Origin of the sequence: Carboxylicivirga longa, assembly GCF_050589825.1 — a bacterium.
Taxonomy (GTDB): Bacteria; Bacteroidota; Bacteroidia; order Bacteroidales; family Marinilabiliaceae; genus Carboxylicivirga; species Carboxylicivirga longa.
In genome coordinates, this window is sequence record NZ_JBNGOZ010000007.1 from 173,014 (window position 1) to 230,684 (window position 57,671).

Consider the following 57,671-nt stretch of genomic DNA (forward strand, 5'->3'; position numbering starts at 1 on the left):
CAAACACATCACCATAAAAATACGGACGATACCATTCATTACCCTCGCCGGCTACGTGAAAGTATAATTGCAATTGCCACAGCGGACATAGCTTAACAAAGTGGTCGCCGCCCCATGTACCATCATTTCCGGGGCCATAGCCACTATCTGGGCCTCCTTGTAATCCCCATTCCTGATTATTAACAAAAGCATTATTCAGATAGGCATTGAATCTGCCCCCAATGCTTCCTCCTACATTTTCATGTTCCAGGCGTAAATTATTCGGCGTGTAGCAAAATTGTATCCAGGCCGAATAAATATTGTTTGTACACTCTGTAGTACCCACCCATTTCATACCGGGTCGTACCTGATTAACATGACCAAACTCGTGAGCAGGACCCCATATCGTATTCTTTAAGCGCTCATAATTTGCAATTGATTTCAGGGTATTTATATTAAAAGCAGCACCAATACCATCGGCATGCATGAAGCCATTCCAAATAACACGACCAAACATTCGGTTTTTAGGTGTACGCTTATACTTTTCCAGCCCCATTATTGTGTGTTGCGATGACACAATGCTATCGTAAACAAGGGTAAGATCATACAGGTTTTCATAGCAATTGGTGCGCAAAGCATCCACACTATAGGCCAATTGTACTTTTTTACCTCTGATATCCATTATTTCACTAACTGCATTCTCCAATAGACTTGTGCCATCTTCATTGCTATGCTTAGTGACATCAAAGTAACCATTTACCTGACCTGATGCGATATGGATTTTTACATCCTGTGCTGTTTTATAATCAGGCGTATAATAGCTGACATAACCATTCCCCTGCCCCTTCATCGTAATAACATTCAGCCCCTTAGATAGACGATAGCTATGATCATCACCAGACGGCCCCCAATCTCTAACGCGAAGGTTAAGATCCTGACCATTGGGATCAGCCATAAAAATAATCACTTCGTCACCGGTTTTAAAATACATGCCGGTAGGATTCTCAAACTGGCTATAACTACTGGTTTTAAGCTCCCTGGCCAAATCAGCCACAGGACGATAAGCCTCGTAGTTTTGCACCCGGTAGGTGGCATCGTAACATCCTGCCAATAGATAGGCAGCTATATTCTGCAAAAAAGGATTTTGAATGCGTGATAAATCCTGCACCGTAAACCCGGGATGTAGCACTGAGAAAGTTTCATCGGTAAAAAACTGCTGGTCTTCGGCTAACGCGTTGAGCGATTTGCTTTCGTAGCATTCCAGCTCGGCCAGGGACACATAATATTTTCCAACATCGTGGGCATAAGCATCCGTTACAATAATTTTGAGCGAGCGCGGCGCAACAACGGGTGCATCAAAACGAACAACAAAAGGATTATTACTATCAGGCGCATCAATGGTGGCCACCTGCTGATAAGCGGAATTTGCCTCGGTAGTAACCCATACGCTAGCGGTTTTAATAATGCCATTAGATCCACTTTTGCGGGGTTGGAGCACCAAATAATTTAAGATTTCGGCATTGGCATCAAAGGTATATTCAAGTGTAATATCCGTATCAGCCGGCATACCCGACCAGGGGGAATGATACAAGGTGTTGTGATCGCCATCAATGGATAATTCAATTCCCTGTCCACTCTGAAATTTATCGGCTGGAGAAAGTGATGCAGAGGCAATCGTTAATTTCTTATCTTTTTCAAAAGAGTCGGTTGATTCGGGTTGATAATCTTCTGAAGCCACAAGCGCCTGCTTAATCTGCATACTATCTTTATAGGTGCCCTCGGTATGGTGAAAGTAGATCCATCCTGAGCGGCCGGCTTCGGAATCCACTGCCGCTACCTGCAAACGGAAGGAGTAGCTGACCGGATCAATGCTTACCGATTTCAAATCCGCGGCATTCTGTACCCAAGGCACCGCATCGCATACTGCCACAACCTCAACATTGGACATAACATCCAACTCCAGTACCTGCTCTTTAAAATCAATTTCCACAAGGCGTGAAGGCAAAAATATCTGTGGTTTTACACCAAACTGCATTACAGTAATAGTAGCTTCACTACTTCCGGCACTTAGCTTGATGGTACATTCGCGACTCTCTAAACTGGGATTCTCTTCAACATTAATCGTAAGCACACCACGGTCGGCATTAAAGATAGCCTGGCACCATTCATACTGACTAGTAATGTTTATAGCCTCGGCATTGGTTTTTACACTCACATCTTTAGTCGAAGCGTGCACCTGAAAGCCCAATTGTGTATTGCCTTCAGCAATTTCCAGGGTGGTAACTCCAGGGCTTTCACCATCATCGCTACAGGCCGGCAGGGCGCAGGTTAAAAGCACGCTTAGCAAAATAAGGATTATTGATTTCATATTCATTGTATATTTTTCAAAGGCCAATCACATGACTGTTGTAAATAAATTGGTTCAAAATATTCATCACACGACATGAACGTGCTTTCAGCTTGAAATATCAGAATGTAAGAAACCTTTGAACAGCTCATCAGATGAGCCGGTTAGCAAATAAGGATTAATTGACAACGCTGAAATTGAATTAATAGGGTCGTCGGAAAGAAGGCTTGAAATTTGGCAGGCAGGAAGGTCCTGCCTGCCAAATAACTAAATTTTATTGAATTAAGATTTAATAATTCTCCTCAGCTACTTCCTCCAGGTCGGTAAGCTCCTCACCCAGAGACAAAACCTCAATACCACTCAAATAAGTCCATTGGCCATTGGCGGCTGTTTCGATAATTCGAATACGGAAATACTTAGATTCGAAATTTTTGTTCATATTCAGTGTAAACTCATCCGTCTCCGGAGCAATGGGCAAGTTAGGTGCTGATACCCAAACTGTCTCCCAGGTAGCGCCATCCTCACTCACTTGCAAATCAAAACGCTTAGGATCATGTTGATCGTTTCCTCCCTGACGAAGCGTATAGTTAAAAGCACCCAGCTTGGTTGGCTCCTCAAAATTAATTTGAATATGGTGGGGTAAAGGAGCCTTACCCGATGACCATGCCGAGTGCCAGTAGGTATTAATGTTATCATCTAACAAGTTCTCTTTTGGCCCTTCGCTTTGCTCCTGGGTATAAGTATCAATCATATCAGCAGTCAAAGGAACTTCCACTGCATCATCAAGGCTATAAGTAACTTCAATGGGACGTCTGATAGGACGTACTTTTTCAGTATGCAGTATTTCGCCTCCTACTTCATCGGCATTATATGTCTGCAAGGAAAAATCGTACTCAAACTTATTTAACAGTCCTTCCACCAAAATACTATCGCTATAAACGCTAGCGAGCTGCTTTACCATTGATTCCTTTTTCTCAAAACGAGCTGCCACATACAGGTAATTAGAGTCGGCTGGCACATTCCAAAAGATAGCCGCACCTCCCACGCGGGGTTCCACACGCACTTCACTAATAGCCGATGGCGGCGGTGCCACGGTCTCATCATCATCGGAACAGCTGACGGTCATTATTGCCAGCAAAACGGATAAAAAGCTAAAATATAATAGTTTCATTCTACAATCTTTTTTGTCAATTAATAACCGGGGTTTTGAACTAGGTGCTCGTTTTTATTAATCTCACCTTGAGGAATAGGCATCAGGTAGAAGGCAGGCGAACGGAAACGACGCTCAAACACAACCTCCTTAAGCTTAAAGAAATCAGCATCGGTAGCGCCCTGAATATTTAGGCCGATTGCCTTTGTATTCAGGTAAGGCTCAGCAATCATCCAGCGACGCAAATCCCAGAAACGCTTATTCTCCAGATAAAACTCAATGGTACGCTCATCTCTGACGATACGACGCATCACTTCGCGCGTGCTCGCTCCGCCAACCGCTGCCCAAGCCTCATCAACAGTAGGTACGCCTACACGAGTGCGAACTTTGTCGAGATACTCCTTGGCGATGGCAAACTCAGCGGCACCTCCATACTCCACCAATGCTTCGGCATAGGTCAGATATAACTCGGCCAGTCGAATAACAGGCCAGGGGTACTGCTGACTAGGCGCCTGCAAGCTAGGCTGCTCCAATTTGGGGTGTACCGCTTTTTTATTCAAATATCCGGTGGGCGAATAGTTTCCTGAGCGCGATTGAATGCCGCAGTTATCATTCTTACGAAACTTGGCCACTATGCGCTGCTCTTCATCACGAATCACCTCATAATAACTGTTGTGATAGGCTATCCAGGCATTGAAACGTGGCTCACGATTCAGGTGCAGCTTCATGGTCGTACCTAAAGGACCAGTGGCAATTTCGTAACGATTCTCGTAGTCAAAATCGGGATCCACATCAATGGGCAAGCCATTCTCAGTATAAAATGCCTCCACCATCGTTAGCGTGGGAGCAATACCGTTCCATGCCCGGCCTTCAATAAATGGAGTTGATTTATTTTGAATTCCATACATTCCTTCCTTACGCGTATCTCCCCAAATAACTTCTTTGCTGTAGCGATCAATAAAGGTATAACGAGCATTTCGCTCATACTCATCTTCAGGAAAAGTTTCCCCTTTCGACTCATCATATACATACAACTCATGACCGGCCTGTTCAGCTGCATCAATGGCTTCCTTGGCAGCCGCGACAGCACGCTGCCACTTTTCAGGATCGTAAGATGTGCTGATCAACAGGTTTCCTTCTTTATCGGTAAACGAAGTGTAGAAACTTGTTTGATCTTCGCCACCACCATTAAACAGCGGCGAGGCAGCCAACAATAAAGCCTTTGCCTTCACGGCTTTGGCGATTACACTGGTGGCACGTCCATAAGCCGATGGGGAAGCATGCTCAGCAGGCAACTGAGGAGCACATTCATCAAGGTTTGCAACGATGAAATCAATTACCTCATCAAAAGGCGCACGACTCGGGAAATCATCAAAAGACATACCGATATCAGGCACTGATTCCACGATAATAGTAGGCCCGTAGTTCTGCGCCAGCAGATAATGATAATAAGCAATTAAAAAGCGAGCTTCTGCCTTGTAAAGTTTCTTGTTGGCATCGGACAAATCGGGCGTCTGATCCACGCCCTCTATTAGCAAATAACACTGACGAATACCTTTAAACAGGCTATTCCAGTAGGATATAACCGGGTTGGAGGCCGTAAAGTTACCCTTAGGGAACTGAGCAAAAGTTTCATGCTCAAAAGCCGTCACCACCTCGTCTGAGGTCATCAAATCAAGAGACTCATCCCCCTTACGTGGCTTAGGCAAATAACTGTAGCAAGAGTAAAGATAATTCTCTGCCGCATACTTATTTTTAAAAGCATCTTCTTCTGTTGGCCGCTCATCGGGCACCACATCCAAGTAATCGGAGCAGCCCACGAACATAACGGCTAATATTAAAAACGATAATATTTTAAATTTCATCTCTACAATAATTTTTACAATGACAATTGAACACCGATATTAAATACGCGCTGGGTTGGGTATTTCAGCCCGTTTCCACCTCCCATTTCAGGATCCCATAAATCAAACTCTGAAAATGTTAAGAGATTCAATCCACTCATATAAACACGCAGGAACTTATGCGTATAACCAATCTCCGCATTTTTCAGTTTTAAGAAGGCACCATTGCGCAACCAAAAGCTTGAATTTTGGGTATTGTTAGGATGATCCATTTTGCTTAACCGTGGGTAGGCTGCATAAATATTTTGGTTATCCTCTGTCCAGTAGTCCTCTTCAATAAAGCTTAACACATTACGAATTTGACTGGTACCAAAAGGATGAAAACCGTTAATAAAGAAAGAAGTATTGGCTACACCCTGAAAGAAAAGTGAGAAATCCAGCTTCTTATATTTGAAAGAAGGACCAAAACCATACACTATTTCAGGCACTGTAGGATGGCCCATAGCCATACGGTCGTCACTGTTAATCAAATTTAACTCGTCGATAGCAGCCGTAATGTCAGTGTATTTAATATCACCGGGCAACACCGTACCGCCAATCTGTTGCAAGGCACTGTTATCAATCTCAGCCTCATCAATAAACAAACGCTCGGCCACATAACCCCATAACGTATGAACAGGATGCCCAACAGCCGATAAGTTCGGATACTTTGAGAAAGCCGGTTCGTCTTTAGCCAGCACTTCGTTGCGGGCAAAGGTAAAGGTACCCTTCAGCTGCATGCTGAAATCCGGGCTAAACTCATGGTTATAGTCCAGGGCCAAATCAACCCCCTGGTTTTTCACCTTACCCAGGTTGCCAAAGATATTTGTACCATCAGTACCAAAAGAAGTGGGTATTACGGCACGTTTCAAAAAGATGCCATCGCGCACCTCACGATAAAAATCGGCTACCAAATTTAACTTACCATTAAAAAAGCCAATGTCGGCACCCACGTTAATCTTCTCTCCAATCTCCCAGGTAATATCGTTATTGGCATAGCGATTGTAAACAGGACCTTCGCGATAATAGTTCATATCGCGACCGGTAGTATAACCGGCGCCGGTCAAATCGATGTCCGACATATACACAAAACGCTTAACCTCATTATCAGCAATAATCTTGTCATTACCGACCTTACCCCACGATCCACGTATCTTCAGGAAGGATACAATGTGGCTCAGATTTGTCCAATAGTCTTCGTTACTCATTACATAGCCCAAAGAAACAGACGGGAAGAAACCGAAACGATGACCCTTGGCAAAGTTTTCGCTACCATTGTAACCAAAGTTCACTTCGGTTAGGTAAATATCGTTGTAGCTATAGGTTAAACGACCGGCCAGTCCTTGACGGCGTTTGGGTAAAGACGGAATCAAGCCATCGGGATTATTAACCAGGTACTCATCTTGCGAATACAGTAACATACCCGAGGTGCGGTGCAAACCGAAGCTACGATTGTACTCCAACTGTGTTTGGAAATACAATGAACGATCACCTTTAGACTCTGTTTCTGTACCCAAAGTTGGATTTTGCACCGTACCCACCATGTTAAAGTCATAATCATAACCTCCCTGATCATTGGGCACAATGTTACTAGCCTCATACTGGTTGATACCACCCACACGCTTAACGGTTGTATTGCTCCAGTTCTTAAACGATGCCATGGCTTTAAATTTAAGACCTTCGGTTACAAAATCTAGCTTTTGCTCACCATCCAGGGTAGTAATTAATGTACTCTGGAAGCCTTCACTGTATCCTTTTACCATTTCGGCAAAGGGGTTTACGTAGCCATTATTAATAAGCCCTCCAGACTTACCACCAAATGGAATATGGTCTAGTTCAGGCTGATTTTCTTCACGAGGGATGTATTCATCAGGCCATAGCATAGGAAAATCCACTGGGTTGGCCTGCATTACATTCCCAAATACGTTTTTAGCACCAATGGCCGGACCATTATACTGACGCAAACGGGCATTCATTCTTAATGAAACACGCGTAGAAGGTGTAAGCTGTGCATTAATATTGTTCTGAAAAGCATAACGACGTACCTTAACGTTACTATCATATGACATCAGATCAAAATCTTTAAGAATACCATTGTCCAGGTTAGCAGATACGTTCATGAAGTAATCCATCCTTTTTCCACCGCCCAATACGCTCACATTGGCGGTTTGATTCATGGCCATATTCTTGAACAACTCATTGTGCCAATCTACATTAGGGTATAAATAAGGATCTAAACCAGCTCGTGTTCCTGCTATTTTATCGCGCGAATAAGGAATATCACCAGTGTTTCGCCCTGCAATAGCCTCATTGTACATCTCCATAAAACGCGGACCATCCACAAAATCAGGTATCGATGTAGGCATAGACACCGAGTTCTCGATACGCACATTTACTTTGGCACGCTCCATATCTTTACCGCTTTTGGTGTTCACGATCATCACACCGTTGGCACCACGTGTACCATACAAGGCAGTAGCCGTTGCATCTTTCAATATCGAAAAGTTTTCGATTACTTCAGGTGGCAAAGCATTTAAGTCAGCCTGCGACACTTCCACACCATCTACGATAATCAGCGGATTAGTGGCTCCACTAAAAGTTGAAATACCACGAATATAGAAGTTAGCACCATCGGCACCAGGCTCTCCGGAACGCTGAAAAGCAATTACACCAGCCAGTTTACCGGCGAACGAAGTAGATATATTACTGGAAGGTACACGCAGGGTAGCCGGCTCAATGGTTTCGATTGATCCGGTAACACTTACCTTACGCTGCGAACCATAGCCTACCACTGTTACTTCCTCCAAACCTTGAGTATCCTCGCTCATCACCATATTAATGGTTGTCTGATTTTTGTAGTCTACCTCCTGTGGTTTCATACCAATAAAGGTGAAAACAATCACTTCAGCATTGGCCGGTACTTCAAGGGTATAGCGGCCATCAATGTCGGTTATGGTACCAATTACAGTGCCTTTAACACTAATATTTACACCGGGAATAGGCTGACCAGAAGTATCAGTAACCTGACCGCTAATCTCTTGCTTATCCTGCTGTACCAAACGACTCTCCTCATAGCGTCGCTTCGAGATAATGACTTTATCTTCCACAATAGCGTATCCTACAAGTTGATCTTTAAGAATGCAGTTAAGTACCTCTTCCACACTAACGTCTTCAAAAAGACCATTTACCAGTGCCTCTTCGTTCAGTTCGTCGGTGCTATACATAATAGTCAGCTCCGAAGCCTTACTCAACTGATCGAGCACCTCTGTAATACTGTTATTTTTTGCCTGTATGGTAACCTTGGCCTTCTGCGAGTACGAATCGGCAGCACTCACCATGAAGATGTTCACCAGGAGCAAAAAGCTCGTAATCTTCATAACTTTAAACAGTTTTCCCCTACACCGCATTTGTCCCCAAACGCGGTCGAAATGAATTTTTTTCATAACTTTGAAACTAGTTTTACACTTGATTTAATTTTCCTTCACTGCAATGAAGGATTGAATGAATGATTTGGAGGATCCTGCAAGATCCTCCATTTTTCTAATAATTATTTTTCTGTTATAAGTATATTATCATTGTTGATGTTATAGTTAAAGGGCAGCCACTCCTGTAAGTTGGCCAACACAGTTTCCAACTTTTCACCTTCAAATTCCCCCGTGAGTCGACGCTGGGAAAGCTCTTGCCCTTTCAGCAAAATATCCACGTCGTAATAACGTTCCAGCTCTTGGGCAATATCGCTAAAACAGTCATTTTTAAATGAGAGCCGTTTTTCGCGCCAGGCCAATTCATGATCCAACGCTACCGTCTTCACCTTATACTGTTTATTGTGTATATCGAACAGGCACTTCTGCTTGGGTTTCAGCACACAGCTAGCTGCTACATCATCAGCTTCGTTTTTCATCAACACCTCCACGCTACCGCTTACCAACACCGCTGAAAAGTTAGGATCGGACGGATAGGCTTTTATGTTGAAAGATGTACCTAATACCCTAACATCGGAATGTATGGTTACTACTTTAAAAGGCTGATCAGGTTTATGAACAACATCAAAAAAGGCTTCTCCACTTAACTTAACCAAACGCTGGTCCTGAGCAAAATCACAAGGGTAGGAAAGCTTGCTGTCAGCCGCCAGTAAAACACATGATCCATCGGGCAGCACCAAATCCTTTTGTTGCCCGCGGGCTACAGCCACAGTAACCCACTCTTTCGCTTCACCCCCATTGGGTTGCAACCAAAATAAGGTAAGCGATGATGCCAGCATAAGTGCTAAAACAGCGGCAGCTGCTGTCCATATGATTTTTCGGGAACGGCGGAAACGAATGCGCTGCTGGATAGCCTTTAAATCTTCCTTCATCCAAGAAGATTCTTCCTCGGCCTGCATCAGACTCTTGGCTTTAAGAAGTTTGTCAAGATAACGGTAACGTGCCGATGCTCTTGAGAGCCATTCGCCAACCTCCGCCTCCTCTGCAGCTCCAGTCTGCCGGAAAAGATACTTGACAAGTAAACCGTGGTTAAAATTCTTTTTCTTCATGCTTGCTTATTCTACTCCTATAACGAGGCAAGCAGGCATAACCCTAGTGAGAATATTATCTTTTTTTAAGATTTTTTATTGAAGAAATGTTAATTGCCTAGTAGTACGATAAGTAGCGGCATATATTCCTTCAATGCGAGTGCCAAATATTTTCGGGCCTTGGTAATATGAAACTCAACGCCTTTCACCGACAGATTCAAATCCTCGGCAATATCGGCATTACTCATACCCCCCAATCGGCTCTTCTTAAACACAAGGGCCGTCTTTTCAGGTAACTGATCGAACTGTGTTTTTATCTTATCCACCAGTTCCTTCATCTCCATCTCACTCACCGATTCTTCACTCTGCTGAATCAAGGCCTGTAATATTGTTAAGCTGGTACTCGGATTGGATTTCTCCTTACGCAGATGGTCAATACAGGCATTTTTAATGCTCCGGTACAAATACTTTTCAAATTCCGTTTGATTTAACTCATATAGCTTGCGTTCCCACACCTTCACAAAAAGCTCTTGTACAATATCACGACAAACATCAAAATCAGTCACAAAACCATTTGCATAATGCACAAAACGCGCGTAATAGCAATCATACAGGTCTGCAAACACTACATCTGCCCCCTTCTGCTTATCATGACTTTTGCTAGTAAATTTGACGCTCATTAATAAAGTTGTATCCTTAATCGACGGTTGTTATCCTGCAAACCTAACAAAACAATAACAAATCCCATGAACATAGGCTCAGTATTGCAAATAAAACAAACTGTGATTGCTTGAACTAACCTAGCGCCCCTCCATCTGACGGCGCTTTCGCCATGCCCAGACAAAGAAACCGGGAGGTGCAAAAAGAAAGGTAGGTATCGTACTGATAAAAGGCTCAGGAGTACCCTTTAATGAATGAACACCAAAGGTTAGCGCCGAAGTAAGAAGCGTAGGAAGCAACACTGCCAATAGCAATGCTTTGGCACGATGAGTAATGTGGAGAACGATATTCTCGGTCATCTTCGTCATCACACCTCCAATAAAAAAAGTATAAAGTGCCTGCTTTGATGCCGCCACAAGACCCGGCTCCCATCCATATCGATAATTGACCGCAAACACGATGGCACCCAGAAACAGGGCACCTGCACTTCCCATCTTAACATCAATTACCTTACTATTCAAAATGAAGTTGATCAAACGCATAGAACCCCTAAGATAAAATAAAAAAAGACCTTTAAATCATACGATTCGCAGGTCTTTATAAAAGCTTTTAAGTGACCCCGGCGGGAATCGAACCCACATCATAGGAACCGGAATCCTACATTCTATCCATTGAACTACGGGGCCGTAGCGGATCACAAAGGTAAAAAATTATTTCTATGCACCAACCGCGTCATTGCCAAAAGCCACCCCGAATTGCCGTAAGAATCTATCATTATGAGCAATAAGATGGGACAATACTTGTATTTTTAGTGACAAGTTTGCATTTTAAATGAATAGTAGAAGTCCAATAAATAACAAATCAACCCCATGAGAAAACAAATACTCATCCTGTGCCTTGCTATACAAGCTGCTGCACTGGCCCAAAATGATAAATTAACACTAAGCAATGGTGACTATCTCGAAGGTGAGATAAAAGGCATGAACAGAGGCGTACTAAAAATTGAAACAGACTACAGCGACAGTGACTTTGCTGTTGAGTGGGAAGGCATTGCCAGCATTACCACCAGGACCTTCTTTTTGGTATCGCTCAGCAATGGCAACCGACACAGTGGAACACTGACTACTCTCAACGATCAAAAAGTAGAGATAACCAGCAGCGAGGGAAACAGTATTTTAGTAGATGCGCAGGAAATCGTATTTATGGAATCGGTAAACCGGGATTTTTGGAGTAAAATAAACGCCTCCATAGACTTTGGCTGGGATCTTACCAAGGCCAATACATTGCGACAAGCCTCACTGCGCAGTAATATCGGCTACCAGGCAGAGCGCTGGGCCATCAACACCCATTATAACGCATTTGCCTCCAATCAGGACAGCGTAGAACGTGTTAGCCGTGACGATGCCAGAATTGGCTTCCGTTATTATTTTCAAAAGCGTTGGTTTGGGGGCGTTTCAACTACCTTCTTATCCAATACTGAACAAAAGCTGAGACTAAGAACCAATGCTCAGCTGGGGGCTGGCACCTACCTTTTGCACACCAACCAAGCATATTGGAGCGTATCCCTTGGACTTTCATACAACAGCGAACACTACGTAACAAGCAGCGATGACCGCGAGAGCATGGAAGGGGTTATCGATACCGAGCTAAACCTTTTTGACACGGGCGACTTAAGCCTCCGGATCAAAGTCACTGCTTACCCGGGACTTACTCAGTCGGGTCGTTGGCGTTCGGATTTTAATACCGATGTTAAATACGATCTGCCGAAAGATTTTTACATTAAAATAGGATTGACACTCAATTATGACAATCAGCCCGTAGCCGGAGCATCCGATACTGACTATGTGTTTGCCACAGGCTTTGGTTGGGAATTGTAACAACCTCAAATCTGTATAATATGAAGAAGATGCGATCCTGAACATACCGCATCAGTTCCCTATACACATCTTGCTTCGAGGGAACTTTTCCTGATATTCAACCCACTCCGGGGTTGGTGAATAATGCACGATGAACACCACAGGTTGTCACCTGTGGCTATGGATATTTGAACCCTTCGGGTTCAGAATTAAGATCCACTGACGCATACTCAAGGCTCTCATTCATATATGAACCGTTCCTTATTCACTTTTAAGTCCTTCGAGGTCTAAGAAAAGTACTTGCTGTATAAGCGCTGTATACACTCTTCCCTTTGCCTTTGAAGGCAAGGGGAAGTATACTGCCATAGGCAGTGGGATGGGGATCATGACGGTCTTTCGCAGCAATCGATCGCAGCTCTATCTGCATAAGGGAAATCAGATGCGATCCTGAAAATATCGGAGCGATTCCTTATGTGCATCTTGCTTTTAGGGAACCGTTCCTGATATTCAACCCACTCCGGGGTTGGTGAATAATGTACGATAAACACCACAGATTGTCTCCTGTGGCTATAGATATTTGAACCCTTCGGGTTCGGAATTAAGATCTACTGACGCATACTCAAGGCTCTCATTCATATATGAACCGTTCCTTATTCACTTTTAAGTCCTTCGAGGTCTAAGAAAAGCATTTGCTGTATAAGCGCTGTGTACATTCTTCCCTGTGCCCCTGAAGGCAAGGGAAGTACGCTGCCAAAGGCAGTGGGATGGGGATCACAACGATCTTTCGCAGCAATGGATCGCAGCTCTATTTGCATAAGGGAAATCAGATGCGATCCTGAAAATAACGCAACAGTTCCCTATGCACATCTTGCTTCGAGGGAACCGTTCCTGATATTCAACCCACTCCGGGGTTGGTGAATAATGCACGATGAACACCACAGGTTGTCTCCTGTGGCTATAGATATTTGAACCCTTCGGGTTCAGAATTAAGATCCACTGACACACACCCAAGGTTCTCATTCATTGACACATGCACTGTTCCTCAATTACTTTTAAGTCCTTTGAGGTCTAAGAAAAGCATTTGCTTCATAAGCGCTGTGCACATTCTTCCCTTTGGCCTTGAAGGCAAGGGGAAGTACGCTGCCATAGGCGGTGGGATGGGGATCATAACGGTTTTGATCCGCAATGGATCACATTAAAACGTACGTGCGTCCAATACAAATAAAAAACACCGAAGAAATTATTCTTCAGTGCTTTACCTATTCTTAGTAGTAGCGGGGGCCCGACTCGAACGGACGACCTTTGGGTTATGAGCCCAACGAGCTACCAACTGCTCCACCCCGCAATATATTTTCATTGCGTAAACAATATTTCAAAAGAAAGTCGGAAAGCAATCATTCTTTCCGACTGAAGTAGCGGGGGCCCGACTCGAACGGACGACCTTTGGGTTATGAGCCCAACGAGCTACCAACTGCTCCACCCCGCAATATATTTTCATTGCGTAAACAATATTTCAAAAGAAAGTCGGAAAGCAATCATCCTTTCCGACTGAAGTAGCGGGGGCCCGACTCGAACGGACGACCTTTGGGTTATGAGCCCAACGAGCTACCAACTGCTCCACCCCGCAATATATCTTAATAACACGCTTGTTATCTTTCTCAATTGCGGTTGCAAATATAGAGCTTATCTTTTTATTGTGCAAATAAAAAAATCAAACTTCCCATGCTCTTTTTCAAAACGCAAGCACCAAACAGCAGGATCACAGACCTCAAGATAAAAATCATCCGATTTTAAAAAAATATATACAAGGCCTTTCCTCTTTATAGTAGTCTGCAAGGCCGATAAGCACAACATTCGTTTTCGTTATACGCACCAAAGACAAAGTGCATTGAATAACAAACGTATAAGATCTGATTTCCCTTTTCAACTGAAACTTATCAAATCATTTTGTCTAAGGTTGTCGCTCAGCTTTGCATTGCTTACTTTTGCATGTTAATAAAAAAAGCAAGTAATGAGCGAGGTTAAAAAAACAGAGTTAGGTCAACTGGGAGAGTTTGGTTTGATCCACCATTTAACAGATAATATTAAGCTGAAACACTCCAGCAGCCTAAAGGGAGTGGGCGATGATGCAGCCGTACTGGATTTTAAGAATAAGAAAACAGTTGTTACCACTGATCTATTGTTGGAAGGCATTCACTTTGACCTTACCTACACTCCACTGAAACACCTGGGTTATAAGGCCGTAGTGGTTAACGTAAGTGATGTGTATGCCATGAACGCCACGCCCAAACAAATCACTGTTTCACTAGGCTTAAGCGCTAAAATGTCGGTGGAAGCACTAGACGAATTATACGAAGGCATCTACGCCGCCTGCGACTACTACAATGTTGACCTGGTAGGTGGCGACACAAGCGCTTCTCTAACCGGCCTTACCATTAGCGTAACCGCACTGGGCGAAGCCGAAGCAGACAAGATATGCTACCGATCGGGTGCCAAAGCCAACGACCTTATCTGCGTGTCGGGCGACCTGGGCGGCGCCTACATGGGACTTCAACTGCTCGAAAGAGAAAAAAAGATTTATGCCGATAACCCGGGCGTACAGCCCGACCTGAGTGGCTATGACTACATACTGGGTCGCCAGCTCAAACCTGAGGCACGCAAGGAAGTATGCACCCTTTTAGAGAAACTTGACGTGGTGCCCACTTCCATGATTGACATTTCCGATGGTCTGTCGAGCGAGCTGCTGCACATCTGCACCCAGTCCAAAACCGGCTGTCGTCTTTACGAAAACAAGATCCCCATCGACCCCACCACATCCATGCTGGCCGAAGAAATGGGCATTAACCCCACAGTAACAGCCTTGAACGGTGGCGAAGACTACGAGTTACTCTTTACGATTAAACAGGAGGACTACGAGAAATTTAAAGATGCCGGCGATGCTAATATATACATCATTGGTCACATCACGTCCGAGACCAAGGGATGCTGCCTGGTAACCAACGCCGATCAGGAGGTGGAACTGCAAGCGCAGGGATGGAACCCCATCAAAAACAAAGACTAAGGCCGGCAGTACGCTCAATAAATCTTGTATGGAACGGTTCTCTGCCACAAGGCACTTATAAAGAACCGTTCCGTAAACAATTTATAATATAGAGTTTTCAAAAGGCACTACAAGGTATGCTTAATGAACAGCGCTCATCACTGAACATTAACCACCCCACTAACAGTTATTAAATAATATATATCATTATTCAGTAAACGATTTCCCATGTACGAATATATCAGCGGTAAAATTGCCGAATCAAGCCCTGCCCATGTTGTTATCGATGTAAATGGCCTTGGCTACCTCTTACACATCTCTCTCAATACCTTTACCCGCCTCGATGGCAAAAAAGAAGCCCAACTGTTTGTCCATGAAAACATCAGAGAAGATGCCTTTGCACTCTATGGCTTTGCAGAGCCATCGGAGCGCGATTTGTTTCGGCACCTCATATCGGTATCTGGCATTGGAGCCAACACAGCACGCATGATGCTGTCTTCACTATCGGCCGAGGAATTGCGGGGTGCCATATTAACCGATAATGTGAACGTAATAAAAGGGGTAAAAGGCATTGGTGCCAAAACGGCACAACGCGTCATTGTTGATCTGAAAGATAAATTAAGTAAAGAACCTATCGATCAGAAAATTTTCGCCTCACAAGACAATACAATTCGCGAAGAAGCGTTATCTGCTTTAGTAATGCTAGGCTTTGCAAAAAATACTGCCCAAAAAGCAGTGGATAAAATTCTGGGGCAATCGCCGGGCTTAAAAGTAGAAGAGTTGATCAAACAATCTCTTAAGATTATGTAATTAAGGATATTGCACCCTTGAAGAAAAAGCTACAATATACCATTACCTTGTTTTTTACAACCATCGTACTCACTACGATGAGCACTTCTTTACTGCACGGCAGGGAAAGCCACTATACCCACATAGCCTATCAGCAACCTGACACACTGGGCCGCACTGATCCCATTAACCTACCCTATCAGATTATCGATAAAAGTGGCAACCCCCTGCTTGAGCGGGAGGAGCAGCGTGGTATTGACCTGAATGATCCGACCAATCTGGATTACAATGCCGAGTATGATTACGAAACAGGCAGGGTAACCATCTACCGCAAGGTAGGTAACATGGATATTCGACTGCCCTATTCAATGCCCCTGGAAGATTACCTGGATTATGACACCCGCCGCTCCATTATCTCCTACTGGCGCCAAAAACAGCAGGAAGAAGCTGCCCAATATGATGACAACTCCGTATTTAATAAGATGTGGAAAAACGTGGGTGGCGAGGCTTTCGAGGGTATCTTTGGCAGTAATGCCATTAATGTGCGCCTGCAAGGGATGGCCGAATTAAGTGTGGGCATTCAATACACAAAAATTGATAACCCAACACTTCAGGAGCGATTGCGTAAAACCACCACTTTCGATTTTCAGGAGAAGATACAGATGAACCTGAGTGGTAGCATTGGTGAAAAGCTAAAGCTGGGCGTTAACTACAATACCGAGGCCACCTTTGACTTTGAAAACCAGATGAATCTGGAATATGAAGGCGGTGAAGATGACATCCTGAAAAAAGTGGAAGCCGGTAACGTAACACTGCCCCTGCCCGGTACGCTTATCACCGGAAGCCAGAGCCTTTTTGGTGTAAAGGCCGAGATGCAATTTGGAAAGCTCACGGTTACCAGCATCTTCTCCCAGCAAAAGGGCGAAACATCAGTGATGAGCATCGAAGGGGGTGCCGAAACGCAGGAATTTGAAATACATGCCGACCAATACGATCGCAACCGCCACTTCTTTCTAAGTAAATTCTTCAGGGATAAATACGATCAGGCATTGGAACGCCTGCCGCTGGTAAACAGCGCCATTAACATCACCCGCGTAGAGGTGTGGGTGACCAACAGTCGCAGCGACGTGAATGAATCGCGCAACGTGGTGGGTTTTGCCGACCTGGGTGAGAACCGCGAAAACACATTTAACACGCAATGGGCCGGCACGTCGGCTGTTTCGCCGCGTAACAACGCCAACGGCCTGTACAACGAAATGAGCCAGGGTAGCTATAGCGCTGTGCGCGACATCAACAAAGTTACGGCCACGCTTGATGGTGTGATCCTCAATACCATTGAATACGAAAAGCTGGAAAATGCGCGTAAGCTGTCCGACACCGAGTATTCGGTGCAGCCCAAGCTGGGATACATCTCGCTGAATACGGCTCTTAACGCAGATGAAGTACTGTGTATTGCCTACGAATACACCTATGCCGGCGAGACTTTTAAGGTAGGTGAATTTACCAATACACAGAACGAAGCCGAGCAGACCCTATTCCTTAAACTGCTTAAGCCCACTAACCTGTCGCCCGGTAAAATAAATGGTCGCGACAACCCAACCTGGGATCTCATGATGAAAAACATCTATTCGATTAATGCATATCAGGTTAATCGCGAAGACTTCATCATGAACGTGACCTATACCAATGACAGCACGGGGGGTAACATCAATTACCTGCCCGAAGGACCCGAAAATGCCATGGGGCAATTGTTTATCCGCCTGATGAACCTGGATAACCTGAACACCAATAACGATTATCAGCCCGACGGTATCTTTGACTATGTGAGTAACCTCACCATCAAGCCCGATAATGGCCGTATCATATTTCCGGTACTGGAGCCCTTCGGTAGTAATATGCGCGAGCAGTTGGGTGGCAGTATGGCCGATGAGCAGCTGATAAAAAAATACGTTTTTCAGGCGCTGTACGACAGCACACAGATAGTGGCCGAACAGGATGCTTCGCGTAATAAATACAAACTAAAAGGACGCTACAAATCAAGCTCTGGATCGGAGATATCGCTGAATGCCATGAACATACCGCAGGGATCGGTAATAGTTACAGCGGGCGGTATTCGCCTGGTTGAAAATCAGGACTATACCGTCGATTACACCCTGGGACGCGTACGCATTATCAATCAGGGCATCCTTTCCTCCGGCACACCCATTCAAGTATCACTGGAAAATCAGTCACTCTTTGCCCTACAGACCAAAACACTGATGGGCACCCACCTGAACTATCAGTTCAATGATAACTTTAACATAGGCGGTACGCTAATGCACCTGCGCGAACGCCCCCTGACACAAAAGGTAAACATTGGTGACGAACCTATCGCCAACACCATCTGGGGACTGAATACCTCTTTCTACACAGAATCTATGGGTATTACCGAGCTGATAGACAAATTGCCGCTGGTGGAAACCAAGGAGATGTCGAGTGTTACCTTTGAAGGTGAATTTGCCCAGTTACTGCCCGGTCATCCCAAGGTAATTGACGAATCGGGTACTTCTTACATCGATGACTTTGAAGGCACGCGGGTGCCCTACGATATGCGTAACTGGATGGCTTGGCAGATCGCCAGTACGCCCCAGGGACAGGAAGATGAGTTTCGCGAGGCAGCCCTTATCGACAATCTCTTTTCGGGCGTTAACCGGGCACGCTTTGCCTGGTATTCCATCGATCCGTTGTTTCTGCGCACCAGCACGCAAACACCCGGCCACATAAAAGCCGACGACGATCAGAAAAAGAATCACTTTGTGCGCGAGATCCTTGAGAAAGAAATATTTCCCAACCGTGAGGCACCCTACGGGCAGCCCACCAACATGCCCGTGTTGAACATCGCCTACTACCCCACCGAACGCGGCCCCTACAACTTTGATGCAGGAACAAGCAGTGCCACCACTGATGGCTACGGACACGGTATTAACCCCGATGGAACCCTTAAAATGCCGGAAGAACGCTGGGGCGGTATGATGCGTCAGATTGATGTGAATGACTTTGAGGCGGCCAACATTGAGTACATCGAGTTCTGGATGATGGATCCTTATGTGTATGACGATAACCTGGATGAAAATGAAGGAAAGATCTATTTCAACCTGGGTAACGTATCGGAAGACATACTGCGCGACACCCGCAAATCATTTGAGAACGGCTTGCCCGGGCCCGGAGAACCCTTTGATGTCGACTCTACGCAGTGGGGCTATGTATCGCGCAAGCAAAACCTGGTAAATGGCTTTAGTAACGATGGTCCCACCCGCCTGGCACAGGATGTGGGTCTGAACGGTATGAACTCAGCCAACGAACAGCGCTTCTACCGCAATGGCAACTACCCCTTCCTGGAAATCATTGAAAGCATGGGTACCGACCTGGAACAGGCTGCCCTGGATAAATTAAGACAAGACCCGGCCTCCGATGACTTCCTTTACTTTTTGGGAGGTGCGCACGATGAGAACAGAACCAGTATTCTGGATCGCTATAAGCTATTCAATAGTCCCGAAGGCAACTCGCTGCCCTCGGAATATGAAGGAGACGGCACCAAAAGGGCAGCTAAGGCACAGCCCGACATGGAGGATATTAACAACGATAACACCCTGAGTGAGAACGAAAGTTACTTCCAATATGAAGTACCCATCTCAAAAAGCACCATGAGTGTGGAGGCCAACCCATACATTGTTGATCAGCGCGATGGAAGCATAGCCGATAATGACGGCGTGAAAGCCGATTGGTACCTCTTTCGCATCCCCATCCAAAACCCCACGCAAACCATTGGCTCCATCCGCGACCTGCGAAGCATCCGCTTCATGCGTATGTTCATGAAGGGCTTTAAGGATACTACTATTCTGCGTATGGCCACCCTGGATCTGATCAAGGGCGACTGGCGTAAATTCAACGAGTCACTGTACGAAAATGCAGCAGACAATGGCAACACACAATTTGAAGTATCGGTAGTGAACATAGAGGAAAGCTCGCAGAAAACACCGGTTAACTACGTATTACCACCGGGTATCGACCGTGTGATTGACCCTGCCAACCCACAGCTGCGCGAGCTTAATGAGCAGTCGCTGTTGCTGAAAGTGCAGAACCTGGCCGGTGGCGATGCCCGTGCTGTGTATAAAAATGTGAGCATCGATATACGTCAGTATCAGCGCCTAAAAATGTTTATCCATGCCGAAGACGTGGATAATCAGGGGCTTTTGGACAATGAAATGATGGCCTTTATTCGGGTGGGAAGCGACTACAACGATAACTACTACGAATACGAAATACCGCTAAAGTTGACACCGGCCGGCGAGTACGACAATGAAGTAATTGAACAGCGTTACATGGTGTGGCCCGAGGAGAATGAGATGAACGTACCGCTCGATCTGTTTCAGACGGTTAAGCTGCGCCGCAACGACGAAAAACGTGTGGAAGGATCCAGCGTGTCATTCAACCAGGTGTATGTAATGCCTGATCCCAATAACCCCAATAACTTTGCATCGGTAAAAGGTAATCCCAACCTGAGCAATATACGCACCATCACCATGGGGGTGCGAACACGCGGCTCGCAAAGCAAATCGGTGGAGGTATGGATGAATGAACTGCGCCTGACCGACTTTAACGAAGAAGGCGGATGGGCAGCCAATGCCCGCATGACCGTGAAGCTGGCCGACCTGGGTAATGTATCGGTAGCCGGTAAAAAAAGTACGGTAGGCTGGGGTAGTATCGACCAGAATGTGCAGGAACGCAGCCAGGAGGAATTCTATCAGTATGATATTGCCACCAACCTGGAGTTGGGTAAGTTACTGGGACCCGAATCGGCCTTAAGCGTGCCTTTCTACTTTGGCTATTCTAAGTCGGTGGCCAGTCCCAAGTACTATCCGCTGGATCCGGATATCCCCTTGGATGTGGCATTGGATAACGCCGCCAATGATGCTGCGCGCGACTCCATCAAAGATATCTCCCAGAATGTGGTGAAGCGCAAAAGTGTCAACTTCACCAATGTGAAGCTGCTGCCGCAAAAGGAGAAAGTGCAATTTTACAGCCCTTCCAATATTTCGGCAACCTATTCCTATAACGAAACCTCAAAGCACGACATTGACACCGACCACGCTACAGATAAAAGCTACCGCGGAGTGCTCGCCTATAATTACAATACACGTCCCAAGGCCGTTGAGCCCTTTAAAAAAGCGGTAAAAAGTAAAAACCTGTCACTGATACGTGACTTTAACTTCTACTACTTACCCAACCAGATATCCTATCGCTGGGAGTTTGACCGCCAGTATCGTGAGGTACAGCTACGTAACAATACAGGCTCTCCCATCAGTCCCGAGCTAACGGTTTCAAAAGACTTTGACTGGAACCGATTCTTCGACATGCGCTACAACCTTACCAAATCGCTCAAACTAAGCTTTAAAGCCATCACCAATGCCCGCATTGATGAGCCCGAGGGCGCGGTGAATAAGGATTATGACCGGGATGCCTACGAGGAGTGGCGCGATGAAGTGTGGCGCAACATCAAAAGTATGGGACGCACCACCAGCTATCAGCATAATTTTGATGTGAGCTATCAGGTGCCCATCAACAAAATACCCTTACTCGACTTTACATCGGCCAGTCTTCAGTATCGCGGTATGTATCAATGGCAGGCACAGCCCATGCTCGAAACCGATACCATACAATGGGGCAACACCATCCGCAACTCCAATGTGATACAAGGCAATGGTCAGCTAAATATGAGCACCCTGTATAAGAAAATACCTTATCTGAATGAGCTGGATAAGAAATACCGCTCGTCGCGCCCCCGCCGAACAAGCAATATACGAGACGGCAAACGCACCGAGCGCTACAACAAAACCAATGTGGTGCTTACCAAAGATGAAGCCCTGGTGATCAACCACAAGCTAAAGACCACGGAAACATCAGTGCGTATATTTGATGCCACGGGTAAGCCTGTTCGCGGAGAAACCAAGGTACTGAACAAAAATAAAATTGAATTTATACCCGAGAAATCAGTGGAGAATGCCCGTGTTATGATCACCGGCACCATCACCGAAAATAATTCAGTCATCAAGAAAGTGGTGGACTATTCGGCGCTCCTACTCACCTCTGTTAAGAACGTAAGTGCCTCCTATTCGGAACAGAACGGAACCATACTACCGGGCTACACGCCTAGTGCCAATTTCATGGGTACATCATCAGGCTTCAGCGCTCCCGGTATGCCTTTTATCCTGGGCTGGCAAGACCGTGATTTCGCCATTAAGGCAGCCGATAAGGGATGGCTTACCAACGATCAGTCCATGGTGAACCCATATGTGATGACGCACGGGGATGACTTCTCCATCAAAATTACCCTGGAGCCTATTCGCGGCCTACGCATCGACTTAAATGCCGACCGCACCTACGAGCGCAACCGTAACGAATACTACATTGGCGGAAGCCCCACGGCAACCGGGCGCACAGCAAACGGACGCTTCAGCATGAGCTTCAACGCCTTCCGCACCGCTTTTTATCGTCCCGACTTAACCGGCAACGCCTCCAAAACATTCGAGGAGTTTATCAGCAATCGCGACATTATTATGCAACGCACAGGAGCAAGTAATATTAACGATCAGGATGTGCTGATACCCGCTTTTCTGGCCGCTTACTCAGGACGCAGCGCCAACAGCATCTTCACCGAGCAATTTCCGGGCTTATCCAAGATACAACCCAACTGGCGCCTTACCTACGACGGCCTATCGCGCATAAAAGCATTTCAGAAGGTGATTAAGTCCTTTGACCTGACTCATGCCTATCGCTCCACCTACAACATGGGAGCCTATGTGTCGGTAACACCTGAGACTGCAGAAGGCAGAATAATGGAGTACGATATCAATGCCATTACGGTAACCGATCAGTTTAATCCGCTGATAGGGGTAAATATTACCTGGACTAATGCCATTACCACGCGGGCTGAGATTAAGAAGGCACGTACCATGAGTCTGAGCATGGGTAACAACCAGGTGATTGAAAACTTTAATGATGAATTGGTTATTGGGCTAGGCTATCGCTTCGATAAGATGAACCTGATTTTTGGCAAAGGAAGCAGTCAGAAATCCATCAGCAACGACCTGAATATTCGGGCTGATTTCACCATACAGGATAACATCAGCTTTGTGCGGAAGATACAGGAGGACTACGGACAGGTTACAGCCGGTATGAAAATAACAAGTGTGAAATTTACTGCTGACTATGCCCTAAGCGAACGTTTTAACATGCAACTGTTCTATGATACCAAGGTGAATAAGCCCTATGTATCGCTTTCATACCCTATTACCAACTCAAACTTTGGTGTTAGTTTCCGTTTCTCACTGGCGCAATAAACGTTAGTAAAAAATAATGACACTTTACTCCAATAGAATACATGATTTTTATTAGGGTTCAGCGATACAAATACAAGGTTAAATGCTGCATTACAATACATTAAACAATAAACAAAGCATCAATAAGTGGTGATTGCTAAAAATGACATAGAATTATATTAAGAAATTCTTTACATTTGAGAAATCATAAATAAAATAAATCGTTCAATCATGAATGTACCTGAAAATCTAAAGTATACTAAAGACCACGAATGGGTTCTTGTAGATGGTGACATAGCAACCATTGGTATTACAGAATTTGCTCAAGGAGAGTTGGGCGATATCGTTTTTGTGGAAATAGAAACCGAAGACGAAGAACTTGACAAAGAAGAGGTATTTGGTACCATTGAAGCTGTTAAAACGGTTTCGGACCTGTATATGCCCATCACCGGTAAAGTTATTGAAGTAAACCCGGCACTGGAAGATCAGCCTGAGCTTGTAAACAAGGAGCCTTTTGAGGGCGGTTGGATGATTAAAGTGCAGATTGCCGACACTGCCGAGCTGGACGATTTATTAACCGGCGAACAGTACAAAGAAATTATTGGTTAATAAATACCAATTCAATAGAAAAGCGGCCCAAGGGTCGCTTTTTTTCTGCCCTCTACACTTTCTCAAAGTTTGATTATTGCTATTCAACGCACTTTGGGATTGCAAAGATAAGGCAGGAGGCTTACCACGGGTTAAAACCCATGGTTATTTATATTCAAAAGCTCAGGTTTTTAAAGTATTTAACCCAAAGTCCTAATCCGGGGTTCTGCATTTTCTTCCGCTCAAAAAGCATTTTCAAAACCTGCATAACCATGCCAAAACAGTGATGCTATCGCGCTGAAATTACTGATCAATAACGGCAAAATATTAATGCACTTGCGCTTCAAAAGCCTTTCGCAAGACCGTTAAGTCGAGACCGGGAAACTGCTTTTGGGCGGTGTCTACCTTTTGAATATGATTGCGAACAAAAGACTGATGAGCTGCCGAAGCCCGATTAAAGGGGCGATGCTGAGAAGCCTGCCTTAGTTTTGCAAGGCGATCGAAAATCGCTGTACTATCCCCATCAAAATGTGCTTCTACAAATTTACTGCGAATAAAGGCAATGGCTTGCTTTGATGGATGCAACATATCATCAGCATAAAAACGATAATCACGCAACTCATCCAGCAACAGCTCATAGGCAGGGAAGTAACAGGCCTGATCATATTCCTTGACCAGCTGATCAATGGCAAGCAATAAGCTCGCTTTGCTAAGTTGATTGCCATGGGCTCCATCTTTCCAATGTCGTACCGGACTCAGGGTAAAAATAAGCTGTAACGCGGGATTGAGCTGCCGCAAACGCGTTAGGAGTGGACGATAACAAGACAGCACATCATTAACGCTTAAGAGCTGACGGGTGAACGTGCCCGACGAATATTTATGACAGTTGGCCACAACCATATCAAGCTCGTTATGGCGATACACCCATGCTGTACCAAAAGTAATTACGATGGCCTTTGCCTTTCGTAAGAAATCACTGCTTTGCTGTAGAGAATGATTAATCCCTTTTATAAATTCACTTTTATCATCACTATTAAAGCTACTATGATGAAAGAAAGTATGATACAATCCATCGCGCTGAAAAACATCACGATCGCGATAAGGCTCGGGATTTAACAGGCGCTCGAAACCATTGGCAATGGAAGATGGGTTATACAGCACGCCAAAAGGATTCAGCATCACGTTCAGGCTAAGATCAGAAAAATAGCCCCCCATATTACTGGCGAAGCAACTGCCCATAAAAAGAATTGCATCATCGTAGCGCAGGGGACGCTCTGCCGGCCCTATGGTCACCTCGGTTCTAAAACTGTTCATTGACATCATTTGAAACTACTTAAGGCAAGAAAATACAATAAAAAAACCGCTCCATAAGCATGAAGCGGTGACAAAATTTATACGTTTTCCTATTACATAACGAGTTTGTAGCCCTTACCGTGCACATTAATAATCTCCACACTAGGCTCATCTTTTAGGTGCTTACGCAGCTTAGTGATATAAACATCCATACTACGGGCATTAAAGTAGTTATCGTCTACCCAAATTGTTTTCAGCGCAAAGTTACGTTCCAACACCTTATTGGCATTGGTACAAAGCAATTTTAACAGCTCCGACTCCTTGGTTGTTAGCTTTATAATAGCCTCACCTTCAATTAGCTGCTGTTTTTGTGTATCAAACTTATACTTACCCAACTGATAAAACTCCTGCGCCGTATTGCCTCCTTTTGTACGGCGCAAAATAGCTTCAATGCGGAACAAAAGCTCTTCCATACTAAAAGGCTTGGTCAGATAATCATCGGCACCAATCTTAAAACCCTCAAATATATCTTCCTTCAGCGACTTGGCTGTTAGAAATATAATGGGCACCTCGGTATTTACCATACGAATATCTTTTGCTAAAGAAAAACCATCTTTCTTAGGCATCATCACATCCAGAATACAAATATCGTATTTATCAGCCATAAAGGCTTTGTAGCCTTCCTCTCCGTCGGGCAATAAGTCCGTTTTAAAACCTTTGGCCTGAAGGTATTCGCGCAGCAACATACCCAGGTTTTCATCATCTTCAGTTAAGAGGATTTTATATTCTTTTTCCATTCTTTTGTGTTTTTTAGAGGTAGGAAAATGTCAAATTTTGTACCAACTTCAACTTCGCTTTCAACAGATATCTGGCCTCCATGACCATCGATAATTTTCTTTACATAAGCCAGTCCAAGACCGAAGCCTTTTACGTTATGCACATTACCTGTTGGAACGCGATAAAACTTTTCAAATATACGTTTGAGGTTATCCTTTGATATCCCCATTCCATTATCTTTAACAGAAATTACGATTCCATTGTTCTTGTTCCATGTTTTGACATACAGAACAGGTGCCCCTTTCCTGTATTTAACGGCGTTATCGAGCAAGTTATAAATAACATTTGTAAAATGCACCTCATCCACATTAATAATGCTGTTTTTGGCTTCGAGTCGCTCTATTATCTTGCCCTGCTGATTTTCCACTTTAATGCGGAAATTATTAGTTACATGATGGATCAGATCATTAACATCGAGTCGTTTGTACTTAAAGCCCGAATTCCCTTTTTCGAATATCGCCATCTGCAACACCTTCTCAACCTGAAAACTTAGGCGTTTACTCTCATCCTGTATCACGCCCGAAATGTGCTGCAGTGTTTTAGGCGTCTTCGCCACAGCCCCATCCTTTAGCATCTGCGAAGCCAATGATATGGTTGAGATGGGTGTTTTGAACTCGTGGGTCATGTTATTGATAAAATCATTCTTTATTTGATCCAGCCGCTTTTGGCGAACAATAATAATGATCGTAACAATAGACAGCAAAATTACGATGAGGGTAAATGCAGCCGATGGAATCACTAATCCCATGGATTCAAGTATGGGATTGGGCTTATCGGTAAAATACAGTTTCAGGTAATTGGCCTGCGTATGGTAATCGTTCGGAAAAAGCAATGTAGAATACAGCTCAGAAGGATTATGATTCTCATACCCCTTGGTTTCGTATACAATTTTTCCTTTTGAGTTAATTATGGCGAACTCAAAAGGTGAGGTTATTCGATTCTCCTCCAGGTTTTCAAAGATATATTGCTCCAATCGAAAGATATCCACCCGCTTTTCAATGGGCTCGTCCTGCAAAAGTGATTTTTCTTTCGCCTCGCGCTGCTTATCATACCGGCGGCGCATTTCACTTTGTATGGCGCTCATAGCCCCCGTAAAAGGATCAATACGATCACTACCGATGTATTGAGTACGCCCCTGAAAGGTCGTCACCAACGAATCCCGTAAATATTGCGAGAAGCGATAAACACCAGCGGAGGCATTATAATTAAACTCAATACTATAATCTTGCAGAGCATGGGCGCCGGCTTCCTTTTCTTTGCCTTTAAAATACTTATTATCGCTGCGCAGTTTGGCGGGCACATTGCTATTGTCGAACGCAAACCGCGGGCTTCGGGCATAGCGCATGGCCTCATCTTTTTCCAAACGATCAACTACCTTATCGATGGACTGTTTTACGGATTTATCAAACTGCTCTTCTTCAATCTTAGAAGCATTAAGAATCCACATAGCCTGTATGTAGGTAATCCCTACCAGTGCAATGGCCATCGTAATCGTAAGTCCAAGAATGAATTTTTTACTCATAAAAACAAAAATAGCAGGCTGAAATGATTAATCTCGCCAATTAACATTAATTAACAGCGCATTTTACTAAGTCAATAATAATCACTTACTTCAAGACCTTAGTCTGCTGCATCTTGAGGGCATGACGCGCAGCATTTTGTTGAGCCTCTTTTTTGGAGAATCCCTCGCCGTGTCCTACAACTTCCCCATCCACTGCGGCTCTTGCCACAAAGGTAGGTGCTGTATCTGACGACTGATGCTTTTCTTCAGTGATAAAATGAACACTTTGCTTGTGCTTCTGTCCCCACTCTATCAACAAGGACTTATAGTTCGTGTCCTTATGAGCTACTCTTTTCAGATCGATGTAACGATATACAATTTGCTGCAGCACAAAATCCTGACATGCAGCATAACCTTTATCAACATACACCGCTCCAATAAAAGCCTCAAGGGCATCACCCAAAATACTGGTTTGGGTAATATCAATTTTCGACTGCGCATCAATCCATTCACCCAGCCCCATTTTTAGGGCAATTTTATTTAGCAAGGAACGGTTAACAATACGCGAGCGTGTTTTGGTGAGGAAACCCTCATTTTTATGGGGAAACTGCCGATATAGCTCATCCGCCACAATAGCGCCCAGCATGGCATCTCCCAGGAACTCCAGTCGTTCGTTATTCACATAACGCTTACCACCCTCCTTTTTCATGGCCGATTTGTGTACCAACGCTTGTTGATAAATGCTCAAATCACCAGGACGTAAGCCGGTGGTATTCCGTACAAAACCATAAAACGTTTCCCTCCTTAGAGGGAAACGTTTTATAATGTGCAAAAGCAGTTTAATCACAGCTTTTCTACAATGCTTTAAATACAACTGATGCATTGTGACCGCCAAATCCAAAAGTATTGGATAAAGCCACTTTCACGTCTCTCTTCTGCGCTTCATTAAAAGTTAAATTCAGCGCATTGTCAAGCTCCGGATCGTCTTCAAAGTGGTTAATGGTTGGTGGCACAACCCCATCTTTAATTGCCATGACGCATGCCATTGCTTCTAAAGCACCGGCAGCACCAAGTAAGTGTCCTGTCATCGACTTGGTTGAACTAATGTTCAACTTGTAGGCATGTTCTCCAAAAACTTCAATAATGGCTTTGGTTTCTGCTATATCGCCCAAGGGCGTAGAAGTACCATGTACATTAATGTAGTCAACATCGGAGGGATCAATGCCGTTATCGGACAGTGCACCCAGCATTACTCTCTTAGCTCCAAGACCTTCGGGATGTGGTGCTGTTAAGTGATGTGCATCAGCACTCATGCCAGCACCTACTAACTCGCAGTAGATGTGTGCACCACGTGCTTTGGCGTGCTCATATTCTTCAAGAATAATGGAAGCACCTCCTTCACCCATCACAAAACCATCACGTCCTTTATCAAAGGGGCGAGAAGCAGTCTTCGGATCGTCATTACGGGTTGATATTGCCTGCATACTACTAAAGCCGCCTAACCCGGCCTCATTAATAGCAGCTTCTGAACCACCGGTTACAAACACATTTGCCTTACCTAAACGTATGAGATTATACGCATCGGCAAGTGCATTAGTTGAAGAAGCACACGCCGAAATAGTACCAAAGTTGGGTCCGCGGAAACCATACTTCATAGAAATATGACCGGGCGCAATATCAGCAATCATTTTCGGAATGAAAAAAGGATTGAAACGTGGTGTTCCATCCCCTTTTGCATAATTTTCAACTTCCGCCTGAAAAGTATTGATACCACCAATTCCTGCCCCCCAGATAACACCTACCATATCATGGTCAATATCATCGGAATTAAGCTTTGCATCAGCAATCGCTTCGTCGGCAGCAACCATGGCATACTGGGCAAATAAATCCAGCTTACGCACTTCTTTACGGTCGAAATACGCCTTGGCGTCATAGCCCTTTACCTCACAGGCAAACTGTGTTTTAAACTTAGTGGCATCAAAATGAGTAATAGGTGCAGCACCACTTACTCCATTCACCATATTGGTCCAGGTTTCCTTTGCAGTATTACCCAGTGGAGTGATGGCACCAAGCCCTGTAACAACTACTCTTTTTAACTCCATAACTACTTTTAAAGTATCCTACAGTTTCTTACTTTGCGTTCTCTTCGATGTAAGTAACAGCGTCACCTACAGTACCGATATTCTCAGCCTGATCGTCTGGAATAGCGATGTTGAATTCTTTTTCGAATTCCATGATTAACTCAACAGTGTCTAGTGAGTCAGCTCCTAAGTCATTAGTGAAGCTTGCTTCTGGAGTAACTTCAGTCTCGTCAACTCCTAATTTGTCTACGATAATTGCCTTTACTCTTGATGCAACGTCTGACATAGCTCTAAGATTTTTAAATTAATACTAAAAAATGTTCTTAAACAACTTTGCAAAGAAATACATTTGTCGATAATAATTCAAACTTCGTGTAAAGAAAATAACAATTCGTGCCTGTTTTTAGCTACTTTTACAGCTGATTTTTGCTTTTTTTAAAACATGCAATTATAAGATAATGAAAAAGATAGTGCTATTTGCCTCCGGTTCGGGATCGAATGTTGAAAACATTGTTAAATATTTTAAAGATAATACAAAGGTCGAGATCACAAGGGTTTACACAAATAACCCAAACGCCTCAGTTATTGAACGTTGCGAAAGACTCAATATTCCCTGCCAGGTATTCGGTCGAAAAGCCTTTCGCGAAAACCTGACTATTTTAGATGAATTACAGAGCCTGACGCCCGACCTAATTGTACTTGCCGGCTTTCTTTGGCTGGTGCCACCGGCCTATGTGCAAGCCTTTCCCAACAAAATTATTAACATCCATCCTGCCCTACTACCCAAATATGGCGGTAAAGGAATGTATGGTCAGCACGTACACGAGGCAGTTGTGGCCAACAAGGAATCAGAATCGGGCATCACTATTCATTACGTTAATGAGCAATATGACGAAGGAAACATTATCCGCCAGGTGAAATGCTCAATCATGCCCAAGGATACCGCTGATGATGTAGCCCATAAAGTCCATGCTCTGGAGTATGAACACTTTCCACAAGTAATCGACGAACTACTGAAGGCCTGACCCGGACAAGATATAAAAGTACAAAGTATCAGGGTTTGAGTATTGAGACGATTGACAGCTTGCTTATATTTTCTGCAAAAAACACTAATTTCAATTGTTAGACACTAAAAAAAGAGGATGGCCACTTAACAAAGCAACCATCCTCTTTTTCTATATTGCTTTAAACTCAATTACTCAAGACCGGGCAATGGCAGTGCATCCAACTCCTGCTTTAAGGGCGCAATAAAGGCATTGTAGGCCGGCATATTCTCCTCTTTAACAGGATTAACCGGTGGAGCATCAATCTTCAGGGGATCTACTGGGCGCCCGTTTTTAAACACCCTGAAGTCGAGGTGTGGACCAGTAGATAAACCAGTTGAACCCACATAACCGATCAGTTGCCCCTGTTTCACATGCGTACCCTTACTAATGCCTTTGGCAAAACCATGCAGGTGCATGTATACTGTAGTATATACACTGTTATGTTTTATCTTCAGATAATTACCTCCACCCCGCTTCTGGTAAGCCCGTGCAATAACGCGGCCATCGCCTAGGGCGTATACGGGCGTGCCCGTGGGTGCCGCATAGTCAATACCATGGTGCGGTCGCCTTATTTTTAATACCGGATGAAGGCGGCTGTGGGAAAAGCGACTGCTGATACGAGAAAATTTCAGGGGTGCCTTCAGAAAAGCCTTGCGAAGACTTTGGCCCTCCTCATCAAAGAAATGGGCTACACTGTCTTCTTCATAATTAAAGGCGTAGTAGTCGCGTCCACGATGATGAAAGACCGCTGAATGCACCTGACCAATGCCAATACTCACCGTATCGACATATAATTCGTCGTAGCACACCTTAAAATTATCACCTTTACCAATACCGAAAAAATCGACCGTCCAGGCAAAAACCTCCGACAGTTCAATGGCCAGTAAAGGGTTAATATCGTGCTCCGTCATGGTAAGCCACAAGGATGAGTTAATAATTCCGGTGGCTGTCTTGCGCTCACGACGTATCTCTTTCACATCGCGATAAGCCGTGATGGAGTCGCCCAATGATACCACCATATAATCTGTATTATCGATGGCATAAACAAAATGGCTTAGTTGCTTCAGTGTGTCGTTACTATAAAATAAGGTATAGCGATTACCCACCTTTATCTTACGCACATCAAAAACAGGCTTTGTTCTCTCCACAATGGTATTGATGGTTGGATAATCCACCCCCGCTTTAAGAAAGATATCGGCCAAAAACTGATTGCGTTTAATGGTATGCTCCTCTATTTGAAAAGAGTCAACTACCAAGCCGTATAGCCGCTCCGGCTCAGGTATCTCAATCACCTCCAACGAATCGAGTGTCTCCTCCGTAACAACAGAACGGGGATGTTGATAGCGATGAAGCAAGAAATAGGCAAGTGGAACAAGCAACAGCACAAACGCTATCGCTGCAAATATTTTCTTTCTGGTCATATTCAAGTTGTTTTGAGGAGATGCAAGGTAGTAATAGTTGATTAGTTTTAGTGCCTTAGCTATGATATTCTAACAAAAAACAACATCTATTTACTCTTTATCTTATCAAAACCCTGCCCATAAACACCCATAACGGTACCCACAGTTATAAAAGCTCCGGGATCGATCTGCTTCACTACTTTAAAAATCTGTTGCGTCTCACTCTTACGGGCAATCACCATTAACACTTGTCGCTCTTCGCCGGAATACCCACCTTTGCCATGCAGTATCGTCAGGCCGCGTTCGGCGTCAAAAATTACTGACTTACGCAACTCTTCCGGCTTACTGGAGATTATAAAAAACTGCACTGTTTGCTTGTTACCCGAGATTACCATATCAACGGTATAAGCCAAAATGGCCATGGTCATAAAACCATATACTACCGTTTCAATGGACGATGACTGAACCAGAAAAAAAGACGATGAAATAATCAGCACATCCATGCCCAGCAATAGGCGTCCCAGGCTAATGTTTCTATACTTATTAATTATCATGGCGATAATATCGACACCACCGGTACTGCCTCCATTAATAAACACAATACCGGAACCCAGCCCGGCAAGTATTCCCCCAATAATGGCATTCATCATTACCTCTGATACCACGGGCTCGACAAACATTGGGCGCATTACAGTCAGTAAGCCTGCAAAGACCAAAACACAATAAATAGTTTTAATACCAAAAGATGCACCCAAAACACGCATCGCAATGAGTATTAAGGCAATATTAATTATCAGGGTTGTAAGCCCCACATCCCATCCTGTCATAAAAAAGATGATAGTAGCAATACCGGTCAGGCCTCCCCCTACAATTTTGGCCGGTATTAAAAAGGCGGTCCAGCCCAGGGTTCCAATGGCCAGCCCCAGCGCCAGCATAATATAACTTCGAACTTCTTGTAAAATTACGGTTCTATTCTGCATGTATAACACATTAAAAAAGCCCACAGGGAAAAACATCCTGCAGGCTATATTCATTTATTCAACAAAAAACTTTATCACTTTTCTAACCTAATTTGGGATAAAAGTTATTATGATAGAAGCTGTTGTTAACCAACAACAATGTTAATAATCTTCTTCGGAACAATAATCACTTTTCGAACGGTTTTACCGTCCAGCCATTTGGCAGCTGACTCGTGTTGCATAACTGCTTTTTCAATATCGGCATTGCCCATATCTGCGGGCAAATCAATTTTAAAACGCATCTTACCATTGAACGACACAGGATAAGTCACCGATGCCTCCTCCAAAAAACGCTCATTTAATTCAGGCCACTGCGCATCGCACACGGTAGTGGTATTACCCAATGCATGCCAAAGCTCTTCACTCATGTGAGGGGCGAAAGGTGCCAGAAGAGTCAGCAAGGGCTCCAATATGGCGCGCTTATGGCATTTCAAGTCGTTGAGTTCATTCACACAAATCATAAATGCACTCACACAGGTATTGAAGGAGAAGCGCTCCACATCGTCAGTAATCTTCTTTATGGTGCGGTGCAACACCTTTAATTCGGCGGGGGTGGCAGGCTCATCAGTTACCTGCAACACAGCTTCTTTATAAAACAGGCGCCATGTTTTACGAAGGAATTTATGCACACCGTCTATTCCGTTAGTATCCCAGGGCTTAGACTGCTCCAAAGGACCCAGAAACATCTCGTACAAACGCAATGTATCGGCTCCATATTGATCAATAATGGTATCAGGATTCACCACATTGTACATCGACTTGGACATCTTCTCCACTGCCCAACCACAAATGTATTTACCATCTTCTAATATAAACTCGGCATCAGCGTAGTCAGGACTCCACTTTTTAAAGGCCTCCAGATCCAGCTCGTCGTTGCGAACAATATTCACATCCACGTGAATCTCCTGCACATCATGTTCCTTTCGTAGGTTATAGGATACAAAAGTGTTGGTTCCTTTTTTACGATACACAAAGTTGGAACGTCCCTGAATCATACCTTGGTTGATCAGCTTCTTATAAGGCTCGTCCTTAATTACTTCACCAATATCAAAAAGGAATTTATTCCAGAAGCGCGAATAAATTAAGTGACCTGTGGCATGCTCGGTACCACCAATATACAGATCCACATCCTGCCAGTATTCGTTGGCTTCTTTACCCACCAATGCCTTGTCGTTTTTAGGATCCATGTAGCGAAGGTAGTAGGCCGATGATCCGGCAAAACCCGGCATGGTATTTAATTCCAGCGGATAACCCTCTTCTGTTGTCCATCCTTTGGCGCGTCCCAATGGCGGTTCGCCTTCTTCGGTGGGTAAGTATTTATCAATCTCAGGTAACTCCAAAGGCAGCTTTGACTCATCCAGCATATAAGGCATATCGTCCTTATAATAAACAGGGAAGGGCTCGCCCCAATAGCGCTGACGACTAAAAATAGCATCGCGCAGGCGATAGTTTACCTTTACTTTACCAATGCCTTTTTCAGCAATATATTCTTTGGTTTTGGCAATAGCTTCTTTCACATCCAGTCCATCAATGATACCTGAATTCACCATGGTGCCTTCTTTCGAATCAATGGAATCGCTCCAGGTAGCCGGATCTGTTTCTTCAGCACCCACAGGGATTACCACCTGACGAATCGGCAAGTTGAAATGTTTAGCAAAAGCAAAGTCACGCGAATCGTGCGCCGGAACAGCCATAATGGCACCCGTACCATAACCCGCCAATACATAATCGCTAATCCATACCGGTATCTCCTCGTTGGTTAATGGGTTGATGGCATAAGCACCGGAGAATACGCCGGTTACTTTCTTCACCTCAGCCATACGCTCACGCTCGGTACGCTTTTTGGTTTCCGCAATGTAGGCATCCACTTCGGCGCGTTGTTCCGCTGTCGTCAGTTGATCTACCAACTCACTTTCAGGCGCCAGCACCATAAAAGTAACACCATAAACCGTATCGGCGCGGGTAGTAAATATCTCCATCTCCACATCCGAGTCTTTGGCTTTGAAAGTCATCTCTGCCCCTTCCGAACGACCGATCCAATTGCGCTGTATCTCTTTTAACGAATCACTCCAGTCCACATTGTCCAGGCCATTGAGCAAGCGCTCGGCATAAGCAGAAACCCTCAAAGACCATTGGCGCATTACCTTTTGCTCTACCGGATGACCGCCCCGCACCGACAGCCCTTCCTTCACCTCATCATTGGCCAGCACGGTACCCAGCGCCGGACACCAATTCACCATGGTATCGGCCAGATAGGCCAATCGGTAGTTTAATAATATTTCCTGCTGCTCTTTCTCACTCTTTGCTTTCCACTCATCGGCTGTAAAGCTCAAGGCTTCGCTACAGGCCAGGTCCAAGCCTTGGGTACCTGTTTGACCAAATACCTCAACCAACTCGCTGATAGGGCGTGCCTGTTGCGCCTGATTGCAGTAGTAATGGTTAAACATCTGAATAAAGGCCCATTGTGTCCAGTGGTAATATTTTGGATCACAGGTTTTGACCTCGCGATCCCAATCGTAACAGAATCCTATTTTATCGAGTTGTTCACGGTAGCGCTTCAGGTTATTTTCTGTGGTGATGGCAGGGTGCTGTCCGGTTTGAATAGCATATTGCTCAGCCGGCAGCCCATAAGCATCATAGCCCATTGGGTGCAACACATTAAACCCGTTTAAACGCTTGTAGCGACTATAAATATCAGAAGCAATGTAACCGAGTGGATGCCCTACATGTAGCCCGGCACCTGATGGGTACGGGAACATATCCAACACATAGTATTTGGGGCGCGAGTTGTCCACCTCCACTTTATAAACCTTGTTATCGGTCCAGTGCTTTTGCCACTTTTGTTCTAACTCTTTAAAATTGTATTCCATGATATAATATTGACTTCGTGCAGCTTACGCACAATACTTTTCTATTCACTTTATTTCCCTCCTGTGGTGCAGATCAGCGCAGAACCACACGACTTCGTTGAATAATATATTCAAAATGCGAAATTAGTAAAACTTATTAAAAGGATGAGCGATACAGCCTTGCGAAATAGGAGATTTAGGACATTTTACGAGAGGCAGGCTTTTAATGCAGCAACACTTTTTTCGCGCCTACGCTCTGCACCTACAGCATGACTCGATATAGGAAAGCTAATAATATCTAATTCTGTAGGTCTTAGTTCTAAGATATAACCTATTCCCACTGACCAAAAAGCCTTATCATAAAGCTTTATCTTATTGCCTTGCACATCGATTTGCGACACAAAAAATCTGTCAGGCAAGGCCTCAGTTAGAGTCTCCAGACTTAGTCCACTTTTTATCGCCAGTGTATGACGCCTCACCACCGAAAAATCCGGTACTTCCATATTGGGACTATATATATATTCCGCTCTGGCAATAAGCACATTCCACCACATTAGTTGCGGTACAAAAATCACAATCGTTACTGAAGCCAGTTGCATCACGATAAAGTCAAGTTCCGACTCAAGCCAGTTAAACAATATGATATTCAAAATGATAGCGAGCACCCATACTCCCATGGTTCCCTTTAGCATGTAATTCTTCAGGTACTGTTTCATAATTATGCCCTTTTTCTCTCCCACAGATTAACGCAGAAAAATAGATGTTCTATTAGCGAAATCAGGGGAAATATTTTTAATTCAACTCTGCTTCTTTATCACGTTTTAACAAATTATAAATCGTTGACTTACCAATGTCGAGTTTAGCTGCTACTTTCAACACATTATTATTGTACTTCTTCAAAAAATGGCGAATGATCGACTCAGTGTATTCTTTTAAAGTCATTTCGCGACCAAACATTTCCATCTCTCCTTGAGTGGAATTATAAATAATGTGTTCTTCATCGATGATATCATCATTCGTTAACACCGCCCCCAGTTCCACAATAGCTTTCAATTCGCGCACATTACCGGGAAAATGATAGCCCAGTAACTTCTTTTTAGCGCCGGGCGTCAGCGCTATCTGCTTCATGTTATTTTCTTTACAAAATGTACGCAGGAAAAAGGCACTGAGCAACAATACATCCTTATTACGATCCTTCAGTGCAGGCAGATGAATGGGCAGTCCCAGCAGACGATAATAGAGATCCTCCCTAAAATTACCCTTCCTCGACTCCTCCGCCAGATCTTTATTGGTGGCCGTAATAATACGGGTGTTAATTTTTATTACTGCATTGCCTCCCACCCGCGTTATCTCACGTTCCTGCAACACACGCAGCAGCTTCACCTGCAAATTAAAATCCATCTCCCCAATTTCATCCAGGAACACGGTACCACCATCAGCCTCTTCAAACTTGCCTTTTTTGGTATTGATGGCCCCGGTAAAAGCGCCCTTCTCGTGACCGAACAGCTCACTCTCAATGAGCTCACGAGGTATCGCCCCCATATTAACCGCAATAAACGGCTTATCCTTGCGCGATGAATTATAATGAATCGTCTTCGCCACCAGCTCCTTACCCGTACCCGTTTCACCATACACCGACACATTAATATTAGGTACATTCACAGCTTTATCGATCAGCGCATACACCGCCTTAATGGCCGGACTATCACCAATAATGGCATTTTTATAATCGTACTTATGAGCAATGGCAGACTTAAGCTGGGTAATCTCGTGTTTTAATGATTTATTGGTTTTAATATTATTAATGGCATGCAGCAAACGCTCCTTTATATTTTCATCCTTGGTAATGTAGTCATAAGCCCCTTCCTTGAGCAGTTGCACGGCCGTTGAAATATCGTCCTGCCCCGAAATAACAATCACCTCAATGTCTGAATTATACTTCTTAATCTTCCTGAGAATCTCATTTCCGGTATAATCCGGCAGACCTAAATCCAATGTTACCACGTCGGGGTCACCCGCCAGGTTCTTAATAAAATCCTTACCGTTGAAGTACGCAGTCACCTCATAATCCGGGTTTAGCCTGAGTGTATGTTCAATCAGCTTGTTAAAAACCCGGTCGTCTTCAATAATATTAATTCTCATAGTCGCTAAGTATGGTTAGTTCGGCAGCATCCGCATTTATCCTTGTCATGTAAAATTAAATATTGTTTTCGCTCAACAGGGCTATTTTTGACGATTAATGAAATATTTTTGTCAAATACGAGTTTAATAATTTAATAGGCGAATACTTCAACAAAAGCTATTATTTTTGAAAATAAAGCCTTTAACTTAGTCCTGGCCTGATAAAGGCCATAGTCGAAACACCTAAAGTATTAAGAGAATTCATGATTCTTCGAAATATCAGCATCATACTTATCCTGTTCACTGTGCTGGGATGCAGCACTAAAAAGAACACCTGGTTAAGTCGCAACTATCATAACCTCACTGCCTACTACAATGTTTATTACAACGGCAGGGAGGCCTTCCGCAATGGTGATAAAGCGATTAACGAAGGCTACCGGAATAACTATACTAACCTTCTTCCTGTATTTGAATCATCCGATCCGGAGGCTGCAGCCATCGCCACAGCTGACATGGATCGTGCCATTGAAAAGGGACAGAAACTCATTAAGAAACATTCCATTACGGCTAAGCCCCAAAAGCGATCGCGCAACAATGCTTATGCCGCAGAATTTTACAGCAAAAAAGAGTTTAATGCCTGGGTGGATGACGCTTATATACTGATCGGCAAAGCTCACGTTTACAAGCATGAGCATTCACTGGCTATTCGCACACTACAGCAAGTAGTACGCGATTTTCCCGATGAGGAAACCATGTACGAAGCCCTTATATGGCAAGCCCGTGCCTATACCGACCGTGGTGATTATGTGGGTGCGCTGGCCGCCCTGGAGAGTTACGATTTAGGAGGCAACGCCCCCACCGAACTATATGCCGACTACATGGCGGTATATGCCAACCTGCTGATAGCACAGGAAAAATACATCGATGCCATTCCCTACCTTAGCAACGCACTGGCCGACGAACGCAGCAAACACAAACGCCTGCGTTACTCGTATATTCTGGGACAGCTATACCTACTAAACAATCAACGCCAGGAAGCTGCCGATGCCTTTGGTTATGTAGCAAAGGCAAGCACCGACTATGAGATGACTTTTAATGCCAAAGTTAACAGGGCGTCCATCATCTACAACAATGCCGACATTGCTGATGTTAAGAAGCAACTGCACAAACTCCGCAGAGACAAAAAGAACAAAGATTACCTGGATCGTATCTACTTTGCTTTTGGTAAGGTAGCCTTGCAGGAAAACGATGAAAAGGAAGCCTTACTTAACTTTAAAAGATCCATTGGCGCCAGCACTGATAATGATCATCAAAAAGGCCTCTCCTACCGCGAAACAGGTGAGCTATACTATGCACAAATGGATTATGTAAACGCCTTCTTTTACTACGACAGTGCACTTACAGTGATTGATGAAGAGTATAAGCAAATGGAACAGCTCAAGGAGAAGCACTATGGCCTGAGCGGACTCGTTGATCACCTGCTAACGGTAGAAAGAGAAGACAGCCTTCAAAACCTGGCAGATATGAGCGAGCCTGTGCTGTATGCCTATCTGGATGAGATCATTGCCGATAAAGAAGCACAGCAAGAGCGCCTAAAAAAACAGGAAGCAGAAGAAAGCATGAGTGATGCCTTCTTCTACCAAAATACCAACACCAACAATAGCTACGGACAGTCAGGGAAATGGTACTTCTACAACCAGACCTCCAAGTCGATGGGCAAGATGGAGTTTGAAAAACGCTGGGGAAAACGGAAGCTGGAGGATAACTGGCGTCGTAAGGATAAAAGTAAGATGGAGGAAAGTACTGACAACAATGACCCCTTTGCTTTACCCGATGATCCTTTCGGTACAGAAGAGGGAACAACTGAAAATGCAGAAGAGACAGCTAAGACGGATGAAAAAAAATCAGCCCGACGCACATCGGAAGACGTGCCCACTCGCGAGCAGCTGATGGCTGACATTCCCCTAAGCGAAGAACAACGCCGTGTTTCGGATGAAAAGATCCAAACTGCACTACTGGAACAAGGACTCGTATTTATGGATCGTCTGCAAAATTACCCCAAGGCCATTGAGGCGCTGGAAGAACTGCTGAGTCGCTACCCTAAAGCATCAACACGCGATGAAGCACTGATTGCACTCTACAACGCCTATCGCTTACACGGCGACACCAATGGCATGGCATCTGCACAAAAACGCATCGAAAATGAATTTCCAGAGCACCGCTTTGTCGCCTTCCTTAACGATCCTGATTACCTGAAGAAGGTACAAGACAAAAAACAAAAGGAAGCAGCAGCCTACGAGCAGACCTACTCCAACTTCCTCTTCGGCCACTTCACTGAGGTAATTGATGCTGCCACTCTGGCGGTTGACAGCTCAGAAGAGAGTACGGAACACAGACGCAGCAAATACCTACTGCTGCGCGGCCTGTCTTATGCCAAAACCGGACATATAGAGCCCTTTAAGAAAGACCTTAACACCATTATTGATGAGGACAAGGAAGGAGAAGAGGCAGCGCTGGCCAAGACCCTGCTAAAACACCTAAAGGAAGGTAAAACACCTGTGCAAGGCACTTTATTCGCTGCCGCTCCAGGAAGAGACAAAGTGAGCGAAACAACGGACAGAGATACGTCTACACCAAAACAGGAAGCTGAGTATGTATATGTTGAGAACGAACCCTATCAGCTGATTGTGATGGGCATTGACGAGAACTTAATGAATCGTGCCATTTACAATGTGGCCGACTATAATTTCTCACGCTATCTGCTTCACGATTTCGAAATTCAGGAAAAACGACTGTTGGATGGAACTGCAGCCATCAGCGTTACCGGTTTTAGCAACCGGGTAGAAGCCATGGATTATTTCTATGGCTTAAGGGAAAATCCACACTTCTTTGGCTTCGAAAAAATCAATGACAAAATGCTGATCATCTCAGAAAGCAACAACAATAAGTTCTTCCTGTCCGGATTAGTAAAGGATTATCTGGTTTTCTTCGACAAATATTACCTGCAACATGTCAGCAGCGATGAATTGAAAAAAGTAAGTATGGTTGACACAACGCAGCAAATAGCAACACCACTTGACACACTAAAAAGCCCCCTCACTTATGCAGAAAAGGAAACACAGCAAATAACTCAAGAGGCAAAGGAGGCTGGTAACGAAAAGCAAATAGGTGAGGCAGTGGGAGCAACAGAAAAAGTGGTTTCAGCAGAGGCAGAGAAAGCGGAAACTAAGCCGATATCACAGGAGAAGGAAGTAAAAGAGGAGGCAACAGCACCGGTTACGGCACTAGAAAAAGCAGCAGAGGAAGAAAAGCCTGACACAACAAACATTGAGACCGAAGCAACGGCACCGTCTTCCATATTTACCAATATACCCGAAGAGCGCCATCTGGTAGTGCTTATCATTCGCAAGACACGCATTGACTACAACAAAGTACAACGCAATTTTGCAGCACACACACGCAATAATTATGGTGATGATTATAAGGTGCAACTCATGGAGTTTGGCAGTGCCTACCGCATGGTACAAATCGAGGGATTTAAGAATGCCCAAAGTGCCAATGACTACCTCGATGGAATGGCACAATACCCCTATCTAACCCGCGACCTGAGCCGTACCACACATTACATATGGGTAATCTCGGAAAGCAATATGAAAAAGCTGACAGAAACCAATAAGCTGGAAGAATACGACAACTTTTTCAAGGCAAACTATTAGCCAGGGACGCTGTTAAAAAAAGGTGCTTTAGCGAGGCGCTGATAATAAAAGTAAGTGATGACAGACAACAAGATAACAATACTTTGGGTTGACGATGAGATTGAGCATTTGCGCGCACATATCTTATTTCTAAAAGAAAAGGGCTACGAAGTGGAGACGGCCACCAATGGGCACGATGCACTCGACATGGTACAAAATACTTTTTACGACCTTATTTTTCTGGATGAAAACATGCCCGGCATCACCGGGCTGGAAACACTGGTGCAACTGAAGGAATTACGTTCAGAAGTGCCCGTTATCATGATTACCAAAAGTGAGGAGGAGGATATTATGGATCAGGCCATTGGCAACCAGATTGCCGATTACCTTATAAAACCGGTAAATCCCCGCCAGATATTGCTATCCATAAAAAAGCACCTCGACAAAAAAGAGCTGATAACCAAGACAACTACCTCTGGATATCAGTCTCAATTTGGACAAATTGCCCTAAAAATTAATGATTCATTCAATTTTAATGACTGGATAGAGGTTTATAAAAAGTTAATTTACTGGGAGCTGGAATTAGAACATAGCGATGGAACCATGGACGAGGTCTTAGGCTTGCAAAAAAACGAGGCCACCCAAACCTTCACCAAGTTTGTTAAGAAAAACTATCTCAACTGGATCAGAGAACCAGAAGCAGCACCCCTAATGTCCAACAGTCTTGTCAAAAACAAGGTACTACCCCTGTTGAAAGAGAATCAAAAAGTATTCTTTATTGTCATTGATAATTTTCGCTATGACCAGTGGGAAGTGCTTAAAAAAGTAATTTCGGCCGATTACCTGGTGGAGGATGAGAGCCCCTATTTCAGCATCTTACCAACTGCAACCCAATATGCGCGTAACGCCATTTTCTCAGGACTGATGCCTGCACAAATAAAAGAGATGTTTCCGCAGTATTGGGTGGACGATGACAGTGAGGAGGGTAAAAATAAATACGAAGGTGAGTTATTGGGCACGCTGCTCGAACGCTTCCGCATGAAGAAGAGCTATGCCTACCGCAAGATATCGGATAGTGAAGCTGGCAAAAACCTGTTGGAAGAGCTGCATCGCCTGCTGGATAACGATTTGAATGCCATTGTTTTTAATTTTGTGGATATGCTGTCGCACGCCCGCACCGAGGTGAAGATGATTAAGGAGCTGGCGCACGATGAGGCAGCGTATCGCTCTCTGACACAATCGTGGTACATGCACTCTCCCCTTAGGGAATTACTTCAGCGCCTGCGCAATGAGAACGTGAAAATAGTGCTGACCACTGACCATGGCACTACGCGGGTGCAAAATCCTGTGAAAGTAATTGGCGACCGCAATGTTAACACCAACCTACGCTACAAACAAGGCAAAAACCTATCGTATAAATCCAAAGAAGTATTCGAAGTGCTGAAGCCTGAGGAAGCAGCCCTTCCCCGCTATAATGTTTCCACGGCTTATATCTTTGCCAATAACAATGATTTTTTTGCCTATCCCAACAACTACAATTACTACGTAGGTTATTACCGCGATACTTTTCAGCATGGTGGCATCTCTCTGGAAGAGATGATTATACCATGTGTAACCCTTAGGGGAAGAAGTTAGGCACACGCTTAATGAATATGTAACTTTCAAAACTTATTACTAACACAAGGTATAGAAAAGGGAGACACCATGCGGAGTCTCCCTTTTTTTTCGGTTACATATTGGCAGATATTAACCACATTTTGACGAACCACAGCTCTGACAAATCAGGCATCCTTCCTGATAAATCAATTCCTCAGAACCGCAGTTTTCACATTTTCCCTTTTTGGCCTTGGTACCATTGGGTATATATTTCTTCAGGGCACGCTCCACCCCATTCTTCCAGGTGTTGATCGACTCACTATCCAGTTGAAGGGCTGCCACCAGATCAATAACCCCTTCGATGGGCATTTGATGACGCAACACACCCGATATTAGCTTAGCATAATTCCAATACTCTTTATCGAACTTATGCGATAGCCCTTCAATGGTGGTCTTATACCCCCTCTTATTGGTAAATTGAAAATCGTAACGCGATGTACCATCCTCTTCTCGATTCTTAATAATCTTACCTGAAAGCACTGACTTGGGCAGTAAGATACCATCTTCATCGTCGGACAGACCGGTAAAAATCTCGTAAGGCTTACCATCAATCAATCCCACAAAGGCAATCCACTTCTCCTTGTTATTCTGAAAGCGCACCACATCAGCATCCAGCACTTCAGGACGTTTCTTGGGGAAACCCGTTTGCTTATCGCCATCCTTCTTATCGTTGGAAATTAAAACCCCGGCTCGGCTACCATCACGATATACTGTAACACCTTTACAGCCGCTCTTCCAGGCCTCAACATACAGCTTACACACCAGCTCTTCCGATACGGTGGAGGGCAGGTTAATGGTTACACTAATAGAGTGGTCAACCCACTTCTGCACACCACCTTGCATACGCACCTTATTCAACCAATCAACATCATTGGAGGTAGCCCCGTAGTAGGGCGACTTGGCAACCATGGCATCCAGCTCCTCCTGACTATATTCTTTGGCCGTCTCGTAGCCATTGGCCTCCATCCAGGTCACAAATTTATGGTGGAACACAGTGTACTCCTCCCAGCTATCGCCTACCTCATCCACAAAGTCAACGCGCACCTCCGGATCATTGGGGTTCACCTTACGGCGACGTTTGTAAACGGGCAGGAACACAGGCTCGATACCCGACGTAGTCTGTGTCATAAGGCTTGTTGTACCGGTAGGCGCAATGGTAAGGGCCGCAATATTACGACGACCATATTTTTTCATTTTGGCAGCCAGTTTGGGGTCAGCATCAAACAAGCGATTGACAAAAGGATTATTAACCTCTCTGGTGGCATCATAAATAGGGAAAGCACCTCTATCTTTTGCCAAATCAACCGATGAACTATAGGCGGCCAGTGCCAGATTCTTATGCACTTCAATCGAGAACTCCACCGCCACATCACTGCCATACTGCAGGTTAAGCGCAGCCAACATATCGCCTTCAGCGGTGATTCCCACACCTGTGCGTCGCCCTTCCTGGGCTTTCTTACGGATATTCTCCCACAGCTCACGCTCAACACGCTTAACAGTATCACTCTCAGGGTCGGCATTTACCTTTGCCAAAATACCATCAATCTTTTCAAGCTCCAGGTCAATAATATCATCCATCATACGCTGAGCATAACCTACATGCTCGCGGAACAGTTCAAAGTTAAACCGCGCCTTGGGCGTAAAAGGCTCTTCAACGTAAGAATAAAGGTTGAGTGCAATCAGTCGGCAACTGTCGTAGGGACACAGCGGAATTTCGCCACAGGGATTGGTCGATACCGTGCGGTACCCCAGGTCGGCATAACAATCGGGCACCGACTCTTTAATAATAGTATCCCAGAAAAGAATACCCGGTTCGGCCGATTTCCATGCATTATGCACAATCTTCGACCACAAAGCACTTGCATCAATATCTTTTGAATACTTGGGTTCTTTGGCATTCACCGGATAACTCTGTGTATATTTTTCACCATCAACAACGGCCTGCATAAACTCATCATCAATCTTCACCGACACGTTTGCTCCGGTTACTTTACCCTGCTCCATCTTCGCATCGATAAAAGCCTCTGAGTCGGGATGCTTAATAGAAACACTGAGCATCAATGCTCCACGACGTCCATCCTGAGCCACCTCGCGAGTTGAATTACTAAAACGCTCCATAAAAGGGACGATACCTGTAGAGGTAAGTGCCGAATTTTTAACCGGCGATCCCTTAGGACGGATATGTGATAAATCATGACCAACGCCACCACGACGCTTCATCAGCTGCACCTGCTCCTGATCCACCTTCATAATTCCACCGTAAGAGTCAGAAGGTCCATTATCTCCGATCACAAAGCAGTTGGACAAAGAGGCGATTTGGTGAGTATTACCAATACCCGACATGGGGCCACCCTGCGGTACAATATATTTAAAGTTTTTAAGCAATTCGTAAAGCTTGGTTACGGTCATTGGATTGGGATATTTTTCCTCAATCCGAGCAATTTCACGAGCAATACGCCAATGCATTTCATCAGGGGTGGACTCATAGATGTTTCCATCCGAATCCTTCAGCGCATATTTATTAACCCACACACGCGCCGCCAGCTCATCACCCTTAAAATATTTCAGCGATGCCTCATAAGCTTCGTCATAGGTGTATGTTTTGCTCACGTTTTTAGTTTTTAAGTTGATTTCTTTAACAGCCATTTGCTCACGAAATTTAAGACGTTGGTAAATTGGTATTTAGTGTTTTTTTATTCCCGTTTTTATTTGACTGCAAGTTAGCAAAGCTTAGCTCGCAGCGCAAACATTAGTTTTCAACAACCACCAAAAGTTGTCCAAAAAAAATAACTAAAATACTAATTACCAGTATTGTAACATCAGGAGGGCATTGCAAAAGTTATCCAAAACGAAAATCTTTTCAACAAAAACGAAAATTAACTTTACACATATTGGAAATTTCAAAAGCCCTTGAACGGGCAGGAATGGAAGCCTTCCATGCCCTTAAAAAAGCACAAACGAATCCCGGAAACAGAATGACTGCTCCATATTTTGGAATGTTATCAACAACTTGTTGAGAAGAGAATAATTTACCCTGCTGCGCCTACTAAAAAAGCTCTTGCAGGATTAAATTGGTAGCACCACACATGCTGTCCACATAATCTTTAGCTTGCTTTGAAGCCTGCGCAAGAGAGGAAGGATCTGCCCACAATCCTTCTATGAGCAAATTAAAGTCAGCAGCATTTTTAATACTGTAGCCGCCTTTGCATTCAATCAGATCGCGTGCCTCTTTAAATTTTCGATAGTTGGGGCCAAATATTACTGGCATACCATAGGTAGCTGCCTCCAGTGTATTGTGAATCCCCACTCCAAACCCGCCTCCGATATAGGCAACATGCCCATATTTATAAATGGAGGAAAGCATGCCGATGGTATTAATAATTAATACCCGCGCATCAGAACTTGCTTTTTCGGCATCGGTATATTTAAAATAAGGCACCTTCAACCTGGCTTCGATTTGCTGAATATGCTCTTTGTGAATTTCATGCGGAGCAATAATCAGCTTCACTTCTTTATTCACATCTTGTATGTAATCCATTAAAATATCTTCATCAGGCCCCCAGGTACTGCCTGCCACAACCACCTGCTTTGCTTCATCCACAAATTTGCGAACAATATCAAAGTCATTGGATTCAGCAGCAATATCACGCACCCTGTCAAAACGGGTATCACCGGCAATTGAATAATTTGAGTAACCAATGCTCTTCAGTAAATCACCCGAAACTTCATCCTGCACATAAAATTTGGTAAAAGCAGACAACATCTTTCTAAACCACGATCCATAAGATTTAAAGAAAGCCTGCTCCTTTCTAAAAATCATCGAAACACCATACACAGGAATATTACGAGCTGAAAGGGTCTTGAGATAATGATACCAAAACTCATACTTGACAAAAAATACCTTTTCAGGGTTGACGGAGTTAATCAGCACTGATGCATTACGCCGGGTATCCGCAGGCAGGTACAAAATATGATCAGCCAGCGCAAAATTCTTTCGTACTTCATAACCCGAGGGTGAGAAAAAAGTAAGCACTACTTTATAATCGGGATGCTGCTCCTTAATCTTCTCAATAATGGGTCTCCCCTGCTCGAATTCACCAAGACTGGCTGCATGGATCCACACTACCTTACCTTTAAGCTGCAACGATTTAATACGCTCCATCGACTCCTTACGACCCTCATTGAGCAAACGCGCCTTGGCATTGAATGGAGTCGCCAGTTTAATAAGCGCCGAGTAGGCTGCAATACCCAGATTATATAGTAATGTCATTGCTATGCTATTTTTTTGACAAAGATAATAGTTGCCACCCAAAGGATACGATCTTTACTAACATTTCGGAATATATTGATCGCATCCATACTCACCTTTACCAACAAAGCCTGTCAACATTTGTCAACAGGCTTTGGCTATCTTTATTTCAGATTCTAGAAAACTTTTGCTTTCTAAAAATTATCCACGAATTGCTTTTACACCGGGAAGTTCTTTTCCTTCAAGGAACTCCAAAGAAGCACCACCTCCGGTTGAGATATGACTCATCTTATCGGCCAATCCACTTTGGTTAACAGCAGCTACAGAGTCGCCACCGCCAATGATAGATACAGCAGAAGAGTCAGCTACAGCCTGACAAACACCAAAAGTACCTTTTGAGAAGTTAGGCATTTCGAAACATCCCATAGGACCATTCCAAACTACCGTTTTGGCACTCGCAATTTCGGCAGCATAAGCCGCGGTTGTTTTAGGACCTACATCCAGCGCCATGCGACCTTCAGGAATATCATTACCTACCTCCAAAATATCGGCATCATTAGCAAACTTATCAGCAGCTAAGTTATCAACGGGCAACATAAAGTTAACGCCATTCTTTTCAGCATCCACTAAAATTTGCTTGGCCGTATCAACTAGATCTTCCTCTACAAGTGAGTTACCCACATTGTGTCCTTGTGCTTTCAGGAAGGTATAAGCCATACCACCACCGATAAGGATTGTATCTACCTTGGTAATTAAGGACTTCAAAACTTCTAATTTACCTGACACCTTAGCACCACCTACGATGGCTACAAAAGGTTTCTCAGCATTCTCAACGGTATCTCCCAGGAACTTAATTTCTTTATCCAAGAGGTAACCCGCCATCTTCTGATCCATAAACTTGGCAATGATGGTAGTAGATGCATGGGCACGGTGCGCCGTACCAAAGGCATCGTTCACATATACATCAGCCAATTCAGCCAATTGCTTGGCAAAACCTTCGTCGCCTTTGGTTTCTTCATTATGAAAACGCAGGTTTTCCAATAACAATACTTCGCCACCTTTAAGGTCAGCTGCCATTGCTTTCACCTCATCACCAATACAATCGGGTGCAAATTTCACATCAACACCTAAAGTAGCAGAAAGGTGCGCTACAATATGTTTTAATGAAAACTCAGCCTTGGCCTCGCCCTTTGGACGCCCTAGGTGAGACATTAAAATTACAGCACCACCATCGGCCAGTACTTTCTTAATAGTAGGTACAGCAGCACGGATACGTGTGTCGTCTGTTATCTCGAATTTATCGTTCAAAGGCACATTAAAGTCCACGCGGATGATTGCCTTCTTTCCTGCGAAATTAAAACTGTCAATTGCAGCCATTTGTGTAGTGATTTTTATAATTCAACAATGAGGCACAAAGATAAGAAATTATAAGCGGTATTGTGACAAAAATCAGCCTTTCAATTGGAAATTGAAATAATTTTATTCTCTCCTGGCACAATTCAAAACATGCTGAATAAGATTAGATATTTTCCATACTCCCCCATAATAATTGAGATAGGCGGTATCACCATCAACCACCACAGCCGCTCTATATCAACCAATAATCTTCCGGACGCAAACCTTTTGCTAAAGTTAGAAACCAACCATTAAGCAACTCCGAACGATTATACAGCATGGCTTCCCTCGTCTGCCAATCCAGCAGGTGACCACCAGCGGCTTCCACAACTGCCTGACCGGCTGCCGTATCCCATTCCATGGTAGGTCCCAGTCGTGGATAGATATGCGCGGAACCTTCGGCCACCAAGCACATTTTTAAAGAGCTACCCCGGGATGCCAAGTCCACATCACCCACGCGTTCCTTCAAAGCACTCACAAACTGCTCCGTCTCTTTAGAGAAATGACTAACACTGGCCACCACCGTCATCTTTTTTGGTAAAGACAGGGGCAAGAGATCAGCTTTCAAACTACTCACAATGTCATTGGCTCTCTGCTGCAGCCAGCCATCGGGTAGTTGCGCCTTAAACGCGCCTTCCGTATCACCCCAATATAAACACCCCAAATAAGGTGCGAAAACTACACCCATCACGGGCCGATTCGTTTCTACAAGGGCTATATTAACCGTAAACTCACCGCTGCGTTTCACAAACTCCTTGGTGCCATCCAAAGGATCTACAATCCACAAGTGGTGCCATTCTTTCCGTTCCTGATAATCCTGATGTGTACCTTCCTCACTCAGTACCGGAATACCGGTTTCCTGCAGGGCTATATTAATAATTTGATGGCTCTTCAGATCGGCCTCGGTCAATGGTGAATCATCGCTTTTAATGCGCACTCCAAAATCATCGGAGTTAAACACCCTTAATATCTCTTTGCCGGCATCAATAGCCGTTTCCAAAGCCAATCGCGTTAATTTATTCATTATTTCTGTATTATTTTAAATGAGGAATGGGCAGTGATGCAAAAATCCCGAAGATCAATATTCTGCAAAACCAAAACGCCGGGCTGCGCACCTTTCTCCAGCGCCCCCCACTCAGCTATGCCCAGCAACTGAGCTGCCTTTTTTGTATGTGTCAACAGATAATGTGCCAGAGTGCGGATACTTACCTGCTCCTGATCAAGATCTTTAATATTTTTCCAGGCCTCCCAGTAGTTGAGATCTGCCAAACGATCATCACCACACTGAAAACGAAGAACACCATTTATGCGCGCCAGCCTTTTCATCCTATCCGATGGTTCCTTATGGGCACACGAGGCTACAAAACCCGGCACAAGGATCCCGGGAAAATACTCCAGCCCGGGCTCCTCCTGAAAGGCATCACCCAGCTCACGCACCATTTCAATTCTACCGGTATCATCCAGATGAAGTATCGGCCGCTTGCCGAAAGTACCATCAGGTCTCAGATAAAAATGAGCACTTATTTTTCTCATCACGGAAGGCTTAAGGCATCGGCACCCATCGTTGGTATAAAGGTCAACTTAACAGCTTCGATATCAACGGCAGATACCTTTGATGTATCATGATCGAAAAGCAGTCCTTTGACCACCACCAAAGAACGTTGGTTGATGCGATGGGAAATATTACCCTTCACCGTATTAAAAGACTTATGGATATGGTAAAATACAGTATCAGCGGTGCTGTCGGCATAACAGGCAACCATCTTCATGCGGGCACTATCCATTAAGCCCGTTTCGCTAAAGGAATAATCGGCCTGCAAACGCAATATGCCATCACTTAAGGAATCCACGCTAAAAGTAAAAGGAACCCGATTATCCAAGGAATCCTGTTCATCAAAGGGCACCTGAAATGCCGTTGTATCGGCCCACAAATCAACTCTGCTGGGAACCTTAGGTAAATCTTTCTTTATCTCCTTCTCTTCATTCATCTTATTCTTCAGCTCGGCATCCCGTCGACTCAACTCCTCAATAACCTCCTCATAAACATCAGATAAAACGGTTGGGTGAGCGGCATACCAAACCATGGCACTGTCAAAGTCCGCCTTACTCATACCGTGCTTATCCAGCACATTCCGATAATAACCCGATACCTTATCTTCTTTGGCGGAGTTGTAAGTCAGCCGGGTCTGACTCAAAACGCTCTCCAACTGATAGATATCCGCCAGCACAGCCGTCATACGTTCTTCATCAGCCAGATGTCTGGGCACCTTTGGACGTGTTGAGCAGCTCCACAAAACAGCGCCCAATAAAAATAAAATAAAATATCTGCTCATAATATCTATGTTTACCGGCCATCGGCACGAAGCATGGTTCTGATGGTTTTTAAAATAATTACAAAGTCCAGTCGTAACGACCAGTTATCGATATACTCAAGATCCATGCGCATCCAGTCTTCGAAAGAGACATCATTACGGTTGGGCGAAATTTGCCATATGCAGGTGATTCCCGGCTTCATGGACAATCGACGTAACTGCCATCGCTCATACTCGCGTACTTCGGCGGGCACAGGCGGACGTGGTCCAACGATAGACATATCACCCATCAGCACATTAAAAAACTGAGGCAACTCATCTAAACTAGTTTTGCGAAGAAAGTGACCAATACCGGTTATGCGGGGATCGCGCTCAATCTTAAACACCGGACCATCCATCTCGTTTTGTTCCATCAGACTCGCCTTCAACTCCTCAGCGTCCGTAACCATGGTGCGAAATTTATATACCCAAAACTTTCGGCCACGCATACCCACCCTCTTCTGCTGAAAGAAGACAGGCCCTTTGGATGATAGCTTTATACCAATGGCAATGGCAATAAACAGCGGTGAGAAAAGTGTGATGGTGGTAAAAGCCATTAAAAAATCCATAACCGCCTTTACCTTCAGCATCAGATAATCCATGGGGGTATTGGAGATGGTCAAAACAGGCGTAGTGTCAAAATAATGCAGGTGCGTTTTATTGGTCAGCATATTAAAGAAAGGTGAGGACATCCGAAACACAACCCCCAGTTCGTTGCAACTGGTAAGCAAAGCCATAATTTCCTCCATGCGCGCTTTCTCTCGACAATAGATCAATTCATCAATGGTCTTATCCTCAATCATCTTATCCACATCGGTATCCTCAGGCAACATCGGCACTTCCTGTCCTACGCGGGCATTAAGTTCTTCATCACCAACCACACCAACCACACGATACCCCCACTCCTTATATTTTAATACTTGCTTAATAAAAGTAGCGGCCGACACATCTCCCACAATTAAAATATTACGATAATTAAGACCCTTGCGCCGGGCACGCTTTACGTAGGAGAAAAAAAGCAGCTTTAAGACAATCAGCAAAATGGCAGACACACCACCAAAGTATAAAATCGGTACAATGCCAATATAATAGAGATTAAACACAAATATAGCCAGCGCCAAAGCACCCAGCCCCAGCAAAGTGGCACCTAATATGTTAATGATCAAAATAGAGTAGGGACGTGAGCGATACACCTCATTAATACGGAATACCTTAGACAGAATGACCCACAAGCCCAATACAATCAGATGAACAATAATAGAGTCTTTGCTGTTTCGGAAGGTGAATTCACCAAAGTATAAATAAAAGGCGATATCGAGCGATAGCCAGGCGATGGCCGCATCCAACACCGCCAGGAAATTATAAACAACCCTTTCTTTCTCCTTTAACATTATTGTCAGTTTTTATTTTGTTTGCAAAAATAACTAATCTTCCATGAAATGCGCTAATCATTAAAAGATTATCTGTGGCGCATAGCGCACGCTAATTTGTCCGCCGACCGATTTATACAGTTCACCCACATCCCAGGCCACTTTTCCCGTGAAGCTTAGCCCTTGCAGGCGAGGTAGCTGATATTGAAGTTCGAGGAGTGAATAAACCTGCTGCTTCGATTCCGCAAAAAAGTAATCTTCGGTGCGCGTCCAGCTATAGCGCCCACGAAACTGCTCACCAAAAGTTCCTTTATTAATTGTGTAGCTCGACTTAAATCGATATTTCAGCGTGGGAGTAATATCCCCCTCCATACCCAGGTGAAATCCATTCACCCGGTTATTGTAAAAATTCACCCGATCTATTTCATCCCAACCATCCGCATACTTCCTTACCTTATCGGCCGTATGATAAAAGGGTGTACCCATAGTGGCTCCGTGATAGATCCATCCATTGTAATATTCTCCATTGTTCATATAATCATCGCGCCCACCATAGCGATGCCCCTCATCCAGCTCAACTTCCAAATAACGCATCACCTCATCTTCGCACCATCCGGTTCGTGTTTCTCCGAATACTTCATACATAAATCCATCAAAATCATCTTCGATATCGTCCATCCAGATAATAGAGCCTTGCTTATGCCCTTTATAGTCCACCGGATAGAGCGGGTCGGGAATGCCATAGCCTGACTGATGATCCGTTTTAAACAACTCTACTGAAACACCCCTTAACCAACTTATATCTTTTGGCTTTACTCCCAAGCCCAAAATAAAATCCTTATTGTAAAAGTTGCGCAAACGCATACCGGATGCATCAGCAAAAGGCTTCTGTAAATAAAGATGTATATCTCCGAACTTTGCTTTCCAATCAATACCAAAATCCCAAAGTCCCATGTGCGCACCCGTTGCATTCGTTTCTCCTAGTTCACTCGAAGCTTCCCCCATAAAGGTAGCCCAAAAATCAACCGGTATCTTCTGTCCATTGGGGCGCGTACCTCCTAACAAAGCCGAATGCATTAATCCGACATAGGGCTTTACAGCTGTATTCCCCAAACGCGCATAGGCAAACTTCTCGTGCAGCAGCACATCATTAGCTCCATTATATTTCTGCACGCGATCATCATTGAGCCAGCCCTGAGAAATACCCCCTCTTATCTCCACCCAGTTTTTGGTGAAACCCAGTGGTAAATAATCAAATACCCCTATTGTAAAACGCGGCACGGGACGGGCATTGCTATTCATCAGAAACAGACCCGAAGAAAGCGCTTCGTCATACACAACAGGCGAATATTGCTCTTTGCCCAGTGAAAAGTCAATCACCCATGCCTTTCCGCTCAGGTAGGCCTCCTGCAATGCGCTTTCCGATATATCCAGGTTCACAAGCCCGCGGACACCTGCCTGGATAGAGAAATATTTACGATCAACAATCTTATAGTCGACCCCCAGCTCTGCCAGCAAACCCAAATGCCCAAACTGTTCGTAACGTCCCCACTGATTAGCAGTTAGCCACATCGGCCTGATGGTGTTTGACGACACCTGCGAATGAATAGTAAAATCAGTATTTATAATCTCCTGTGCCATAAGCGATATCCGGTTTCCCGGCAGACAACAAAGCAGAAAAAGAGCTAACGAACAACGAAGAAGCTTTCTTACGGTAGAAAATATCATGTAAATTGTATCAAAAAAAATAAAAAATCAAAGATAATGCAATCTAATGAAGGATATACACTCCTGACCAAAGGAAACGCATTTAAACGACAGATATTTAGAGAAGCTTTCTTCGCGATCGTGGTTCCGTCCGCTCATTCCCATTGAATTAAACCCATTTCCTAAACACCGTCTTTAGCAACTAACTATATTATTTAACCTTTTATTATCTTCGCCCTTTTATTTCATAATTCATCACATTGAAACACCTCATATTCATTATCATCATAGTATTTTTCGCTACTACTTCTCAGGCTCAAAGCATTCCTAATGTCAGCGTAGAGACAGCAAAACACCAAATCCTAAGCATGCGACTTCACGGCGGCCTGGTACTACCCCACCATAACACAATGATGTATTTTATTGAGGATTATGCAAGGGGTGTGGAAATAACGTATGGGCGAGCGCTTTTTGACCCAAAGAGCTGGGAGAGCTATTTTAACTATCCCGAAATCGGATTGGGGCTCTACTATGGTACCTTTGGTAATAGTGCTATCTATGGCGAGGGCTTTGCTGTGTATCCTTATATTCACCATCCTATTTATCGTCGCTCACGCATAAAAGTGGAGAGCAAACTTGCCCTGGGGCTGGCTTATGCCACCCGAACCTTCGACATCGACAACAATCTTCACAACACCTTATTTAGCAGTCACCTGAATGCCTACATCAGCATGGGCTTACACTTTGACTATCGTATCCACAAAAGGTTCTCGTTATCGGCAGGTGCTACTTTAACTCACCTGTCAAACGGGGCAGTTAAAAAACCCAACCACGGTGTTAATACCCTAACAGCCAACCTGGGAGGAAGGTATCATTTTAATGAAACCCTGACACCTACTATGAACAGTTGCAAGGCACACCAAAGCACTGAACGGGAAATATTGATTGTGGGAAGTGCAGGACGCTGTCAAAGCACACTCTACAACGCGAAAGAATACTGGAATGGCAGCCTGAGTATTAATCACCTGTGGCATTTGAATAAAAAAAGAGCCCTTGGCATTGGCTTCGATCAGTTTTACGCGCCAAGTGCCCCCCTTAACTGGAGCAATACTGATGAACTGGATCCTGAGAAAACCTTCTCAAAGCACGCCTATTACTTCAACGGACTGTTTGCTTCCTACAATGTTTTCCTCAATAAAACCTGCTTGTTTGTCAATGTGGGTGTATATCTGCACACCAAAGTAAAACCTCCGCAACCGGTTTATCCACGGCTGGGCATCCGCCGTTATATCACCCCAAATATTATTGCTAACTTTAGCGTTAAATCCAGCTTTTTCCGTTCTGAATTTCTGGAGTTTGGTCTGGGCTACAGCTTTAATTACCGAAAAAATAACAAATCATGACCTGCTTGCGGCTCCTCCTTTTTCTTTTGCTCATTAGCCTCAGCCTTACCGGCTGTGAATACATCAACAGGCTGAATGATGATGGCATTGTTATCAAACAAAACTTATCAACAGCAAGTCTGCAACATATCGTTGTCAACGCACCGTGCCGCTTGGTATTGCATAATGCGGCAGACACGGCCTATGTAAGAGGACTGGATTACCTAATCAGCGATCTTGAACTGAATGAAGATATGGGAACACTCAATATTAATCATAGTCATAAAGAATTTCTACGAAAAAGTGAAGCCATTGAAATTCATCTTCCTGCTGCACAGATACAAAAAATAACAGCCCATACCACACTCGAATTACGCACCGATGACACCATTACCACCGATCGCTTCGCAATCATTATGAACGGAGAGGCGCGATTCTCTGAGGTATCGCTTAGGCTCAACTGCCAGCAACTCACCCTTAATGTGTATGGCAATAATAACATTGGCAATTTTATGCTCGCCGGTCGTTGCCAACAAAGTTTTATCACCCTTGAAGGGGCGGTGAATATCGATGCGCTCAGGCTGATAAGTAACACGAGTATGGTTCATCACAAATCCATTGGCCAATGTCGTCTTTTTGTTAATGACAAACTGGATGTTACTACCTATTCATCAGGAAATACCTACTATAAAGGCATGGCTACAACTCATCATAAAAGGGTAACAGTTAGCTACCTGCCCAATACAGGAAAACTCATTAAAATTGATTAAACCCAAGCACATGAAACAACCCAAAACAACACTTTTTCTGACAACCTATAACTGGCCCGAAGCACTATCGCTTTGCCTTCAAAGCATTGCCGCACAAACACACCTTCCCGACGAGGTAATCATAGCCGATGATGGCTCGACCGAAGCAACCCGGTTAATGATTGATTCTTTTAAAGATAATTACCCCTGCCCACTCATCCATGTATGGCAAGAGGATAAGGGCTTTCGCATTAACACCATACGTAATAAAGCCATCGAAAGAGCAAGACATCCGTACATCATACAAATTGATGGTGATGTGATACTGGATAAACATTTTGTTGCTGATCACCTTCGTTTTGCCCGACCCGGACGCCTTGTGGCCGGTCGCCGAATACGCATTAACAAAGAAGAAACAGAAGAAGCGTGTAAAACCCTCAGTTACTCAACAAAACAATCTACGCGCTGCCAGACACTCGCCATCCTGCATCAACACTTACTGTACAACTCAAAATCTGTGCGAGGTGTTCGAGGATGCAACATGTCGTACTGGAAGGATGATGCCTACCGCGTGAATGGCTACGATGAGGAATGGATCGGCAAGGGGCCTGATGATAAGGAGTATGCCATTCGGATGACCTATGCCGGTGTTAGCATTTATAACCTCAAGTTTTATGCCCTCCAACACCATCTTAATCACGGTGAAGAAGGGCTTTTAGACAACTATGCCTTGAATCAAAAACACTTTGCCGAAACCATGGAAAGGAAGGCAGTCCAATGCAAGGCAGGCATAAAAAAAGAGGGATATTC

The 57,671-nt window shown here is 44.3% G+C and carries 37 protein-coding genes and 4 tRNA genes (2 of these 41 only partly in view); 11 read left to right on the forward strand and 30 right to left on the reverse strand.

Features of this window, described 5'->3' with window-relative positions; genetic code table 11:
• The 8 genes from ACRD7A_RS08255 to ACRD7A_RS08290 all read right to left on the reverse strand — a co-directional run.
• A protein-coding gene (locus ACRD7A_RS08255) for a M60 family metallopeptidase (protein ID WP_430810728.1) crosses the window boundary here: on the reverse strand, positions 1–2,347 show its 5' portion. 533 nt of this gene lie to the left of the window's left edge; the window shows 2,347 of its 2,880 coding nt (coding positions 1–2,347); the start codon lies at positions 2,345–2,347; its stop codon lies off the left edge, out of view.
• 268 nt (positions 2,348–2,615) lie between these two features.
• Positions 2,616–3,497: a discoidin domain-containing protein gene (locus ACRD7A_RS08260; RefSeq protein ID WP_430810727.1), complete on the reverse strand. Its 882-nt coding sequence runs from the start codon at positions 3,495–3,497 to the stop codon at positions 2,616–2,618.
• 20 nt (positions 3,498–3,517) lie between these two features.
• On the reverse strand, positions 3,518–5,341 hold the full coding sequence (locus ACRD7A_RS08265) for a RagB/SusD family nutrient uptake outer membrane protein (protein ID WP_430810726.1): 1,824 nt from the start codon (positions 5,339–5,341) through the stop codon (positions 3,518–3,520).
• Between the two features lie 14 nt (positions 5,342–5,355).
• Complete coding sequence (locus tag ACRD7A_RS08270) at positions 5,356–8,736, reverse strand: SusC/RagA family TonB-linked outer membrane protein (RefSeq protein WP_430810725.1); 3,381 nt, start codon at positions 8,734–8,736, stop codon at positions 5,356–5,358.
• 170 nt (positions 8,737–8,906) lie between these two features.
• On the reverse strand, positions 8,907–9,890 hold the full coding sequence (locus ACRD7A_RS08275) for a FecR family protein (RefSeq protein ID WP_430810724.1): 984 nt from the start codon (positions 9,888–9,890) through the stop codon (positions 8,907–8,909).
• 89 nt (positions 9,891–9,979) lie between these two features.
• Positions 9,980–10,549, reverse strand: coding sequence for an RNA polymerase sigma-70 factor (locus tag ACRD7A_RS08280; RefSeq protein WP_430810723.1), 570 nt, complete (start codon positions 10,547–10,549; stop codon positions 9,980–9,982).
• 120 nt (positions 10,550–10,669) lie between these two features.
• Positions 10,670–11,050, reverse strand: a complete 381-nt coding sequence (locus ACRD7A_RS08285) for a hypothetical protein (RefSeq protein WP_430810722.1) — start codon at positions 11,048–11,050, stop codon at positions 10,670–10,672.
• 93 nt (positions 11,051–11,143) lie between these two features.
• A tRNA-Arg gene (locus ACRD7A_RS08290) sits at positions 11,144–11,215 on the reverse strand.
• A gap of 183 nt (positions 11,216–11,398) precedes the next feature.
• Between ACRD7A_RS08290 and ACRD7A_RS08295 the strand changes: the two genes are divergently transcribed.
• Positions 11,399–12,406, forward strand: a complete 1,008-nt coding sequence (locus tag ACRD7A_RS08295; protein WP_430810721.1) for a DUF481 domain-containing protein — start codon at positions 11,399–11,401, stop codon at positions 12,404–12,406.
• A 1,251-nt stretch (positions 12,407–13,657) separates the two neighbouring features.
• Here ACRD7A_RS08295 and ACRD7A_RS08300 read toward each other — a convergent pair.
• The 3 genes from ACRD7A_RS08300 to ACRD7A_RS08310 all read right to left on the reverse strand — a co-directional run bounded on the left by ACRD7A_RS08300 (position 13,658) and on the right by ACRD7A_RS08310 (position 14,012).
• Positions 13,658–13,730: transfer RNA gene (locus tag ACRD7A_RS08300), tRNA-Met, on the reverse strand.
• Positions 13,731–13,798: 68 nt separating this feature from the next.
• Positions 13,799–13,871 (reverse strand) — tRNA-Met (locus ACRD7A_RS08305).
• A gap of 68 nt (positions 13,872–13,939) precedes the next feature.
• A tRNA-Met gene (locus tag ACRD7A_RS08310) sits at positions 13,940–14,012 on the reverse strand.
• A 384-nt stretch (positions 14,013–14,396) separates the two neighbouring features.
• Here ACRD7A_RS08310 and thiL point away from each other — a divergent pair.
• The 4 genes from thiL (at position 14,397) to gcvH (ending at position 24,181) form a co-directional block, all read left to right on the forward strand.
• A complete protein-coding gene (gene thiL / locus ACRD7A_RS08315; protein ID WP_430812776.1) occupies positions 14,397–15,446 on the forward strand; it encodes a thiamine-phosphate kinase in 1,050 nt (349 codons plus the stop codon).
• Positions 15,447–15,653: 207 nt separating this feature from the next.
• Entirely contained in the window at positions 15,654–16,235 is a 582-nt protein-coding gene (gene ruvA, locus ACRD7A_RS08320; protein ID WP_430812775.1) for a Holliday junction branch migration protein RuvA, read from the forward strand.
• Between the two features lie 17 nt (positions 16,236–16,252).
• A complete protein-coding gene (gene sov / locus ACRD7A_RS08325) occupies positions 16,253–23,593 on the forward strand; it encodes a T9SS outer membrane translocon Sov/SprA (RefSeq protein WP_430812774.1) in 7,341 nt (2,446 codons plus the stop codon).
• Positions 23,594–23,803: 210 nt separating this feature from the next.
• Positions 23,804–24,181, forward strand: coding sequence for a glycine cleavage system protein GcvH (gcvH, locus tag ACRD7A_RS08330; protein ID WP_430812773.1), 378 nt, complete (start codon positions 23,804–23,806; stop codon positions 24,179–24,181).
• Positions 24,182–24,487: 306 nt separating this feature from the next.
• On the opposite strand, the gene ACRD7A_RS08335 is transcribed toward gcvH, so the two are convergent.
• The 6 genes from ACRD7A_RS08335 to ACRD7A_RS08360 form a co-directional block, all read right to left on the reverse strand.
• On the reverse strand, positions 24,488–25,474 hold the full coding sequence (locus ACRD7A_RS08335) for a GSCFA domain-containing protein (RefSeq protein ID WP_430812772.1): 987 nt from the start codon (positions 25,472–25,474) through the stop codon (positions 24,488–24,490).
• A 92-nt stretch (positions 25,475–25,566) separates the two neighbouring features.
• Complete coding sequence (gene rprY / locus ACRD7A_RS08340) at positions 25,567–26,250, reverse strand: response regulator transcription factor RprY (protein WP_430812771.1); 684 nt, start codon at positions 26,248–26,250, stop codon at positions 25,567–25,569.
• Positions 26,223–27,812: a sensor histidine kinase gene (locus ACRD7A_RS08345; RefSeq protein WP_430812770.1), complete on the reverse strand. Its 1,590-nt coding sequence runs from the start codon at positions 27,810–27,812 to the stop codon at positions 26,223–26,225. The genes rprY and ACRD7A_RS08345 overlap by 28 nt, the downstream gene beginning before the upstream one ends.
• 85 nt (positions 27,813–27,897) lie before the next feature.
• Positions 27,898–28,638 (reverse strand): ribonuclease III, encoded by a 741-nt coding sequence (gene rnc, locus ACRD7A_RS08350; protein ID WP_430817940.1) that lies wholly within the window; start codon positions 28,636–28,638, stop codon positions 27,898–27,900.
• 7 nt (positions 28,639–28,645) lie between these two features.
• Positions 28,646–29,893: a beta-ketoacyl-ACP synthase II gene (gene fabF, locus ACRD7A_RS08355; protein ID WP_430812768.1), complete on the reverse strand. Its 1,248-nt coding sequence runs from the start codon at positions 29,891–29,893 to the stop codon at positions 28,646–28,648.
• A 28-nt stretch (positions 29,894–29,921) separates the two neighbouring features.
• On the reverse strand, positions 29,922–30,158 hold the full coding sequence (locus ACRD7A_RS08360; RefSeq protein ID WP_430812767.1) for an acyl carrier protein: 237 nt from the start codon (positions 30,156–30,158) through the stop codon (positions 29,922–29,924).
• Between the two features lie 172 nt (positions 30,159–30,330).
• Here ACRD7A_RS08360 and purN point away from each other — a divergent pair, with 172 nt between their 5' ends.
• A complete protein-coding gene (gene purN / locus ACRD7A_RS08365) occupies positions 30,331–30,897 on the forward strand; it encodes a phosphoribosylglycinamide formyltransferase (protein ID WP_430812766.1) in 567 nt (188 codons plus the stop codon).
• Positions 30,898–31,067: 170 nt separating this feature from the next.
• Here purN and ACRD7A_RS08370 read toward each other — a convergent pair whose 3' ends face one another.
• The 5 genes from ACRD7A_RS08370 to ACRD7A_RS08390 form a co-directional block, all read right to left on the reverse strand.
• Positions 31,068–32,339, reverse strand: a complete 1,272-nt coding sequence (locus ACRD7A_RS08370; RefSeq protein WP_430812765.1) for a peptidoglycan DD-metalloendopeptidase family protein — start codon at positions 32,337–32,339, stop codon at positions 31,068–31,070.
• 86 nt (positions 32,340–32,425) lie between these two features.
• Entirely contained in the window at positions 32,426–33,298 is an 873-nt protein-coding gene (locus ACRD7A_RS08375) for a YitT family protein (RefSeq protein ID WP_430812764.1), read from the reverse strand.
• Positions 33,299–33,423: 125 nt separating this feature from the next.
• Positions 33,424–36,207 carry a leucine--tRNA ligase gene (leuS, locus tag ACRD7A_RS08380; RefSeq protein WP_430812763.1) on the reverse strand — a complete coding sequence of 928 codons (2,784 nt, stop codon included), beginning with the start codon at positions 36,205–36,207 and terminating at the stop codon, positions 33,424–33,426.
• 185 nt (positions 36,208–36,392) lie between these two features.
• The gene (locus tag ACRD7A_RS08385) at positions 36,393–36,902 is read right to left on the reverse strand and encodes a hypothetical protein (RefSeq protein WP_430812762.1); all 510 of its coding nucleotides are present in this window, start codon (positions 36,900–36,902) and stop codon (positions 36,393–36,395) included.
• A gap of 76 nt (positions 36,903–36,978) precedes the next feature.
• A complete protein-coding gene (locus ACRD7A_RS08390; protein ID WP_430812761.1) occupies positions 36,979–38,328 on the reverse strand; it encodes a sigma-54-dependent transcriptional regulator in 1,350 nt (449 codons plus the stop codon).
• 242 nt (positions 38,329–38,570) lie between these two features.
• On the opposite strand from ACRD7A_RS08390, the gene porW reads away from it, so the two are divergent.
• Positions 38,571–42,023, forward strand: a complete 3,453-nt coding sequence (gene porW, locus ACRD7A_RS08395; protein ID WP_430812760.1) for a type IX secretion system periplasmic lipoprotein PorW/SprE — start codon at positions 38,571–38,573, stop codon at positions 42,021–42,023.
• A gap of 57 nt (positions 42,024–42,080) precedes the next feature.
• Positions 42,081–43,637: a T9SS response regulator signal transducer PorX gene (gene porX, locus ACRD7A_RS08400; protein ID WP_430812759.1), complete on the forward strand. Its 1,557-nt coding sequence runs from the start codon at positions 42,081–42,083 to the stop codon at positions 43,635–43,637.
• Between the two features lie 111 nt (positions 43,638–43,748).
• On the opposite strand, the gene ACRD7A_RS08405 is transcribed toward porX, so the two are convergent.
• From ACRD7A_RS08405 to ACRD7A_RS08440, 8 genes are all read right to left on the reverse strand, one after another.
• A complete protein-coding gene (locus ACRD7A_RS08405) occupies positions 43,749–46,268 on the reverse strand; it encodes an adenosylcobalamin-dependent ribonucleoside-diphosphate reductase (protein ID WP_430812758.1) in 2,520 nt (839 codons plus the stop codon).
• 436 nt (positions 46,269–46,704) lie between these two features.
• The gene (locus ACRD7A_RS08410; protein WP_430812757.1) at positions 46,705–47,928 is read right to left on the reverse strand and encodes a 3-deoxy-D-manno-octulosonic acid transferase; all 1,224 of its coding nucleotides are present in this window, start codon (positions 47,926–47,928) and stop codon (positions 46,705–46,707) included.
• 180 nt (positions 47,929–48,108) lie between these two features.
• Entirely contained in the window at positions 48,109–49,284 is a 1,176-nt protein-coding gene (locus ACRD7A_RS08415) for a phosphoglycerate kinase (RefSeq protein WP_430812756.1), read from the reverse strand.
• A 211-nt stretch (positions 49,285–49,495) separates the two neighbouring features.
• The gene (gene cysQ, locus ACRD7A_RS08420) at positions 49,496–50,326 is read right to left on the reverse strand and encodes a 3'(2'),5'-bisphosphate nucleotidase CysQ (RefSeq protein WP_430812755.1); all 831 of its coding nucleotides are present in this window, start codon (positions 50,324–50,326) and stop codon (positions 49,496–49,498) included.
• The gene (locus ACRD7A_RS08425) at positions 50,326–50,835 is read right to left on the reverse strand and encodes a hypothetical protein (RefSeq protein WP_430812754.1); all 510 of its coding nucleotides are present in this window, start codon (positions 50,833–50,835) and stop codon (positions 50,326–50,328) included. The genes cysQ and ACRD7A_RS08425 overlap by 1 nt, the downstream gene beginning before the upstream one ends.
• Complete coding sequence (locus tag ACRD7A_RS08430) at positions 50,835–51,635, reverse strand: DUF4296 domain-containing protein (protein WP_430812753.1); 801 nt, start codon at positions 51,633–51,635, stop codon at positions 50,835–50,837. The genes ACRD7A_RS08425 and ACRD7A_RS08430 overlap by 1 nt, the downstream gene beginning before the upstream one ends.
• Positions 51,636–51,646: 11 nt before the next feature.
• Entirely contained in the window at positions 51,647–53,044 is a 1,398-nt protein-coding gene (locus tag ACRD7A_RS08435) for a sugar transferase (protein ID WP_430812752.1), read from the reverse strand.
• Between the two features lie 60 nt (positions 53,045–53,104).
• Positions 53,105–54,664 carry a capsule assembly Wzi family protein gene (locus ACRD7A_RS08440; protein WP_430812751.1) on the reverse strand — a complete coding sequence of 520 codons (1,560 nt, stop codon included), beginning with the start codon at positions 54,662–54,664 and terminating at the stop codon, positions 53,105–53,107.
• A gap of 326 nt (positions 54,665–54,990) precedes the next feature.
• On the opposite strand from ACRD7A_RS08440, the gene ACRD7A_RS08445 reads away from it, so the two are divergent.
• The 3 genes in view from ACRD7A_RS08445 to ACRD7A_RS08455 are tightly spaced (at most 10 nt apart) and all read left to right on the forward strand, a layout consistent with a single transcriptional unit that may run on beyond the window.
• Positions 54,991–56,133, forward strand: a complete 1,143-nt coding sequence (locus ACRD7A_RS08445; RefSeq protein WP_430812750.1) for an acyloxyacyl hydrolase — start codon at positions 54,991–54,993, stop codon at positions 56,131–56,133.
• On the forward strand, positions 56,130–56,882 hold the full coding sequence (locus ACRD7A_RS08450) for a GIN domain-containing protein (RefSeq protein WP_430812749.1): 753 nt from the start codon (positions 56,130–56,132) through the stop codon (positions 56,880–56,882). Before ACRD7A_RS08445 ends, ACRD7A_RS08450 begins: the two co-directional genes overlap by 4 nt.
• A gap of 10 nt (positions 56,883–56,892) precedes the next feature.
• Positions 56,893–57,671, forward strand: the 5' portion of a protein-coding gene (locus ACRD7A_RS08455; RefSeq protein ID WP_430812748.1) for a glycosyltransferase family 2 protein. 4 nt of this gene lie beyond the right edge of the window; 779 of the gene's 783 nt are visible here — the first part of the coding sequence; its start codon is at positions 56,893–56,895; the stop codon falls past the right edge of the window.

Bases quoted from the DNA above. Each gene is read 5' to 3' on its own strand.
- porW (WP_430812760.1), top strand. From the start codon at position 38,571: ATGATTCTTCGAAATATCAGCATCATACTTATCCTGTTCACTGTGCTG.
- thiL (WP_430812776.1), top strand. From the start codon at position 14,397: ATGAGCGAGGTTAAAAAAACAGAGTTAGGTCAACTGGGAGAGTTTGGT.
- ACRD7A_RS08425 (WP_430812754.1), bottom strand. From the start codon at position 50,835: ATGAGAAAAATAAGTGCTCATTTTTATCTGAGACCTGATGGTACTTTC.
- ACRD7A_RS08390 (WP_430812761.1), bottom strand. From the start codon at position 38,328: ATGAGAATTAATATTATTGAAGACGACCGGGTTTTTAACAAGCTGATT.
- ACRD7A_RS08335 (WP_430812772.1), bottom strand. From the start codon at position 25,474: ATGAACAGTTTTAGAACCGAGGTGACCATAGGGCCGGCAGAGCGTCCC.
- fabF (WP_430812768.1), bottom strand. From the start codon at position 29,893: ATGGAGTTAAAAAGAGTAGTTGTTACAGGGCTTGGTGCCATCACTCCA.
- ACRD7A_RS08440 (WP_430812751.1), bottom strand. From the start codon at position 54,664: ATGGCACAGGAGATTATAAATACTGATTTTACTATTCATTCGCAGGTG.
- purN (WP_430812766.1), top strand. From the start codon at position 30,331: ATGAAAAAGATAGTGCTATTTGCCTCCGGTTCGGGATCGAATGTTGAA.
- ACRD7A_RS08265 (WP_430810726.1), bottom strand. From the start codon at position 5,341: ATGAAATTTAAAATATTATCGTTTTTAATATTAGCCGTTATGTTCGTG.
- ACRD7A_RS08435 (WP_430812752.1), bottom strand. From the start codon at position 53,044: ATGTTAAAGGAGAAAGAAAGGGTTGTTTATAATTTCCTGGCGGTGTTG.
- ACRD7A_RS08385 (WP_430812762.1), bottom strand. From the start codon at position 36,902: ATGAAACAGTACCTGAAGAATTACATGCTAAAGGGAACCATGGGAGTA.
- ACRD7A_RS08280 (WP_430810723.1), bottom strand. From the start codon at position 10,549: ATGAGCGTCAAATTTACTAGCAAAAGTCATGATAAGCAGAAGGGGGCA.
- ACRD7A_RS08275 (WP_430810724.1), bottom strand. From the start codon at position 9,890: ATGAAGAAAAAGAATTTTAACCACGGTTTACTTGTCAAGTATCTTTTC.
- ACRD7A_RS08270 (WP_430810725.1), bottom strand. From the start codon at position 8,736: ATGAAGATTACGAGCTTTTTGCTCCTGGTGAACATCTTCATGGTGAGT.
- cysQ (WP_430812755.1), bottom strand. From the start codon at position 50,326: ATGAATAAATTAACGCGATTGGCTTTGGAAACGGCTATTGATGCCGGC.
- ACRD7A_RS08375 (WP_430812764.1), bottom strand. From the start codon at position 33,298: ATGCAGAATAGAACCGTAATTTTACAAGAAGTTCGAAGTTATATTATG.
- gcvH (WP_430812773.1), top strand. From the start codon at position 23,804: ATGAATGTACCTGAAAATCTAAAGTATACTAAAGACCACGAATGGGTT.
- ACRD7A_RS08430 (WP_430812753.1), bottom strand. From the start codon at position 51,635: ATGAGCAGATATTTTATTTTATTTTTATTGGGCGCTGTTTTGTGGAGC.
- ACRD7A_RS08370 (WP_430812765.1), bottom strand. From the start codon at position 32,339: ATGACCAGAAAGAAAATATTTGCAGCGATAGCGTTTGTGCTGTTGCTT.
- ACRD7A_RS08295 (WP_430810721.1), top strand. From the start codon at position 11,399: ATGAGAAAACAAATACTCATCCTGTGCCTTGCTATACAAGCTGCTGCA.
- porX (WP_430812759.1), top strand. From the start codon at position 42,081: ATGACAGACAACAAGATAACAATACTTTGGGTTGACGATGAGATTGAG.
- ACRD7A_RS08410 (WP_430812757.1), bottom strand. From the start codon at position 47,928: ATGACATTACTATATAATCTGGGTATTGCAGCCTACTCGGCGCTTATT.
- rprY (WP_430812771.1), bottom strand. From the start codon at position 26,250: ATGGAAAAAGAATATAAAATCCTCTTAACTGAAGATGATGAAAACCTG.
- ACRD7A_RS08360 (WP_430812767.1), bottom strand. From the start codon at position 30,158: ATGTCAGACGTTGCATCAAGAGTAAAGGCAATTATCGTAGACAAATTA.
- ACRD7A_RS08415 (WP_430812756.1), bottom strand. From the start codon at position 49,284: ATGGCTGCAATTGACAGTTTTAATTTCGCAGGAAAGAAGGCAATCATC.
- ACRD7A_RS08450 (WP_430812749.1), top strand. From the start codon at position 56,130: ATGACCTGCTTGCGGCTCCTCCTTTTTCTTTTGCTCATTAGCCTCAGC.
- leuS (WP_430812763.1), bottom strand. From the start codon at position 36,207: ATGGAATACAATTTTAAAGAGTTAGAACAAAAGTGGCAAAAGCACTGG.
- ACRD7A_RS08260 (WP_430810727.1), bottom strand. From the start codon at position 3,497: ATGAAACTATTATATTTTAGCTTTTTATCCGTTTTGCTGGCAATAATG.
- ruvA (WP_430812775.1), top strand. From the start codon at position 15,654: ATGTACGAATATATCAGCGGTAAAATTGCCGAATCAAGCCCTGCCCAT.
- ACRD7A_RS08345 (WP_430812770.1), bottom strand. From the start codon at position 27,812: ATGAGTAAAAAATTCATTCTTGGACTTACGATTACGATGGCCATTGCA.